Source organism: Serratia proteamaculans, from assembly GCF_946227095.1.
Lineage (GTDB): Bacteria > Pseudomonadota > Gammaproteobacteria > Enterobacterales > Enterobacteriaceae > Serratia > Serratia proteamaculans_E.
In genome coordinates, this window is record NZ_CAMISV010000006.1 from 57,672 (window position 1) to 115,342 (window position 57,671).

The 57,671-nt window shown below is 55.5% G+C and carries 51 protein-coding genes, 1 other RNA gene, 2 pseudogenes and 1 other annotated feature (2 of these 55 cut by a window edge); of the genes and pseudogenes, 22 read left to right on the forward strand and 32 right to left on the reverse strand.

The genetic code is table 11. From position 1 onward, the window contains the following. On the reverse strand, positions 1 to 86 hold the 5' portion of the coding sequence (gene cueR, locus OC597_RS13665) for a Cu(I)-responsive transcriptional regulator (RefSeq protein WP_099065345.1). It extends 316 nt beyond the left edge of the window; 86 of the gene's 402 nt are visible here — the first part of the coding sequence; it begins with the start codon at positions 84 to 86; its stop codon lies off the left edge, out of view. Positions 87 to 191: 105 nt separating this feature from the next. On the opposite strand from cueR, the pseudogene OC597_RS13670 reads away from it, so the two are divergent. The 3 genes and pseudogenes from OC597_RS13670 to ybaK form a co-directional block, all read left to right on the forward strand. Next, positions 192 to 389, forward strand: a pseudogene (locus OC597_RS13670) (cation transporter); the annotation flags it as partial. A 181-nt stretch (positions 390 to 570) separates the two neighbouring features. Next, positions 571 to 1,374, forward strand: coding sequence for a TraB/GumN family protein (locus tag OC597_RS13675; protein WP_261251736.1), 804 nt, complete (start codon positions 571 to 573; stop codon positions 1,372 to 1,374). Between the two features lie 226 nt (positions 1,375 to 1,600). Then, a complete protein-coding gene (ybaK, locus tag OC597_RS13680) occupies positions 1,601 to 2,080 on the forward strand; it encodes a Cys-tRNA(Pro)/Cys-tRNA(Cys) deacylase YbaK (protein ID WP_262209135.1) in 480 nt (159 codons plus the stop codon). A gap of 36 nt (positions 2,081 to 2,116) precedes the next feature. Here ybaK and ushA read toward each other — a convergent pair whose 3' ends face one another. Continuing rightward, complete coding sequence (ushA, locus tag OC597_RS13685) at positions 2,117 to 3,772, reverse strand: bifunctional UDP-sugar hydrolase/5'-nucleotidase UshA (protein WP_262209136.1); 1,656 nt, start codon at positions 3,770 to 3,772, stop codon at positions 2,117 to 2,119. A 181-nt stretch (positions 3,773 to 3,953) separates the two neighbouring features. On the opposite strand from ushA, the gene OC597_RS13690 reads away from it, so the two are divergent. Next, the gene (locus OC597_RS13690) at positions 3,954 to 5,174 is read left to right on the forward strand and encodes an MFS transporter (RefSeq protein ID WP_099065350.1); all 1,221 of its coding nucleotides are present in this window, start codon (positions 3,954 to 3,956) and stop codon (positions 5,172 to 5,174) included. Between the two features lie 246 nt (positions 5,175 to 5,420). Continuing rightward, positions 5,421 to 7,112 carry a YbaL family putative K(+) efflux transporter gene (gene ybaL, locus OC597_RS13695; RefSeq protein WP_261251732.1) on the forward strand — a complete coding sequence of 564 codons (1,692 nt, stop codon included), beginning with the start codon at positions 5,421 to 5,423 and terminating at the stop codon, positions 7,110 to 7,112. Between the two features lie 48 nt (positions 7,113 to 7,160). Here ybaL and OC597_RS13700 read toward each other — a convergent pair whose 3' ends face one another. From OC597_RS13700 to OC597_RS13755, 12 genes are all read right to left on the reverse strand, one after another. Next, positions 7,161 to 8,465 carry an inosine/guanosine kinase gene (locus OC597_RS13700; RefSeq protein WP_085115502.1) on the reverse strand — a complete coding sequence of 435 codons (1,305 nt, stop codon included), beginning with the start codon at positions 8,463 to 8,465 and terminating at the stop codon, positions 7,161 to 7,163. 91 nt (positions 8,466 to 8,556) lie between these two features. After that, entirely contained in the window at positions 8,557 to 9,519 is a 963-nt protein-coding gene (hemH, locus tag OC597_RS13705) for a ferrochelatase (protein ID WP_099065353.1), read from the reverse strand. 146 nt (positions 9,520 to 9,665) lie between these two features. After that, a complete protein-coding gene (locus OC597_RS13710; protein WP_262209138.1) occupies positions 9,666 to 10,814 on the reverse strand; it encodes a glycerate kinase in 1,149 nt (382 codons plus the stop codon). Between the two features lie 9 nt (positions 10,815 to 10,823). Next, positions 10,824 to 12,089: a GntP family permease gene (locus tag OC597_RS13715; RefSeq protein ID WP_261251729.1), complete on the reverse strand. Its 1,266-nt coding sequence runs from the start codon at positions 12,087 to 12,089 to the stop codon at positions 10,824 to 10,826. A 118-nt stretch (positions 12,090 to 12,207) separates the two neighbouring features. Further along, positions 12,208 to 13,341 (reverse strand): sugar diacid recognition domain-containing protein, encoded by a 1,134-nt coding sequence (locus tag OC597_RS13720; protein ID WP_262209139.1) that lies wholly within the window; start codon positions 13,339 to 13,341, stop codon positions 12,208 to 12,210. 165 nt (positions 13,342 to 13,506) lie between these two features. Continuing rightward, a complete protein-coding gene (gene adk / locus OC597_RS13725; protein ID WP_112347668.1) occupies positions 13,507 to 14,151 on the reverse strand; it encodes an adenylate kinase in 645 nt (214 codons plus the stop codon). A 203-nt stretch (positions 14,152 to 14,354) separates the two neighbouring features. Beyond that, a complete protein-coding gene (htpG, locus tag OC597_RS13730) occupies positions 14,355 to 16,220 on the reverse strand; it encodes a molecular chaperone HtpG (protein WP_262209140.1) in 1,866 nt (621 codons plus the stop codon). A gap of 144 nt (positions 16,221 to 16,364) precedes the next feature. Beyond that, on the reverse strand, positions 16,365 to 16,970 hold the full coding sequence (recR, locus tag OC597_RS13735) for a recombination mediator RecR (protein ID WP_012005576.1): 606 nt from the start codon (positions 16,968 to 16,970) through the stop codon (positions 16,365 to 16,367). Continuing rightward, on the reverse strand, positions 16,970 to 17,299 hold the full coding sequence (locus OC597_RS13740; RefSeq protein ID WP_012005575.1) for a YbaB/EbfC family nucleoid-associated protein: 330 nt from the start codon (positions 17,297 to 17,299) through the stop codon (positions 16,970 to 16,972). Before OC597_RS13740 ends, recR begins: the two co-directional genes overlap by 1 nt. A 41-nt stretch (positions 17,300 to 17,340) precedes the next feature. Then, positions 17,341 to 19,293, reverse strand: a complete 1,953-nt coding sequence (gene dnaX, locus OC597_RS13745; RefSeq protein ID WP_261283778.1) for a DNA polymerase III subunit gamma/tau — start codon at positions 19,291 to 19,293, stop codon at positions 17,341 to 17,343. Continuing rightward, positions 17,944 to 18,008: a sequence feature (DnaX frameshifting element), on the reverse strand. Its footprint overlaps the gene before it by 65 nt. A gap of 83 nt (positions 19,294 to 19,376) precedes the next feature. Then, the gene (gene apt, locus OC597_RS13750; protein ID WP_099065360.1) at positions 19,377 to 19,928 is read right to left on the reverse strand and encodes an adenine phosphoribosyltransferase; all 552 of its coding nucleotides are present in this window, start codon (positions 19,926 to 19,928) and stop codon (positions 19,377 to 19,379) included. A gap of 114 nt (positions 19,929 to 20,042) precedes the next feature. Beyond that, the gene (locus OC597_RS13755; RefSeq protein WP_262209143.1) at positions 20,043 to 20,423 is read right to left on the reverse strand and encodes a DUF454 family protein; all 381 of its coding nucleotides are present in this window, start codon (positions 20,421 to 20,423) and stop codon (positions 20,043 to 20,045) included. A gap of 150 nt (positions 20,424 to 20,573) precedes the next feature. Here OC597_RS13755 and priC point away from each other — a divergent pair, with 150 nt between their 5' ends. Both priC and rsmS read left to right on the forward strand, forming a co-directional pair. Further along, positions 20,574 to 21,110: a primosomal replication protein PriC gene (gene priC / locus OC597_RS13760; RefSeq protein WP_135315436.1), complete on the forward strand. Its 537-nt coding sequence runs from the start codon at positions 20,574 to 20,576 to the stop codon at positions 21,108 to 21,110. 106 nt (positions 21,111 to 21,216) lie between these two features. Next, complete coding sequence (rsmS, locus tag OC597_RS13765; RefSeq protein WP_112347671.1) at positions 21,217 to 21,396, forward strand: pleiotropic regulatory protein RsmS; 180 nt, start codon at positions 21,217 to 21,219, stop codon at positions 21,394 to 21,396. 39 nt (positions 21,397 to 21,435) lie between these two features. On the opposite strand, the gene mscK is transcribed toward rsmS, so the two are convergent. From mscK to acrR, 3 genes are all read right to left on the reverse strand, one after another. Further along, on the reverse strand, positions 21,436 to 24,828 hold the full coding sequence (mscK, locus tag OC597_RS13770; RefSeq protein ID WP_261251723.1) for a mechanosensitive channel MscK: 3,393 nt from the start codon (positions 24,826 to 24,828) through the stop codon (positions 21,436 to 21,438). A 102-nt stretch (positions 24,829 to 24,930) separates the two neighbouring features. Beyond that, the gene (locus OC597_RS13775; RefSeq protein WP_085115490.1) at positions 24,931 to 25,290 is read right to left on the reverse strand and encodes a DsrE/DsrF/TusD sulfur relay family protein; all 360 of its coding nucleotides are present in this window, start codon (positions 25,288 to 25,290) and stop codon (positions 24,931 to 24,933) included. An 11-nt stretch (positions 25,291 to 25,301) separates the two neighbouring features. Beyond that, positions 25,302 to 25,985 (reverse strand): multidrug efflux transporter transcriptional repressor AcrR, encoded by a 684-nt coding sequence (acrR, locus tag OC597_RS13780; protein ID WP_262209147.1) that lies wholly within the window; start codon positions 25,983 to 25,985, stop codon positions 25,302 to 25,304. A gap of 142 nt (positions 25,986 to 26,127) precedes the next feature. On the opposite strand from acrR, the gene sdeX reads away from it, so the two are divergent. The 4 genes from sdeX to ykgO all read left to right on the forward strand — a co-directional run bounded on the left by sdeX (position 26,128) and on the right by ykgO (position 31,216). Continuing rightward, positions 26,128 to 27,315 carry a multidrug efflux RND transporter periplasmic adaptor subunit SdeX gene (gene sdeX / locus OC597_RS13785; protein ID WP_261142113.1) on the forward strand — a complete coding sequence of 396 codons (1,188 nt, stop codon included), beginning with the start codon at positions 26,128 to 26,130 and terminating at the stop codon, positions 27,313 to 27,315. A 17-nt stretch (positions 27,316 to 27,332) separates the two neighbouring features. Beyond that, entirely contained in the window at positions 27,333 to 30,479 is a 3,147-nt protein-coding gene (sdeY, locus tag OC597_RS13790; RefSeq protein WP_261251720.1) for a multidrug efflux RND transporter permease subunit SdeY, read from the forward strand. 326 nt (positions 30,480 to 30,805) lie between these two features. Further along, complete coding sequence (locus OC597_RS13795) at positions 30,806 to 31,063, forward strand: type B 50S ribosomal protein L31 (protein ID WP_261283776.1); 258 nt, start codon at positions 30,806 to 30,808, stop codon at positions 31,061 to 31,063. Between the two features lie 12 nt (positions 31,064 to 31,075). Continuing rightward, positions 31,076 to 31,216, forward strand: a complete 141-nt coding sequence (ykgO, locus tag OC597_RS13800; protein ID WP_085115485.1) for a type B 50S ribosomal protein L36 — start codon at positions 31,076 to 31,078, stop codon at positions 31,214 to 31,216. A 115-nt stretch (positions 31,217 to 31,331) separates the two neighbouring features. Here ykgO and OC597_RS13805 read toward each other — a convergent pair whose 3' ends face one another. The 3 genes from OC597_RS13805 to OC597_RS13815 are packed head-to-tail and all read right to left on the reverse strand — an operon-like array spanning position 31,332 to position 33,803. After that, positions 31,332 to 32,210 (reverse strand): metal ABC transporter solute-binding protein, Zn/Mn family, encoded by an 879-nt coding sequence (locus tag OC597_RS13805; protein WP_261251718.1) that lies wholly within the window; start codon positions 32,208 to 32,210, stop codon positions 31,332 to 31,334. A 25-nt stretch (positions 32,211 to 32,235) separates the two neighbouring features. Beyond that, positions 32,236 to 33,093 carry a metal ABC transporter permease gene (locus OC597_RS13810; RefSeq protein WP_261251717.1) on the reverse strand — a complete coding sequence of 286 codons (858 nt, stop codon included), beginning with the start codon at positions 33,091 to 33,093 and terminating at the stop codon, positions 32,236 to 32,238. Then, positions 33,090 to 33,803 carry a metal ABC transporter ATP-binding protein gene (locus OC597_RS13815; RefSeq protein ID WP_262209149.1) on the reverse strand — a complete coding sequence of 238 codons (714 nt, stop codon included), beginning with the start codon at positions 33,801 to 33,803 and terminating at the stop codon, positions 33,090 to 33,092. Before OC597_RS13815 ends, OC597_RS13810 begins: the two co-directional genes overlap by 4 nt. 449 nt (positions 33,804 to 34,252) lie before the next feature. Between OC597_RS13815 and OC597_RS13820 the strand changes: the two genes are divergently transcribed. From OC597_RS13820 to OC597_RS13830, 3 genes are all read left to right on the forward strand, one after another. Then, the gene (locus OC597_RS13820) at positions 34,253 to 34,606 is read left to right on the forward strand and encodes a hypothetical protein (RefSeq protein WP_410071714.1); all 354 of its coding nucleotides are present in this window, start codon (positions 34,253 to 34,255) and stop codon (positions 34,604 to 34,606) included. A 162-nt stretch (positions 34,607 to 34,768) separates the two neighbouring features. After that, the gene (gene tomB / locus OC597_RS13825; RefSeq protein ID WP_004940312.1) at positions 34,769 to 35,137 is read left to right on the forward strand and encodes an Hha toxicity modulator TomB; all 369 of its coding nucleotides are present in this window, start codon (positions 34,769 to 34,771) and stop codon (positions 35,135 to 35,137) included. A gap of 55 nt (positions 35,138 to 35,192) precedes the next feature. Further along, complete coding sequence (locus OC597_RS13830) at positions 35,193 to 35,396, forward strand: HHA domain-containing protein (RefSeq protein WP_085115480.1); 204 nt, start codon at positions 35,193 to 35,195, stop codon at positions 35,394 to 35,396. Positions 35,397 to 35,472: 76 nt separating this feature from the next. Here OC597_RS13830 and OC597_RS13835 read toward each other — a convergent pair whose 3' ends face one another. Continuing rightward, positions 35,473 to 36,405, reverse strand: a complete 933-nt coding sequence (locus OC597_RS13835; RefSeq protein ID WP_261425450.1) for a LysR family transcriptional regulator — start codon at positions 36,403 to 36,405, stop codon at positions 35,473 to 35,475. Between the two features lie 138 nt (positions 36,406 to 36,543). Here OC597_RS13835 and OC597_RS13840 point away from each other — a divergent pair, with 138 nt between their 5' ends. From OC597_RS13840 to OC597_RS13850, 3 genes and pseudogenes are all read left to right on the forward strand, one after another. Continuing rightward, positions 36,544 to 38,331: an adenine deaminase gene (locus OC597_RS13840; protein ID WP_261251713.1), complete on the forward strand. Its 1,788-nt coding sequence runs from the start codon at positions 36,544 to 36,546 to the stop codon at positions 38,329 to 38,331. Positions 38,332 to 38,495: 164 nt separating this feature from the next. Further along, on the forward strand, positions 38,496 to 39,839 hold the full coding sequence (locus OC597_RS13845) for an NCS2 family permease (protein ID WP_261283772.1): 1,344 nt from the start codon (positions 38,496 to 38,498) through the stop codon (positions 39,837 to 39,839). Positions 39,840 to 40,313: 474 nt separating this feature from the next. After that, positions 40,314 to 42,290 (forward strand): annotated as a pseudogene (locus tag OC597_RS13850) (alkyl/aryl-sulfatase). A gap of 256 nt (positions 42,291 to 42,546) precedes the next feature. Here OC597_RS13850 and ffs read toward each other — a convergent pair. Continuing rightward, an RNA gene (ffs, locus tag OC597_RS13855) (signal recognition particle sRNA small type) lies at positions 42,547 to 42,643 on the reverse strand. A gap of 156 nt (positions 42,644 to 42,799) precedes the next feature. On the opposite strand from ffs, the gene OC597_RS13860 reads away from it, so the two are divergent. Next, positions 42,800 to 43,114, forward strand: a complete 315-nt coding sequence (locus OC597_RS13860) for an MGMT family protein (RefSeq protein ID WP_261251710.1) — start codon at positions 42,800 to 42,802, stop codon at positions 43,112 to 43,114. A gap of 65 nt (positions 43,115 to 43,179) precedes the next feature. On the opposite strand, the gene OC597_RS13865 is transcribed toward OC597_RS13860, so the two are convergent. Beyond that, on the reverse strand, positions 43,180 to 43,671 hold the full coding sequence (locus OC597_RS13865) for a YbaY family lipoprotein (RefSeq protein ID WP_261251709.1): 492 nt from the start codon (positions 43,669 to 43,671) through the stop codon (positions 43,180 to 43,182). A gap of 230 nt (positions 43,672 to 43,901) precedes the next feature. On the opposite strand from OC597_RS13865, the gene tesB reads away from it, so the two are divergent. Continuing rightward, a complete protein-coding gene (gene tesB / locus OC597_RS13870; RefSeq protein ID WP_261251708.1) occupies positions 43,902 to 44,765 on the forward strand; it encodes an acyl-CoA thioesterase II in 864 nt (287 codons plus the stop codon). Positions 44,766 to 44,856: 91 nt separating this feature from the next. On the opposite strand, the gene amtB is transcribed toward tesB, so the two are convergent. From amtB to OC597_RS13895, 5 genes are all read right to left on the reverse strand, one after another. Then, positions 44,857 to 46,143 (reverse strand): ammonium transporter AmtB, encoded by a 1,287-nt coding sequence (gene amtB, locus OC597_RS13875; protein ID WP_261251707.1) that lies wholly within the window; start codon positions 46,141 to 46,143, stop codon positions 44,857 to 44,859. Positions 46,144 to 46,179: 36 nt separating this feature from the next. Then, positions 46,180 to 46,518 carry a P-II family nitrogen regulator gene (glnK, locus tag OC597_RS13880; protein WP_012005549.1) on the reverse strand — a complete coding sequence of 113 codons (339 nt, stop codon included), beginning with the start codon at positions 46,516 to 46,518 and terminating at the stop codon, positions 46,180 to 46,182. A gap of 293 nt (positions 46,519 to 46,811) precedes the next feature. Then, positions 46,812 to 48,590, reverse strand: coding sequence for a SmdB family multidrug efflux ABC transporter permease/ATP-binding protein (locus OC597_RS13885; RefSeq protein WP_261251706.1), 1,779 nt, complete (start codon positions 48,588 to 48,590; stop codon positions 46,812 to 46,814). Beyond that, complete coding sequence (locus OC597_RS13890; RefSeq protein WP_261251705.1) at positions 48,583 to 50,358, reverse strand: SmdA family multidrug ABC transporter permease/ATP-binding protein; 1,776 nt, start codon at positions 50,356 to 50,358, stop codon at positions 48,583 to 48,585. Before OC597_RS13890 ends, OC597_RS13885 begins: the two co-directional genes overlap by 8 nt. A 91-nt stretch (positions 50,359 to 50,449) precedes the next feature. Then, positions 50,450 to 50,911 (reverse strand): Lrp/AsnC family transcriptional regulator, encoded by a 462-nt coding sequence (locus tag OC597_RS13895; protein WP_261251704.1) that lies wholly within the window; start codon positions 50,909 to 50,911, stop codon positions 50,450 to 50,452. Between the two features lie 122 nt (positions 50,912 to 51,033). On the opposite strand from OC597_RS13895, the gene OC597_RS13900 reads away from it, so the two are divergent. Beyond that, positions 51,034 to 52,074, forward strand: coding sequence for a PLP-dependent cysteine synthase family protein (locus OC597_RS13900; RefSeq protein WP_261285138.1), 1,041 nt, complete (start codon positions 51,034 to 51,036; stop codon positions 52,072 to 52,074). Positions 52,075 to 52,134: 60 nt separating this feature from the next. On the opposite strand, the gene cof is transcribed toward OC597_RS13900, so the two are convergent. Further along, positions 52,135 to 52,959 (reverse strand): HMP-PP phosphatase, encoded by an 825-nt coding sequence (gene cof / locus OC597_RS13905; protein WP_129935942.1) that lies wholly within the window; start codon positions 52,957 to 52,959, stop codon positions 52,135 to 52,137. Positions 52,960 to 53,063: 104 nt separating this feature from the next. Here cof and OC597_RS13910 point away from each other — a divergent pair, with 104 nt between their 5' ends. Beyond that, positions 53,064 to 54,791 carry an SgrR family transcriptional regulator gene (locus OC597_RS13910; RefSeq protein WP_262209155.1) on the forward strand — a complete coding sequence of 576 codons (1,728 nt, stop codon included), beginning with the start codon at positions 53,064 to 53,066 and terminating at the stop codon, positions 54,789 to 54,791. Between the two features lie 118 nt (positions 54,792 to 54,909). Then, entirely contained in the window at positions 54,910 to 55,608 is a 699-nt protein-coding gene (queC, locus tag OC597_RS13915) for a 7-cyano-7-deazaguanine synthase QueC (RefSeq protein WP_261251702.1), read from the forward strand. Between the two features lie 35 nt (positions 55,609 to 55,643). On the opposite strand, the gene OC597_RS13920 is transcribed toward queC, so the two are convergent. The 3 genes from OC597_RS13920 to ppiD all read right to left on the reverse strand — a co-directional run. Continuing rightward, a complete protein-coding gene (locus OC597_RS13920) occupies positions 55,644 to 56,057 on the reverse strand; it encodes an acyl-CoA thioesterase (RefSeq protein WP_219015547.1) in 414 nt (137 codons plus the stop codon). Positions 56,058 to 56,212: 155 nt separating this feature from the next. Next, a complete protein-coding gene (locus tag OC597_RS13925; protein WP_262209158.1) occupies positions 56,213 to 56,596 on the reverse strand; it encodes a ComEA family DNA-binding protein in 384 nt (127 codons plus the stop codon). Between the two features lie 139 nt (positions 56,597 to 56,735). Then, a protein-coding gene (gene ppiD / locus OC597_RS13930) for a peptidylprolyl isomerase (RefSeq protein ID WP_261251700.1) crosses the window boundary here: on the reverse strand, positions 56,736 to 57,671 show its final stretch. Its footprint extends 951 nt past the window's final position; the window shows 936 of its 1,887 coding nt (coding positions 952–1,887); its start codon lies off the right edge, out of view — the gene reads right to left on this strand; the stop codon is at positions 56,736 to 56,738.

The following is a 57,671-nucleotide window of genomic DNA, read 5'->3' on the forward strand; positions in this document are numbered from 1 at the left end:
GGTGCGGTCACCAGCCCTTTCTCTTCATAAAAGCGAATGGCCTTGCTGGTTAAACCGGTTTTTTTCGCTACGTCGCTGATATTCATTTTCACTCCTTGACCTTCCCCTTGCTGGAAGGTTTATCCTTCATTCTTAGTGAAAACAGGTCAAGCGGTCAACCTTTAAACACCGCATTTGAGAGGAATCGAAGCATGTCACAAATTACTGTACTGGCATTGCAGGGGCTGACCTGCATGCATTGTGTTGGCAGCACACGTAAAGCTTTAGAAGCCGTGCCTGGCGTTACCGCCGTGGATGTCGCTATCGATAGCGCCAAAGTGACCGGCGATGCCGACCCACAAACGCTGATTAACGCGGTGGAACAGGCCGGTTATCAAGCCACTCTTGCCTAACCCCCCATAGACTGAGCCAACACCACGGGGCGCACATCAATGCGCCCTTTTTTCTTTGGGATAATTCCTTCACTCTTCAGACTTTCTTGTATGCCTGATAGCGTTTAGCATGGGGTAAATGTTACGCCCCTCACCTTTCAAGCTGAAAGGCGAACAAGTTATTCAGGAGCCACGCTGTATGGGTCAACTGTTACGCCGCATCGCCGCCTTTCTCGGCCTGATCTCCCCCATCACCTATGCCTATCCGGCACTGGATATTCGACTGCCCGGCGATCGTCAGTTCCATCTGGTGGGCAGTATTCATATGGGGACGGTGGATATGTCACCGCTGCCGGCCAAACTGGCCGCACGCCTGAAGCAGGCGGATGCCTTGATTGTGGAAGCCGATATCACCGGCTCCGCCTCCCCCTTTGACCACATCGCGCAGCAGGCAGAGCTGGATCAACGGCTCTCCGAACCGGAGTTTCAACAATTGCTGACGCTGTGCCAGGAACTGGGTACCGATGCGGAGACCTTTTCAACCCTGCCCGGCTGGCAGGTGGCACTGATGATGCAGGCCCGCCAGGCTCAGCGGCTGGGGTTGCGCGCCGAATACGGCGTGGATTATCAGTTGTTGCAAGCCGCCAGGGCACAGCATAAAAAGGTGATCGAGCTGGAAGGTGCTGAACAGCAGATGGCGATGCTCGAGCAGCTACCTGAAGGGGGCATGGCGCTGCTGCGTGATACGCTGGAGCACTGGCATACCAACGCGCGGCTGCTGCAAACTATGGTGAGCTGGTGGCTGGACGCGAAACCCAACGGCATGCTGGAAACCCTGCCCGCGACTTTCAGTGCCGATCTGTACGACGTGTTGATGCATCAGCGCAACCGCGACTGGCGACAAAAACTGGAGGCGTTACCGGCCGGCAACTACGTAGTGGCGGTGGGTGCGCTGCATCTGTACGGCGAGGATAATCTGCCAGCGATGCTGCAGGGGCAGTAAAAAAAGTGGCCAATATCGCTATTGGCCAGTCAAAGAGGAATTTCTTGTATTTTAGTTATACGCATAGCAACCGTGTTAACGGTTACAATACACAGGGTAGCAACCGAGTGAACATCTTGGCAACCCGCTTTACGCTGCCGTTACTCAGGTTGCTGTTACCGTTATATTTTTGTCGTTTTGTTGCAACCCGTTGCACCCTGGTGCGCCGGGAGAAATAGGAAAACCCATGACGCCCGCAGTGATCCTGCTTGAGAAACAAAAAGTCGCCTTTACCCTTCACCCTTATCATCACGACAGTGCAGAAACAAACTTCGGTGATGAAGCGGTGAAGAAGCTTGGACTGGATGCCGACCGCGTTTATAAGACGCTGCTGGTGGCACTGAACGGTGATGCCAAACATCTGGCGGTAGCGGTCACGCCGGTCGCCACTCAGTTGGATTTGAAAAAGGTCGCCCGTGCATTGGGGGCTAAAAAAGCGGAAATGGCCGATCCACTGCTGGCGCAACGCGTCACCGGTTATCTGGTGGGTGGCATCAGCCCGCTGGGGCAGAAAAAACGCCTGCCTACGGTGATCGACAGCCCGGCACAGCAGTTCGCCACCATTTACGTTTCCGGCGGCAAACGCGGGCTGGACATTGAGCTGGCGGCAGAAGATCTTTGCCAACTGTTGGCCGGCAGCTTCGCCGATATCGCCAAGCGCGACTGAAGAGTCAGGGGAGCCATGCGGCTCCCCGGCGACCACTTACTGATAAACGATCTCGCCCTTCGGCTCATAGGCCGCCGCATCCAACGGTGAGTGCTTCTCAATGTACTGTTTCAACACTTCGGCATCGATAAAACCGGTATTGACGTAGCTTGGTAAAGTATCCAGCTTCGGATAACCGTCCCCGCCCAGCGCATTGAAGTTCAGCGTTGCCATACGGTAGGTTTTATCCGCCTGCAGCGGCTCGCCCTTGATTTTGACATGGCTGACGCCCTGCTGACCGTCCGCGGTCAGGCTAACGTTGGCAAACTGCGCGTAGGCACCAGAATCCACCTTCATGTTGGCGACTACCGCCAGGTATTTTTCCACCTCGCTGCCTTTCATGTCGACGTAAACCAGCGTATTGCCGAACGGTTGTACCTTCAGCACGTTTTTATAGGTAATGTCGCCGCCTTCAATCGAATCACGTACCCCGCCCCCGCTCATTACGGCAAAATCGGCCTCGGCACGTTCCATCTGCGCTGCCAGCAGCACGCGCGACAGGTTGGTCTGAACAAAGCGCACCTTGCTGCGATCGCCTTCCAGCTTGCCGTTGACGCTGCCAATTTTCACGTCCAACTGCGCCTTGCCCTTTTCCTGGAACGGCGTCAGCAGTTTCATCATCGACGCATCTTCCGCGATCTGCTGGGTGTAATACACGCGCTCGCTGGTGCCGTCGGCTTTCTCCACCTTCTTCTTCAGATTGACCGGGATCAGCTGATAATGCACCAGCTTCAGTTCGCCGTTACGGAATTGGAAATCGGCACGGCCGACATACTTGCCCCACTCGTGCGCCTGCACGATCCAGGTGCCGTTCTGACGATCCGGCGAGCACGGGGTGCCCGGCACATAATCCACCTGCTTGTGGTTTTCACCAGCCATACAGACCGGATCCTGCGAGTGGCCACCGACGATCATGTCCAGGTAACCGGCAGGCAGGCTGCGCGCCATTTCGACATCACCGGGTGCGTTAGAGCCGTGGTTGCCGTCATCATAATGGCCCATGTGGGTCGCGGCGATGATCACGTCAGGCTTCTCGTCCTTACGCAGTTGCTCTACTACCTGTTTGGCTTCCTGCGCTGGCACGTGGAACTCGATGTCGGTGAAATATTCCGGGTTGCCAATCTTGGAGGTGTCATCGGTGGTCAGGCCGATCACCGCGATCTTGATGCCCTGCTTGTCGAATAAGGCATAAGGCTTAAACAAACGCTGCTGGGTGCTTTTCTGATAGATGTTGGCCGACAGCAGCGGGAAGGTGGCCCACTTCTCCTGCTGGCGCAATACGCTGAGCGGGTTGTCGAATTCATGGTTACCGATTGCCATCGCGTCATAGCCCACCAGATTCATGCCGCGGAAATCCGGTTCGGCATCCTGCAAGTCGGATTCCGGCACGCCAGTATTGATGTCCCCCCCCGACAGCAGCAACAGGCTACCCCCCTTGGCCGCAACGTCCTGGCGGATGCTGTCCACCAGCGTTTTTTGTGCGCCCAGACCATATTCACCGTGGTCGTTCTGCCAGAAATGGCCGTGGTGATCGTTGGTATGCAGAATGGTGATGTCGTAGGTCTTATCCTTTTCCCAGGCGCTGGCGGCTCCCGACAGGAAAGTCAGGGATACGGCCAGGGCACATGCGGTGGTTTTGAACGAAAAGCGCATGGCGGAACTCCATATGATAATTAACTGTTTTTTTTAGGTGGGCGAAATTGTAGCGCGAAACAAAGGTAACAAATTTCAAATTTTTGCGATATGCGTCAAATTATGTCGGATATGGTAAATATTGCACAACTTGCCTAAGATATCTGCTCTGTCCTCTAAAACTTACCAGGCTAATAATAAAATGACCGACCGTAGCGAAACTGCCCTGCCACCGGCCAAGAGCAGTGCGGTTAAAGGGACGGCTTTCTCGATCCTCGGAGCCATCAGCGTCTCTCACCTGCTCAATGACATGATTCAATCGCTGATCCTGGCGATTTACCCGATCCTGCAGGCTGACTTCAGCCTCAGCTTCGTGCAAATCGGCATGATTACTCTGACCTATCAGCTCACGGCGTCCTTATTGCAGCCGCTGATTGGTTACTACACGGATAAACACCCGCAGCCTTATTCGCTGCCGATTGGCATGGGCTTTACCCTGTGCGGTCTGCTGCTGCTGTCCGTGGCCAATACCTTCCCACTGGTGCTATTGGCTGCTGCGCTGGTCGGCACCGGCTCGTCGGTATTCCACCCGGAATCCTCCCGCGTAGCGCGTATGGCGTCCGGTGGCCGACATGGCCTGGCACAATCACTGTTCCAGGTGGGAGGCAACTTTGGCAGTTCCCTCGGGCCCCTGCTGGCGGCACTGATTATCGCCCCTTATGGCAAGGGCAATGTCGCCTGGTTCTCCCTGGCGGCCCTGCTGGCTATTGTGGTGTTGTTGCAGGTCAGCAAATGGTATCAACAGCAGCATCGTGCGACAAAAGGCCAGCCTAAAGTGGCCTCGATGGTGAAACCGCTGCCAAAACGTACCGTTACCTATGCGATTGGCATCCTGCTGGTACTGATTTTCTCCAAATACTTCTACCTGGCGAGTATTAGCAGCTATTACACCTTTTATTTGATGCACAAGTTCGGTGTATCCGTACAGAATGCCCAATTTCACCTGTTTGCGTTCCTGTTTGCCGTAGCCGCAGGCACCATTATTGGCGGGCCTCTTGGCGACAAGATAGGAAGAAAACGTGTTATTTGGGGCTCTATTCTTGGTGCAGCCCCATTTACCCTTGTTTTACCCTATGCATCTCTGTACTGGACCGGCATTTTAACGGTGTTTATCGGGGTAATTCTCGCTTCAGCGTTTTCCGCCATTCTGGTTTATGCTCAGGAACTGATCCCCGGCAAAGTGGGGATGGTTTCCGGCTTATTCTTCGGTTTTGCTTTTGGTATGGGCGGGTTAGGCGCGGCAGTTCTTGGTTATGTCGCCGATTTGACCAGCATCGAGTTGGTCTACCAAATCTGTGCTTTCCTGCCATTGATCGGTATTATCACTGCTCTACTGCCAAATACGGACCATAACGCCAAATAACCCTGTTGAAACCCCGGTTGTAATCCATCGTTCAACCGGGTCATCCCCCACACAATCCCATGTTATTTGACTTATTAAGTGTTAAATCCCCTTACTGGCGTGCCAAAAGCGGAATCCTCTGCTTTTTCGCAAAATAGCTATATTTAGCTAAGCAAGGCGCGAACAAATGCAATAAACTAAATGTATCTTTTCGTAACTCTGTTGCGTTTCCCTCTCTGCTGCGATGCATAACTAGAAGGAGTCTGGATGCATAATTCAACACCGCTAATCTCCACCATTGTCGGAGGGTTAGTACTCGCCTTCCTCTTCGGTATGCTGGCAAATCGCCTGCGCATCTCCCCACTAGTGGGATACCTTGCCGCAGGCGTACTCGCCGGCCCGTTTACTCCCGGTTTTGTTGCCGATACCTCGTTGGCTCCAGAACTGGCGGAAATCGGTGTGATCCTGTTGATGTTCGGTGTTGGCCTGCATTTCTCCCTTAAAGACCTCCTCGCAGTAAAACATATCGCCATTCCCGGTGCCGTCGCGCAAATTGCCGTCGCCACCCTGCTCGGTATGGGGCTGTCAAAGCTATTGGGTTGGGATTTGATTTCCGGCCTGGTGTTCGGGCTCTGTCTGTCCACCGCCAGTACCGTGGTGCTGTTGCGCGCGCTGGAAGAACGCCAGTTGATTGACAGCCAACGCGGGCAAATCGCCATCGGCTGGCTGATTGTGGAAGACCTGGCGATGGTGCTGGCGCTGGTACTGTTACCGGCCTTTGCCAACATGCTGGGTAACGACAACGCCAGCGGCAGTCAGTTGCTGATCGAGCTGGCCATTACCATCGGCAAGGTTATCGCCTTTATGGCACTGATGATTGTGGTTGGTCGCCGTCTGGTGCCGTGGATCCTGGCAAAAACCGCCAGTACCGGCTCTCGCGAGCTGTTTACCCTGGCGGTGCTGGCGCTGGCGCTGGGCATTGCCTATGGCGCTGTCGGCTTCTTTGACGTCTCCTTTGCCCTGGGTGCCTTCTTCGCCGGTATGGTGCTGAACGAGTCAGAGCTGAGCCACCGCGCTGCCCACGACACGCTGCCGCTACGCGATGCGTTTGCCGTACTGTTCTTTGTCTCGGTCGGCATGCTGTTTGATCCGATGATCCTGATCCGCGAACCGCTGGCAGTGCTGGCAACGCTGGCGATTATCGTGTTCGGTAAATCAGCCGCGGCGTTCCTGCTGGTGAAAATGTTCGGTCACTCCAAGCGCACCGCATTGACCATCTCCGCCAGCCTGGCGCAAATTGGCGAGTTCGCCTTCATTCTGGCAGGGCTGGGGATCACGCTGGGCATGATGTCGGAGCACGGTCGCAATCTGGTGCTGGCCGGGGCTATCTTGTCGATCATGCTTAACCCACTGCTGTTCACCCTGCTCGAGCGTTATCTGGCCAAGACGGAGACCATAGAAGACCAAATCCTGGAAGAAGCGGTAGAAGACGAGAAGCAGATCCCGGTCGATATGTGCAACCACGCGCTGGTGGTCGGTTATGGCCGCGTAGGCAGCCTGCTGGGGGCCAAGTTGGCCGAGGCCGGCATTCCGCTGGTGGTGATCGAGAATTCCCGCCCACGGGTTGAGGCGTTGCGTGAACAAGGCATCAAAACGGTATTGGGCAATGCCGCCAATCCGGAAGTGATGGATCTGGCGCGGCTAGACTGTGCCCGCTGGCTGTTGTTGACCATACCCAACGGTTATGAGGCCGGTGAGATCGTAGCCTCTGCGCGAACCAAGCGGCCCAATATCGAGATTATCGCCCGGGCGCACTACGATGACGAAGTGTCGTATATCTCTGATCGCGGCGCGAATCAGGTGGTGATGGGCGAACGGGAAATTGCCAACAGCATGCTGAATATCCTTAAACTGGATACGCTGACTGAAGAAGAGAAAATGGGCGGCTGCCCGATCTGATGTGACAAGCGATGTAAAAAAGGTCCGGCTCGCCGGACCTTTTGTTTATTACCGTTCCCAGTAAGACTCTTCCAGACTGTCTTCCCGTTCCGGCAAGCCGCGCGTCAGGCGCGGTGAATGCTGGTTCAGCACCTGATAGCTGACGCGGTTGGCGTATTTACACACCTGTGCCAGCGAGGAGTAAGTCAGGTAACTGCGAACGTGCTTGCTGGAGTTCGGCACGTTATTACGGTGAAAACCGTTGGCGGCAATATCATGCAGCAGCGCAGATAACGCACCATCACCGGCACCGTTGGTGTTCATGATTTTCTCAGGCCCACCCATGTATGGCGCAATGTGCGAATAGATGCGGAACGGGCTCTCACAGCTTTCACGGCGCATCGCGCGGCTGAACTCGTAACGGTTGAATTCGGCGATATGCCCCGGCAGCAGCGGGTGCTGGGTTTCTCGCTTGTTGGACTCTTCGGTGTAACCCGCCATATACAGGCCGTTTGGCCCAGCGGTGCATAACACCAGATCGACCCATTCCAGCGCCATGTCCGAGGCGGTCAACGGATCGCTCAGCCCGGTCAGTTCCAGCGCTTCATCTTCGTTCATCGCCAGGATCGACACATGCTGTTTCAGGAAATCACGCCACCACTGCGGGTTATCGGCAATCACGTACTTGGTGCCGAGCGTCAGAACCACCGGCACGTCGTGCTTGTTGGCAAACGCGATCGCCTGCATGGTGGCCGCCGGCATCGGCTCCCCTTCCTTGCAACGCACCAGGTAGGACGTCAGAACCAACGCCGAAGCGCCGGCAATCACTTCTTCCGTGACGCTTTCCGGTCGCAGTTGGTTCATCTGCCCCGGGCTGATGGCGAAGGTCCGCTCACCACTTTCACCGATCAGCGTGAAGCAGCGGCCAATGGCACCGTCAACGGCCTGCAGATAGTTAAGATCGGTACGGCTGGAGGTGTTGCACAGGTAGCGGTAGGCGTAACTGCCAATCTTGATATTGCTGCACATCACGCCGAGCAGCACCGAACGGTCGTCCGCCAGCACTGAATAGTTGTGCAGGGTATTGCCGATAGTGCCGCCAGCAAACTGATGGGTGATTAAATTCTTGTCGATCAATTCCTGATACAACGCCTCGGCGACGTCATCTTCGATCACCAGGGAATGCCCCAGACTCAGGCCATAGCGCTGGACGAAGCTATCATCCACTTTTGCTTCGATATCCACCAGCGTCTGGTCAATACCGACGACATAAGAGGTGCTGATTTCATTTTCGGGCTGAGCCTGCTGCAAGAGCGGATCGCGGGCGTTCACCGGAAAATAGTGTTTGGACTTACGTTTACCAGGAAATTTCATTTAATTGGCGGCAGTGGCTGTTAACAGGCAGAGAATGTTAGCACATTCCTGCCTGATTGATGATGGCTGTCACCATTTTGCGTGCTGAGGATCAGAAGCGCTGCGCCACCAGTTGCTGCATCATATCAATGTGGGCGGGCTCGTCGTTCAGCGCAGAAATGTACTCGAACTTCTCACCGCCGGCCTTAAGGAAGATCTCGCGGTTCTGCTCTTTGATCTCTTCCAGCGTTTCCAGGCAGTCCGCCGAGAAGCCGGGACAGATCAGCTGAATATGCTTAACGCCCTGAGCCGGCAGGCCTTTCAGGGTTTCGTCGGTGTAAGGCGTCAGCCAGGGCTCACGGCCAAAGCGCGACTGATAGGTCATCATCACCCGATCCGGCGCCAGCGGTAATGTCGCCGTCAGAGCACGTAACGTGTCTTCACAACGCTGCGGATAATCGTCGCCGAGACGCGCATAGCGCTTGGGAATACCGTGGAATGACAGCACCAAACGATCCGGCTGACCATGCTCAGCGAACGAATGCTCAACGCTCTGGCGCAGTGCGGCAATGTAGGCCGGGTGCTCGGCATAATCGCGGATAAAGCTGACTGACGGCAGACGACGGTAGCCTTTCAGTATGCGAGCCACCCCGTCCCACACCGCAGCGCTGGTCGAACAGGAGTATTGCGGATACAACGGCAACACCACCAGGTTAGTCACCCCTTGTGCCAGCAGCTTGTCGATCGCCTCGGCCAGGCTCGGGGAGCCGTAGCTCATACCCAGCTCAACCGGCGTGTTCGGCATGCGTGCGGCCAGTGCGCGCTGCTGACGGCGGCTGTAAACCAGCAACGGTGAACCTTCGTCCATCCATACCGACTGATACAGCTTGGCAACCCGCGGTGAACGGATCGGCAGGATCGCCCCGTTGAGGATCGGCCACCAGATTAGAGGGGCAGTATCCACCACGCGGTCGTCACTAAGGAATTCCTTCAGATAGCGTTTTACCGCCGACGAGGTCGGAGCATCTGGTGTGCCCAGGTTCACCAGCAATACTCCGTGTTTCTCTTGCTTCATCTCAGTTCCCCTTGATTCCTTGCAAGCTAACCCCCCGTTCTGGGTCAGGGGGTTAACCTCGATTAATGGCGCCTATTGTAACGGAAAAGCGCCTCATCGGAACCGATATCAGCAACAGGTAGTGCCCATGATAAAACAGGTTGACCTCAGCCTTGCGCCAGCCGCCAGACCGCCGCCACGTTGCGTGCCGTCACCTCCAGGTTAGTGGCCGCGTCCGTCAGGGCCTCTTCCAGCGTGACGACGCGATCCAGCACCGAAAAGGCCGCGTCAATGCCATGCTGGTGCACCACCTGATAATCTTTCGACAGGCTGCCCGCAATGCCGATCACCGGCAGACCATAACGTTTGGCCACCCGTGCCACGCCAATCGGCGTTTTACCGTGGATCGACTGGCTGTCCAGCCGCCCTTCTCCGGTGATCACCAAATCGGCATCGCGAAGCGCCTCTTCCAGCCGTAAGGTTTCAATCACGATCTCAATCCCCGGTCGCAAGCGGGCGTTGAGCATGCCGAGCAATGCCGCCCCCATTCCGCCCGCCGCACCGGCACCCGGCGCATTAAGCACCTCACGGCCGGTAGCCTGCTCCAGCAAGCGGCCAAAATGGCTCAGTGCCGCATCCAACTGCGTCACCATCTCCGGCGTAGCGCCCTTCTGTGGGCCAAACACCGCCGAGGCCCCATGAGGGCCACACAAAGGATTATCCACGTCACAGGCGGCCGTCACGCTCACCTGCTGCAGGCGTGGATCCACCCCAGAAAGGTCGATTTGCGCCAACCGGGCCAGCGCCGCGCCACCCGGTGCCAGCGGCTGCTGGTTGTCATCCAGCAGCCTGGCGCCCAGCGCCTGCATCATACCGGCACCGCCGTCGTTGGTAGCACTGCCGCCGATGCCCAGAATAATCGCCTTCACACCGCGTTCCAGCGCCGCCAGGATCAGCTCCCCGGTACCGTAACTGGTGGTAATGCGCGGATCGCGCCGACCATTAGGTGCCAGATGCAGGCCGGAAGCGGCCGCCATCTCAATCACGGCGGTTTCCCCCTCCCCCAGCAAACCGTAAAAGGCGGATACCGGCTGGCCCAGCGGGCCAGTCACCTCAACGCTGACGATTTCTCCGCCGGTGGCCGCCACCATCGAGTCCACCGTCCCTTCACCGCCGTCCGCCATCGGCAAATTCACATACTGCACCTGCGGGTAAATCTGGCGGAATCCGCGCTCGATGGCCTCGGCCACCTCCATCGCACTCAGGCTCTCTTTAAACGAGTCTGGGGCAATAACCACTTTTTTCAGCGTTTTCATCAGTATTCCTTATCCCGCTAGATTAAATACGCCAAACATCAGCGCCGAGACGGCCGCGATGGTAAAGCCGATCAGAGTTTCATACGGCAATAGCTTCAGCCGTTGATGGACCGCCATATTGACGCTGCCGCCAGTAGCGTGGAAGAAGCTGCCGTGTGGCAGGTGATCCAGTACCGTCGCACCGGCATGGATCATCGCCGCACCGGCCAACCCGCTGACGCCCAGCTCCAGCAAGGTACTGCTGAATACCCCGGATGCCACGGCGGTGCCGGCTGTGGTCGAGGCCGTCGCCATCGACATCAGCGCCCCCGAGAGCGGTGCCAACAGCCAGGCCGGCATCCCGGTGTGGGTCAATCCGTTAATCAACGCGTCCTTCAACGCCGAGTTGGCGATGATGCCTGCCAGCGTACCTGTACCGAGCAGCATAATGGCCACCGGTGCCATACGAGACAAACCAGAGACCATAAAGTGATTACACTGGCGAATACGCCCCATCAAGAGGGCCCCAACCAGGCCGCCAGCCGGCAACGCAATCAGCGGATCAACCGCAATACCGGCGATCGGCCGCAGCGACAACAGCACAATGGCAACCAACGGCGCGCTGATCGCCGCCGCAAAGCCTGGACGAGATCCTTCGGCATGCTGAGTCAGTTCCTCTGCCATCACCTTGTCACCCTTATTGCTCAGGCGTCGGGCCAGCAGATAGGCCACCACCAGCCCGCACAGGCCAGGCACGATACCGGCCATCATCACCGAGGTCAGCGGCACATGGAAGTTGTCGGCAGCCGCAATGGTGTTCGGGTTGGGCGACATCACGTTACCGGCCTTGCCGCCGCCGATCATCGCCAACAAGATGGCCCCCCGCGAGATCCCGGCCTTCTGGGCAATGGAGAGTGCAATAGGCGCCACGGTGATCACCGCCACGTCGATAAATACCCCAACCGCCGTCAGGATCAGTGTAGCTATCGCCAGCGCCAGCAACGCTCGGGTTTCCCCGACCTTGCGGACAATGGTTTCAGCAATGGTGTGTGCCGCGCCGGACTCAATCAACACCCCAGCCAGCACCCCCGCCGCCAGAATACGCATCACGGCGTTGGTGATGCCCTGAGCGCCGGTGATCATCAGCGTTACGGTCTGTACCAGATCCGCGCCGCCGCATAACCCGCCGGCCAGTGCACCGGCAATCATGCCGTAAGCCGGCGGGACCTTGCGTAAAATAAGAACGATAGCGACGACCAATGCCACCAGCGCCCCTAATGTGGATACCGTTGTCATTATTATTTTCCCCGTTGTTGGTGTGGGGAAAACATATCCTGAGCGCCGAACATTAGCGTGAGAGGAAGCCACAAAAACCCGTCGGGTGGTACGCCGGAAAGTTGTGGTTTTACACAATTCAGTCGTGCATCAGCATGCCGATATACAGCTGCAATGCATCAGTTAACTGATTGATTTTCAATCCGGTAATCGTCTCAATACGCTGCAGGCGGTAACGCAGGGTATTAACGTGGATATGAAGCTCAGTGGCGGTCTGCGTCTGATCACAATTCCGCGAAAAATAGTGCCGCAGGGTACTGCGCAGTACCCCTTTTTCATCATTGGCCTCCAGAGTCTGCCAGGGACGGGAAAGTTCCTGTGCCCGCCAGTCCTCACCCAAATCACACAGCAATGACGGCAGCGGATAATCCTGATAGAACAGCGTTTTGTGACGCAGCTTTAGCCGTTGCGCCATCGCCTGAGTGGCGCGGGCGGTCAGGTTTGAGCGATGCAGCCCCATTTCGCCGCTAAAGAAGCCACCGATAATCAAACGCAGGTTGAAACGCGACTGGAGCTGGCTTTGCAACTGCTGTGCCTGCTTGCGCTCCTGTTTCAAACTCCATTCCCCCTGTGCCAGGCTGGCGGGCCGCAGCAGGATCATTTCGTTGAAGCCGGTGATGGTGAGCAGCGCTTCGCGCTGGCTGTGCTCCAGCTCCATCAGCAGTTCACGCAGCAAATGCGGTTGCGAGTCCTGCAATTCCACAATCCAGACGATGCGCGGCAGTTGCAAATCCAACCCAAGGTAGGCCGCCATAGCTTCCAGTGAGGCCGATGCCGGCTGCGGCTGCAGCAACTGGTTTGCCAGCTCCTCGCGGTAGCGCTTTTCCCACTGGTTTTGGCTCAGCAGTGCGGCCTGCTCCACCATCAGCTCAGCCGCCATTTTCACCAGCTCGGCATAGGCGCGCACCTGGGTTGGCTCGCCGGAAATACCGATCACCCCTACCTGCTGGCTACGAAAGCTGAACGGCAGATTGATACCAGGACGTACACCCTTCAGGTGCGCAGCGGTGACCGCATCGATTTCCACCACCCGATTTTCGGTCAGCGCCAGTACCGCGCCCTCATGGCGCTGGAACAGCCGTGAGGGATTGCCTGAGGCGATGATGACGCCATTGCTGTCCATCACGTTGACGGAATGATTGATGATACCCATTGCCCGCTGCACGATCTGGCGCGCGGTGGATTCTGCCAGCAAATTGGTGGGTCTGAGCATGAGGATGATCCCCGAGGGTTACATGGGGGCAGTTATACGCCATTTATCGCAGATGATTAAAGCACACGGGCGCAACAAGCCACGGCGATCACAGTTCGGCTGGAAAATGGCAAAAAAAACGCCAGACCGATAGGCCTGGCGCTATACACCACAATGAAAAACCGATCAGCCGAGGATGGTTGCCAGTTCAGCGCTCACTTCGGTCACTTTACGGGTGCCGTCGATTTTACGGTATTGGGTGTTGCCTGCTGCAGCTTCTTTGCTGTAGTAGGAAATCAGTGGTGCCGTCATCTGATGGTATTCCACCAGACGCTTACGCACGGTTTCTTCCTGATCGTCTTTACGAGTCGTCAGTTCTTCACCGGTCGCGTCGTCTTTGCCTTCCACCTTCGGCGGATTGAATTTAACGTGATACACGCGGCCAGACGGCGCATGTACGCGACGACCAACGATGCGATCAACGATCAGTTCGTCCGGCACGGCAAATTCCAGCACGTAATCCACGTTGATGCCGGCTTCTTTCATTGCATCAGCCTGTGGAATAGTGCGTGGGAAACCGTCCAACAGGAAGCCTTTACGGCAGTCTTCCTGGGTGATGCGTTCTTTAACCAGTGCAATAACCAGCTCATCGGTCACCAGCTTGCCGGCGTCCATGATTTCTTTCGCCTGCTTGCCCAGTTCACTGCCGGCCTTCACGGCTGCGCGCAACATATCACCCGTAGAGATTTGCGGAATACCGTATTTCTCCATGATGAATTGAGCCTGAGTACCTTTACCAGCGCCCGGAGCGCCCAGCAGAATGATACGCATTGCGTAAATCCCCTTGCTATGTAGTTTTTATAAAATTGCGAAAACGCTCAACCATACCATTTCAGGGGGGGCTGGCTCAAGGTACGCGAGGAAATCGATTGCGGAGCCGAAGGGACGAAAAAGAAGATAAAACGCGGAAAATCAGTGAGAAAAGCAAAAAAATACACCCCCAACCTTTAGGTCAGGGGCGTATAGAGTCACTGTTATGCGGACAACAGCTTGTTCATGCGGCGGATAAACTGATTTGGGTCTTCTAGCGTGCCGCGTTCAGCCAGCAGCGCCTGATCCAATAACAGGTCAATCCATTCGGCGAATTGTTCGTTATCGCCCACATCGGATGCGCGTTTGACCAACGCATGCTCCGGATTCAGTTCGAAAATGTATTGCACGGCCGGCGCTTCCTGGCCCGCAGCGGCAAACAGTTTCGCCATCTGGGTGCTCATTTCATCGGCGTCGGTGATGACGATAGCCGGCGTATCGGTCAGACGATGCGTCAGGCGCACGTCCTTCACACGATCGCCCAGCAGGGTCTTCACGCGGTCAACAAACGGCTCCAGCTGCTTCTCTGCGGCCTTCTGCTCTTCGGTTTCGTCCGCCAGCTTGTCCAGCGCGTCGTCCGCCTTGCTGACCGACTGGAACGGCTTGCCGTCAAACTCGGTCAGGTAGCTCATCATCCATTCGTCGATGCGGTCAGAAAGCAGCAATACCTCGATGCCTTTCTTACGGAACAGCTCCAGGTGCGGGCTGCTCTTGGCGGCGGCATAGCTGTCGGCAGTGATGTAATAAATCTTCTCCTGCCCTTCCGCCATGCGGCCAACGTACTCTTCCAGCGAGACGGTTTGTGCCGAGCTATCACTCTGGGTAGAAGCGAAGCGCAGCAGCTTGGCGATGGTTTCTTTGTTGTTCGCGTCTTCCGCCGGACCTTCTTTCAACACCAGGCCGAACTGCTGCCAGAACTTCTGGTAGCCTTCCGCGTCGTCTTTGGCCAGTTTTTCCAGCAGCTGCAACACACGCTTGGTCAGCGCGCCGCGCAGGTTTTGCGTCACACGGCTGTCCTGCAGAATTTCACGCGAGACGTTCAGCGGCAGATCGTTGGAATCTATCAGGCCGCGCACGAAACGCAGGTAGTTCGGCATGAACTGCTCAGCGTCGTCCATGATGAACACACGCTGTACGTACAGTTTCAGACCGTGCTTGTGATCGCGGTTCCACATATCCCAGGGAGCCTGCGCCGGGATATACAGCAGGCTGGTATATTCCTGCTTGCCTTCTACCCGGTTGTGGCTCCAGCTCAGCGGATCGGTAAAGTCGTGAGCGATGTGTTTGTAGAACTCTTTGTATTCTTCGTCGGTGACGTCGGCCTTGCTACGGGTCCACAGGGCCTGCGCCTTGTTGATTTTTTCCCAGGTAACGGTGCCGTCTTCTTCGTTTTTACTTTCAATCTCAACCGGCAGTGCAATGTGGTCGGAGTATTTACCGATCACCGAACGCAGACGCCAGGCGTCGAGATATTCATCTTCGCCTTCGCGCAGATGCAGAGTGATTTCAGTACCGCGATCTTCTTTGCTGACATCGGCAATGGTGTAATCGCCTTCGCCGACAGACTCCCAGAACACGCCCTGATCGGCGGCTGCACCGGCAGCACGGGTACGCACGGTGACTTTATCCGCCACGATGAACGCGGAGTAGAAGCCCACGCCGAACTGGCCGATCAGTTGGCTGTCTTTGGCCTGATCGGAACCGATAGATTCCAGGAAGGATTTGGTCCCTGATTTCGCGATGGTACCGAGGTTTTCAATCACTTCTTCACGGCTCATGCCAATGCCGTTATCGGCAATGGTCAGCGTACGCTGGTCTTTATCGAAAGAAAGACGCACACGCAGCTCGCCGTCACCTTCATACAGCTCAGGCGTGGACAGCGCGCGGAAACGCAGCTTGTCGGCGGCGTCCGAGGCGTTGGAGATCAGCTCGCGCAGGAAAATTTCTTTATTGGAGTACAGCGAATGAATCATCAAATGAAGCAGTTGTTTTACTTCAGACTGGAAACCACGGGTTTCTTGACCTTTCATACTCATTGATTACCTCAAAGACAATAGCTACCAAAATCGGACAATGAGGATCAAGTGGGGGTCAGGGTATTGTTTTTCAAGCGAGTGGAGGGAAATTTTTGCAGAATAACTGACGGGGCCGGATAGCCCCGTCAGAGAAAAGCATCAGAACTTGATAACGTGGCGACCGGCCAGGGAATGTGACAGCGTGGTGCCGTCAACCATCTCCAGCTCACCACCCACCGGCACGCCGTGGGCAATGCGGCTGGCCACTACGCCATACTGACCACACATTTCGGCGATGTAGTTGGCGGTTGCGTCGCCTTCCACCGTCGGGTTGGTTGCCAGGATCACTTCGGTAACGCTTTCTTTTTCCAGCCGTTGCTCCAGCCGATCCAGACCGATATCACCAGGGCCAATGCCGTCCATCGGCGACAGGTGGCCCATCAGCACAAAGTAGCGCCCGGCGAACTGGCCGGTCTGCTCGATGGCGTGAATATCAGCCGGGCTTTCCACCACGCAGATCTGGCCGTTTTGTTGACGGCGCGGATTAGCGCAGATGGTGCAGATGTCCTGCTCGGTGAAGGTGCGACAATCAGCACAGTGGCCGATTTCCGACATGGCGCGGGTCAGCGCCTGCGCCAAACGCATGCCACCGCTGCGATCGCGCTGCAACAGTTGGAATGCCATGCGCTGCGCCGACTTCGGGCCAACGCCCGGCAGGCAACGCAACGCCTCCATCAGTGTTTCAAGGAGCGGGCTGGTTTGCATCAGAACGGCATCTTAAAGCCAGGTGGCAGTTGCATGCCATTGGACACAGACGCCATCTTCTCTTTCTGGGTTTCGTCGATGCGACGTGCTGCGTCGTTGATCGCAGCAGCGATCAGATCTTCCAGCATATCTTTATCGTCTTCCATCAGGCTCGGATCGATCTCCACACGACGGCAGTTGTGCGCACCGTTGATGGTGACTTTCACCAGGCCGGCACCGGATTCGCCAGTCACTTCCAATTTGGCGACTTCTTCCTGCATCTGCTGCATTTTTTCTTGCATTTGCTGGGCTTGCTTCATCAGGTTGCCCAGACCGCCTTTACCAAACATAGTCGTCTCTCGTCGCTAGGGCCGCGCACTTTACGCAGCGTTTAAATGGGGCGAATACTGTCTTCATCCAGATCCGCGTCGAAGAACCGGCGCAGCGTCTGAATATGGGTATCCGCAACGATCGACTGGCGCGCCTGCGCCAGTTTTTCTTCGTAAATGGCTTGTCGCCACTCCAGCGGAGTTCGCTCCGCCGGATTATCGTCTTCCACCACGGTCAACTCAACCGGGCTGCCGTACAGCTCGCTGAGCGCCTCGGTCAGCACCTTCTGCGCCGAAGGCGAGTTCAGGTGACGCTGCGACGACCGCAGATGGAGACAAATCTTACCGGGTTCCAGCAGCTGTTTAACCGCGTTTAATGCCAGCTGCTGCACCAGTTTCGGTATTTTCAGCTTATCGATTTCCGCCGCCCAGGCATCGCGTTCCAGCGATTCAACTACCAGCTTGGCCGACAGCTCGGGCGTTTTCTCATGCTCGAGCGCGGTACGCAACGCTTTCGGCGTGGCCAGCGGCTCCGGCTCGGCCACCGGCTCGGTCAGTGCACGCCAACGATAAGCCTCCGGCTTGGCCGGTTTTTCCTGCACGATCTTTTCCGCCTGGCGCTGCTGGCTGCGCTCAGTCACGGAAGCCAACCGCTCCAGTGCTGAGTTTGCCGGCCGCGCTTTTCCAGGCGCCGCCGGTTCACTCTTTTTTGGTGTGGATGCTCCCTGCTGCCTCAGCAGTTGGGTACGCGCTTTTAATAATTGCGCGGTGGCATCCGGTAAATTCGCTTGCTGATTGTTCTGCGGCGCAACCTGCCCTAACGGCGGGGGCGCGTCCTGAAACTGTGGCGGCTGGGCCGCTTGGGCCTGTGGCTGAGCCATCTGCACTGGCGCGGTTTGCACCATCGCCACCGGCTCCGGGATCACCGCTTTCGGGTGAAACGCCAGCGCGCGCAGCAGAGTCATTTCAACTCCCATGCGGCGATCTGGCGCAAAGGCCAACTCTTTGCGTCCAACCAACAGCGTTTGGTAATAGAGCTGTACGTCAGTCGGCGGCAAGGTACGCGCCAACTCACGCAGCCGCTGTTCAATGGCGGCGTAATGATTGTCCAACACCGACGGCAGCAGTTGCACCATCGCAATCCGGTGCAGCAACGCCAGCGTCTCGACCAGCAGATTTTCCCAATCGACACCGCGCGAAGCGGCCTGCGCAACCTGCGCCATCACCTTTTCGCCATCGGCGCTGACCAGCGCTTCGAGGATCGCCAGCGGCTGTTCGTCGTCAAGCGTGCCTAGCATTTGGCTGACGGTGGCGGTAGTCACCTGCCCCTGGCCCATGGCAATCGCCTGGTCAGTGAGGCTCAGTGCATCACGCATGCTGCCATCGGCGGCTCGCGCCAATAGCTGCAACGCTCGCTGGTCGCTGGTGATCTGTTCTGCCTGCAGCACCGTTTCCAGTTGGCCACGGATCTGATCGACGTCCAACGCCTTGAGATGAAATTGCAGACAGCGTGACAGAATGGTCACCGGCAGCTTTTGCGGATCGGTGGTTGCCAGCAGGAATTTGACGTGCGAAGGCGGCTCTTCCAGCGTTTTCAACAGCGCATTAAAGCTGTGGCGCGAGAGCATGTGCACTTCGTCAATCAGGTAAACCTTGAAGCGGCCGCGGGCGGGAGCGTACTGGACGTTATCCAGCAAATCGCGGGTATCTTCCACCTTGGTTCTGGACGCGGCGTCGATCTCGATCAGATCGACAAAACGTCCCTGCTCAATCTCGCGGCAGTTGTCACATTGACCGCACGGTGTGGCGGTGATGCCGGTTTCACAGTTCAGGCCTTTGGCCAGCAGGCGTGCAATGGTGGTTTTACCCACGCCACGCGTGCCCGAGAACAGATAGGCGTGATGGATCCGCCCCAGCGAGAGGCCGTTAGCCAGTGCAGTCAGGACATGTTCCTGTCCGACAACATCTGCAAACGTTTGAGGGCGCCACTTACGGGCAAGAACCTGATAGCTCATTAATACCGGAAAAGTCGAGTAATCTGGAGGGTCATGCTAACACAGCCCCGCGGCGATCCGCGAGGCCGTTGTGGTAATGCGGATCAGTGGCCGGAGAAGTTGACCAGGCTGTAGCATTCAATACCCAGGGTGTTTAAACGCGCTTCACCGCCGAGATCCGGCAGGTTGATAATGAAGGCGGCGTCGGTGACTTCACCGCCCAGACGGCGGATCAGTTTTGCGGTGGCTTCGATGGTGCCGCCGGTAGCCAGCAGATCGTCCACCACCAGCACTTTATCGCCGGCGCTGATAGCATCGGTATGGATTTCCAGTCGGTCGGTGCCGTATTCCAGCTCATAGCTTTCACTGAGGGTTTCACGCGGCAGCTTGCCCGGTTTGCGTACCGGTACAAAGCCTACGCCCAGTGCCAACGCAACCGGAGCGCCAAACAGGAAGCCGCGCGCTTCGGTGCCAACCACTTTGGTGACGCCCGCTTCACGGAAGCGCTCGACCAGTAATTCAATGCTGGCGGCATAGGCCAGCGGGTTTTCCAGCAGGCTGGTGACGTCACGGAACAGTATGCCCGGCTTAGGGTAATCCGGGATGGTTTTGATACTGTCTTTAATAAACTGTAGCTGCTGCGCAGTAGCGGTCATAATTATTGCCTGATAAAACTGCCTGATGACTTGCGCACAGGTCGTCTGTAACCCGCGCACGAAAACGCTCAAATTTATGCAAACTGGCGGACAAATGCAACCGGCGGTGCACGATCAGCGCTGTTTTTGTTGCGACAGGGCAACAACCGGCAGACGCAACATAAAGATCAGCAGAATGGCCAGCATCGCTAACAGCAAGCCTCGCACCCACCAGATTTTCACCAACCACAGAGAAACCGCAAACGTCAGCACAATCATCAACACCGCCTTCCATTTGGCCCCTGGCGGCAATGCCCGGTGCTGTTGCCAGTGGCGCAGATAGGGACCAAACCAGGAGCGGTACAGCAACCAGGCGTGGAATCGCGGCGATGAACGGGCAAAACACCAGGCGGCCAACAACAGAAACGGCGTGGTGGGCAGCAGTGGCAATACCACGCCCAGCGTCGCCAGCACCACCGCCAGCCAACCGAGGATTATCAATAACCAACGCGTCATGCGAGTCCTTGTCCATCAACCTGTCTGGCGTCACTTTATCATCGGCTTCCCCTGCGCCACCAGTCGCAACGGCTGGAATATGCGCACAGCGCTTGTTTCACGGCGTGATCGCGGGCAAGCTGAGCCCAATATCATCGTCATGGAGCCAACGTGAGCACTCAGCGTCTTTTACAAGTGTTAGAACAGCAGATCACCGTGTTAGCCGGTGAAATCACGCCGCAAGGCGACGCCCCGATCCCTCAGGCACGCTTTGACGCTGCGTTATTTTCCAACCGCGGCACCCGGCTGCGCGATTACCTGACAGAAGTACAAAAGAACTTCGCCCAGTTGCAAACCGCAGCCAACGACAGCCGCACCACCCAGGTGGCCTTTCTGGCCGAGAGACTGGTGGCGCAAATCACCGCCCTGCAACGCGAGTTGGCGACCCAGGCATTGCGCCGGAAAAATCAGCCCAAGGAAGTCGCAGCGGCCGATTTGTACCATAAACTGGCCGAACATCAGGATTATGAACGTCGGATCATTTCGATGATCCAGGATCGGGAAAGTCTGTTGGGCAGGCAAACCACTCTGGCGGCACAGCAAAAATTGCAGCATGAACTGGCAGCGCTGGAAGGCCGATTGATGCGTTGCCGTCAGGCGCTGGCGCGTATTGAGCGCAGTATCGAACGTAAAGAAAACGGTTTTTGAAGATTTATCACAATATTTTAATGATTATTCCCCTCCGCGGATCTTGTTCACTATACTCAGCCGAAGCGAAGCATCACTCATTCATCTCAATTTAAACGTGGGTTTTATGTCTCTGGAAAATGCCTCAGCAGAATTGCAACTGGCGGTAGATCTGATTTATCTGCTGGAATGTAATGAGATCGATCCGGCTACCGCGCTGGCGGCGCTGGATATTGTCAAACGGGACTATCAGGAAAAATTGCAACGCAACGGTGTGACCTCCCCTTACCTGCCCGTCGACCAGTAAAAAGGGTTCAGCCTGCGCTGAACCCTTATCCTTATCCCATTAGCCTGCCGACATGCCGCCTTCATCCGGCGATAGCGTCCGTTTCACTTCCTGCACCTCGTTGCCCTGCTGATTGTGCAAGTACACCTCAAGCTGGTTGAAGGCAATATTGATATCGTTCTCGCGGCACAGCCGTTCGATCGAACGGTTCAGTTCGTCAACGGTATAGCTACGGTCACGCAGCTCACGCACGTAAAGGCGCAGTTCGTGATCCAGCGTGCTGGCGCCGAAATTGAGGAAGAACACCTGCGGCTCAGGATCGGTCATCACCCGTGGGTTATCACGCGCCGCCTGCAGCAACACCGCTTTCACCTTGTCCAGATCGGAGCCGTAGGCCACGCCAACCTTGATCAATACGCGGGTGATGGTGTCTGACAGCGACCAGTTAATCAGCCGCTCGGTGACAAACGCCTTGTTCGGGATGATCACCTCTTTGCGGTCAAAGTCGGTAATGGTGGTGGCGCGAATACGGATTTTACTGACCGAACCAGAGAAGCTGCCGATAGTAATGGTATCGCCGATGCGGATCGGCCGCTCAAACAGGATAATCAGGCCGGAGACAAAGTTGGCGAAAATCTCCTGCAGGCCGAAGCCCAACCCCACGGTCAAACCGGCGGCCAGCCATTGCAGCTTATCCCAGGATACGCCCAGTGACCCGAGCGCGGTCACTGCACCCACGGTGGTAATCAGATAGGTCAGTATGGTGGTGATGGCATAAGAGGTGCCCTGTCGCAACTGCAACCGCGACAGCACGACCACTTCCAGTAAGCCCGGCAGGTTGCGCGTCATGACGTAGGCGACAATCACCGCAGCGACCGCCACCATCATGTTGCCCAGCGTCACCGCCTGCGCCACGCTGCTGCCGGCGACGGTGGCGGTGTAATGCCACAGGGTGATGCTGTCGAGATACGAAATCACCGTCACCAGATCGGACCAAATGGCATAGAAGGCACTGGCAAAGATAATAAACAGGGCCATGGTGGTCAGACGCAGCGACTGCTGGTTGATCTGATCAAGCGCCAAAGGCGGTTCTTCTACCGGCTCCAGCCCTTCGGCCCCCTCTTTTTCTTTCGCCAAACTCTGGCGACGGGCCAGCGCACGACGATAGGCCAGACGCCGCGCCGCCACGCCCAGGCCGCGAATTGCCGTCAGATAAACAATGTTCCACAGGAAGAACAGATACAGGCTGTCGATCCAGCGACCGGCCAGCCGCAGCGTGGTGTAGAAGTAACCGGCAAACATCAGCCCCAGCAAGATCAGCGGCGTGGCAGCAATCGCGGTAACAATCACCAATCGCACCGCGTGCGAACCTTTCTCACGCCAGCTGTCACGGCACATCGGGAACACCAGCACGGCCAGCAGCGCCAACGTCAGCATCACCACCACCTGACCGATGACATCCTCCACCAGTCGCAGCGGCGCTTTTTCGCCCAATACCGACCAGAAGATCAACGGCAGCAGCGCCAGACCCAGACGCACCGTCTGCCGGCGGTAGTGTGCACAAAGCTCTGGAGTGAAATTGAAGTGCCGCTCGCAAACGCCCCCGACCGCCAGGGTGCGATAGGTGAAACCGAAAATCAGCCAAAACAGCGCCAACTGTTGCGACAGCGCCCAAATAAAATCACTGAGGCCAATTTCGGCACGATAGCACCAGAAACCGGCACCCAGCAGCAGCGCCGACCCGGGTAATACCTTCAGCAAGGTCAGTATGATGGCCTTTGGCGTGTGCAGTTGACCATCACGCTTTAACTGCCCAACATCGTTGGCCAGTTTCTGCAAATGGCTGTCGATCAACTTGTAGCGCCAACGCAGCAGACCGAGCAGCAGCAACAGCGGGATCAGGATGACCAGTGAATTCAGCCCGCCCTGCACCATTTTGCCGATGTCTAATTTGAAGTCGAGAGTAGCAATCTGATCCCTGAGCGCGCCCGGCAGGGCTCTCAACCACGCCAAATCGACCGGCTTGTTGCTGTTGACCCAAAAAATCTGCTGGGTCAGCGTATCCCGTAGCGAGTTGTTAACGCTGGTCAGCTGCTGTTGGTTAATCTGCAGGCTGATCGACTGTGCCAACTGATTACTCAGCTGTTTGTTTAACTGATCCAGCAGTTCACGTCGCATGTCGACGATTTCGCTCAAAGCGTCAAGCACGTCCGTGCTGGCTTTTTCTTTACTGTCGGCGACCAGCTTATTGATGTAATCGTCGCCCTTGAACAGGTCGTCACGCTGTTGGTTGATATCAAACTGCTCCAGGCGCAGATCGGCGATGCGCGTGCCCATGTCCGCCACCAGCGTGCCCTGCGGCAGGCTTTGCTGTTGCTGGTACAAAATGCGCGACAGCACCAGACTGCCTTTCAGCACCTGGATTTGTTCTTTCAAATTGCGTTCCGCCTGCAGACCGCGATCGAGCCAGTTCTTCACCCGAATATTCTGCTGGAACAGTACGTTGCTCTCTTCGGTAGCGGCAATCAGCCGCTGGCTGAGCTGGCGGTTAACGTCCAGCTCTTTACTGACCAACTGATCGTGCTGGATATCCGTGGCATCTTCCGGGTTCTGCGCCTCTTTGGCGGTTTTTTCCGACAGCGTCAGGCGCTTGCTGTTGACCACTTCTTGCAGCAATTGCACGTTGTGGTCCAGTGCATCAATGTGGCCGGTGGTGTAATCGCGCTGCTTCTGCAGCAGATCCTGCAAAGTGGTGTTGGCCTCCAGGCTCTTGCGCTGCAGATCAATTTGCGCATTGAGCAACGTCTGTTCGGTCGCCAGCATCACTAACTGACTGTCGCGCAATGAGTTTTGGCCCGGCGTCTGATCGTTGATCTGGTTGCGGATCTCCTGCAGGCGCTGCGAAGCGGTATACATGCTGCTCTGTACCCGCTCCGGCTGGGTCTGCAGTGAAACCAGTTGGCTGTTATAGGTCGACAGATTTTCCTGCGCAGCCTGCAGATCGTCGAGTGTCTGATAAAGGCGGGTTTCCAACTGACGCAGGGAAAGCGGCAGCAGCTCTGCCCTGGCGGCCGCGCTGTCGACCGGCGTCTTGAGCGCATCCAGATCGGCGGTGACCTGACGCAGTTTCCCCGGAGCCAACTGCAACTGCTGCTTAAGCTGGGCCCCGTCCTGTTTGGTGCGTTCGATGGCATCCAGCAGCTCAAGCGTGCGGGTCAAATCTTGTTGGGTGAGTTTATTGACCGGCGTCAGCGTTTTTTGCTTGTTCAGCGCTTCAAGCTGACTTTGGATTTCGCTGCGTGACGGCAGATCGCCATTCAGGGACGCATAGGCCGCAGGTTGGCAGACCGCGCAAACCGCGATCAGTAAGAACAGGGCAAGGGCACGGGAGAGGCCCACACCGAAGAACGAGGGTAACGCCAGAAAAGAACGTTTAGCTAACCTGCGATACATGATTTGGCTTCGAATCAATAAAGAAGCGTCAAGATTATCACGATCGCAGATAGCCACAGAATAAGAAAAGCATTGCTGGTGATGTACAGAGAGCTCGCGGGATCAGAACGTCAACACTTTCCCGGCCGCCAGCGTCCACTGCGCCAACTCGACCAGGGTGCCAATCTCCACCCCATCCGCCAGCGGCAGTTGACTGATGCCACGCGCATCGGCACAGGTCTTGCACAGTTTCACCGGCACCTGTTGCGCAGTGAGAATTTCCAGCATCTGCTGCAAATGGTAACCCTCCCGCGGCTGTTGTCCGGCCAGGCCGGCGACGACCGCGTCGGACATCAGAAACAGTTTCAGGTCGAGATCGCTTTGCTGCTCTTTCAGGGTAATCGCCAGACGTAAGGCGTTAAACAGGGATTCGTGACCATAGGCGGCACCATTGGCAATCAACACAACGGAGGACGATGACATGGTATTTCTCCTTATAAAGGATGACTTTCGACACTGCACGGCTGCGCCGCCAGCTCTTCCGGCTTGCCCCGCAAAGTGGGACTGAATTGGGCCATTTCGAGGAAAGAATCGATCAGCACCGGTGCTTCGGTTTTCAGATCAAAGCTCTCCGGCATAAACAGCCAGTTTTCCATCAGGCCGGTAATATAGGCATGCATAATGATTGCCGTGCGACGGGTATGCAAATCAGCAGGCAATTGGTCATGATCTATACAGCCACGCAGCACCGACTCAATGCGTTCGTAACCTGCCAGGTACAAGACTTTACGTGCCTCATGCAACGGCATCATCTCACCGACGAATTCGCACTTGTGAAAAACGATTTCCATCAGTGCTCGCCGGCGGCTGTCATCGACCGTAGCCGTCAGAATGTAAATCAGAATTTCTCGTAAAATACGCAGTGGATTCTCAGGGTACTTTGCCTGATACTCTAATTCGAGATCGCCAATTTTTGACTCTGATAATTCCCAAACTTCGTTAAACAGGTCTACCTTGTTCTTGAAGTGCCAATAAATTGCACCACGCGTAACTCCGGCAGCAGTGGCAATATCCGTCAGTGAGGTTGCAGAAACGCCACGTTCAGAAAATTCTTGCACCGCAGCATCAAGTATGTGCTGTCGAGTTTCTAGCGCCTGCTGTTTGGTTTTTCGTGCCATGGCGTTGTTTTTTCGGGGGAGTGTGATTTACATACATTCGCGTATGTATGTACCATAGCACGCACATATAATTAACGCAGCAATGGGTTTTAAAGCTTGTGATCCATTGATCATTTTGAAATCGGACACTTGAGGTTTTTCTATGAACAAAAACAGAGGGTTAACGCCTCTGGCGGCAGTTCTGATGCTTTCAGGCAGCTTAATGCTTACAGGATGTAACGATAAAGAAACCCAACAGCAAGGCGCCCAACCACCGGCTCCCGAAGTGGGTGTAGTGACGTTGAAGGCCGAGCCTCTCAATATGACTACCGATCTTCCTGGCCGTACCGCTGCGTATCGTATCGCCGAAGTTCGCCCTCAGGTCAGCGGTATTATCCTGAAACGCAACTTTGTTGAAGGCAGTGATATCAAGGCAGGGTCTTCCCTGTATCAGATCGATCCTGCTACCTATCAGGCAAGCTATGACAGCGCCAAAGGCGACCTGGCTAAATCCCAGGCAAGTGCCTCGATCGCGCGCGTCACGGTAAACCGCTACAAACCATTGCTGGGTACCAGCTACATCAGTAAGCAGGATTACGATACTGCTGTCTCCACGCTGCAACAGGCGGAAGCCGCGGTAGTGGCCTCTAAAGCCGCAGTGGAAACCGCGCGTATCAACCTGGCTTACACCAAGGTGACTTCACCGATCTCCGGTCGCATCGGCAAATCTGCCGTGACTGAAGGTGCGCTGGTTACCAACGGCCAGACCACTGCCCTGTCCACCGTGCAGCAGCTGGATCCGATGTACGTCGACGTGACTCAGTCGAGCAACGATTTCCTGCGCCTGAAACAAGAACTGGCCAGCGGTGCGCTGAAACAGGAAAACGGCAAGGCCAAGGTGACACTGCTGCTGGAAAACGGCACGCAGTACGCTCAGGAAGGCACGCTGGAGTTCTCTGACGTTACCGTTGATGAAACTACCGGTTCCATCACTATTCGTGCGGTATTCCCTAACCCGAACGACACGCTGTTGCCGGGTATGTTCGTTCGCGCCCGTCTGGACGAAGGCGTGCGTAGCGATGCCTTGCTGGTGCCACAACAGGGTGTGACACGTAACCCGCGTGGTGAAGCTACCGCATTGGTGGTGGGTGCTGACGACAAAGTCGAATTGCGCACGCTGAAAGCGGATCTGGCTATTGGCGACAAATGGCTGGTTACCGACGGCTTGAAAACCGGCGACCGCGTGATTGTCACCGGCCTGATGAAAGCCCACCCAGGCGCTCAGGTAAAAGTGCAGGAAGTTGACACTCAGGCGCAAAAGCAGCCGCAGTCTGATGCGCAGAAGTCATAAAAAGGAGCCGGTAAGACATGGCTAAGTTCTTTATAGATCGCCCTATTTTCGCCTGGGTAATCGCCATCATCGTCATGTTGGCGGGTGTGCTGTCAATAATGAAACTGCCGATTGCGCAGTATCCAACTATTGCACCACCGGCGGTAAGTATTTCCGCAAACTATCCGGGCGCAGATGCAAAAACGGTGCAGGATACCGTCACGCAGATTATCGAACAGAACATGAACGGTATCGATAATCTGATGTACATGTCCTCCACCAGTGACTCCTCTGGTAGCGTCACCATTACACTGACCTTTAACTCCGGCACTGACCCAGACATCGCTCAGGTTCAGGTCCAGAACAAACTGTCTCTGGCTACACCGTTGCTGCCACAAGAAGTACAGCAACAGGGCCTGAAAGTTGAAAAGTCCAGCAGCAGCTTCCTGATGGTGGCCGGCTTCATTTCCGATGACCCGAGCATGACTCAGGACGATATTGCGGACTATGTAGCTTCCAACATCAAAGACCCGATCAGCCGTTCATCCGGTGTGGGTGAGGTGCAACTGTTTGGTGCCCAGTACGCAATGCGTGTCTGGCTGGATCCGAACAAGCTGAACAATTTCCAATTGACCACGACGGACGTGACGTCCGCCATCACCGAGCAGAACAACCAGATCGCCGCAGGGCAATTGGGCGGGATGCCACCGGTACCGGGTCAACAACTTAACGCCTCTATCATCGCGCAGACCCGTCTGACTTCGCCTGAAGAGTTCGGTAAGATTCTGCTGAAGGTGAATGCGGACGGTTCTCAGGTTCGCCTGAGCGACGTGGCTCATATTGAGCGCGGTGCCGAAAGCTATGCGGTAACCGCACGCTATAACGGCAAACCGGCAGCGGGTCTGGGGATCAAACTGGCCACCGGTGCCAACGCCCTGAACACCGCCAAAGGTGTGAAAGATGCGCTGACCAAAATGCAGCCATTCTTCCCGCAAGGGATGAAAGTGGTTTATCCGTACGACACTACCCCATTCGTTAAAATTTCGATTAACGAAGTGGTAAAAACGCTGATCGAAGCCATCATCCTGGTATTCCTGGTGATGTATTTGTTCCTGCAAAACTTCCGCGCAACGTTGATCCCAACCATTGCGGTACCGGTGGTGTTGCTGGGGACCTTTGCCATTCTGGCGGCCTTCGGCTTCTCGATAAACACCCTGACGATGTTCGGCATGGTGCTGGCGATAGGCTTGTTGGTGGATGATGCCATCGTGGTGGTGGAAAACGTCGAGCGTGTGATGTCCGAAGAGGGACTGCCGCCGAAAGAAGCCACCAAGAAATCGATGGAACAGATCCAGGGTGCGTTGGTCGGTATTGCCATGGTGCTGTCAGCGGTATTCGTGCCGATGGCGTTCTTCGGCGGTTCAACCGGTGCCATCTATCGTCAGTTCTCCATCACTATCGTTTCTGCGATGGCGCTGTCGGTGCTGGTAGCATTGATTCTGACGCCGGCGCTGTGCGCCACCATGCTGAAACCAGTGAAAAAAGGCGACCACGGGGTTAAAACCGGCTTCTTCGGTTGGTTTAACCGCATGTTCGAAAAGAGTACCCACCACTACACCGACAGCGTAGCCAATATTCTGCGCAGTACCGGTCGTTATCTGGTGATCTACCTGCTGATCGTTGTCGGCATGGCGCTGTTGTTCCTGCGCTTGCCTTCCTCGTTCCTGCCGGACGAAGACCAGGGCATTTTGCTGACCATGGTGCAGTTGCCTGCGGGGGCTACCGAAGCTCGTACCTCTAAGGTTCTGGAAGAAGTCACCGACTACTTCATGACCAAAGAGAAAGACAACGTGGTTTCGGTGTTTACCGTTGCAGGCTTCGGTTTTAACGGTAATGGCCAGAACAACGGCCTGTCGTTCGTCAGCCTGAAAGACTGGTCTGAGCGTAAAGGCGAAGAGAATAAAGTGCCGGCGATTGCAGGCCGTGCGATGGGCGCGTTCTCGAAGATTAAAGACGGCCTGGTATTCCCGTTCAACCTGCCGGCGATTATTGAATTGGGTACCGCGACCGGCTTTGACTTCCAGCTGATCGACCAGGGTGGCCTGGGGCATGAAAAACTGACCGAAGCACGTAACCAGTTGCTGGGCATGGCTGCCAAGCATCCGGACTTGCTGGTGGGCATGCGCCCTAACGGTCTGGAAGATACGCCGCAGTTCAAGCTGATTATCGACCAGGAAAAAGCCAAGGCGCTGGGTGTTAGCATTACCACCATTAACAGCACGCTGAGCACCGCGTTGGGTGGCTCGTACGTTAACGACTTCATCGACCGCGGCCGTGTGAAGAAAGTGTACGTGCAGGCTGATGCGCCGTTCCGTATGTTGCCGGAAGACATTAATAAATGGTTTGTCCGCGGCACCAGCGGCCAGATGGTTCCGTTCTCCTCCTTCGCCTCGGCGAAATGGGAATACGGTTCACCGCGTCTGGAGCGCTATAACGGTCTGCCTTCCATGGAAATTCTGGGACAGGCAACGCCAGGCAAGAGTACCGGTGAAGCCATGAACCTGATGGAAGAACTGGCCTCCAAGCTGCCGAGCGGCATTGGTTACGACTGGACCGGTATGTCCTATCAGGAACGTCTGTCCGGTAACCAGGCTCCAGCACTGTATGCCATCTCGATTCTGGTGGTATTCCTGTGTCTGGCAGCATTGTACGAGAGCTGGTCAATTCCGTTCTCGGTCATGCTGGTTCTGCCACTGGGGGTTATCGGTGCGTTGCTGGCGGCCACCATGCGCGGCCTTAACAACGACGTTTACTTCCAGGTGGGACTGTTGACCACCATCGGCCTGTCGGCGAAGAACGCCATATTGATTGTGGAATTCGCCAAGGACCTGATGGATAAAGAAGGCAAGGGTCTGATCGAAGCCACGTTGGAAGCGGTGCGTATGCGTCTGCGTCCAATTCTGATGACTTCTCTGGCATTCATCCTCGGGGTTCTGCCGCTGGTTATCAGCAGCGGTGCAGGCTCCGGCGCACAGAACGCGGTAGGTACCGGCGTTATGGGCGGGATGATTACCGCGACCGTACTGGCCATCTTCTTCGTTCCGGTCTTCTTTGTGGTGGTTCGCCGCCGCTTCAGTAAGAAGTCTGACGATGTAGAACACAGCCATCCGGTTGATCATCACTGATAACTCAGTGACTGCTTCTCCCTGAATACAAAGGCCGCTTATGCGGCCTTTAACTTATCGACAAACACCCGAAAAACGTGGTTTTCGGATGTTTGGGCTAAACCAGAGACAGCATCCTTTGGTTCTGGCAGCTATCAAGTCGTTGCTTTAACCCCAAGTAACTTCGTCAGTAATCTTAGGCCGCTTATGCGGCCTTTTTCTTTGGCTTCAGCGGCTTAATACAAACCACTCTCATTAATTCACCTGTCGATGCATTTTATGCTTGATCCGTCCCACCGTGCGGCGCATAATTACTGTTATAGTATAACATTACATTGGAGTGTGTCATGAAAGCAGGCATCCATCCTGACTACCGTACCGTGGTGTTCCACGATCTGAGTGCCGATACCTACTTTAAGGTGGGATCGACCATTAAGACCGATCGCACCATTGAGCTTGAAGGTGAGAACTGGCCGTATGTCACCCTCGATATTTCTTCCGCTTCCCATCCGTACTACACCGGCAAGCAGAAAGATTTCTCAAAAGAAGGCAGCACGGCGCGCTTCCAGCAGCGTTTTGGTCACTTCTTTACTGGCAATAAGTAACAGGAAATCCACATGCAGGTTTTGAGTTCACTGCGTTCGGCGAAGAAACGCCATCCGGATTGCAAGATCGTGCGCCGTAAAGGCCGTATCTATGTGATCTGTAAAGCTAACCCACGCTTCAAAGCGGTACAGGGACGTAAGAAAAAGCGTTAAGTAAAGTCGTGCCATCTGTCTGTCGCAAAGCCCCGTTGCTGCTCAACGGGGCTTTTTTTATGGAGAAACTGAAACGCCCCCAGTGGCCCCATCACGATGACAGGGCCGCTACGGTTTACTTCATGCTACCCAGCAAGGTATCGACATTGTGTTTGAATGCCTCCACATAACTGGCTGCCGGCCCTTGCGGCTTGGACAACGCCTCTGGGTACAGTTCACCGCCGGCTTTGGCACCGGTGGCGGCGGCAATTTGCTTCACCAGCCGTGGATCGGTCTGGTTTTCAATAAAGTAAGCATTCACCTTTTCCTGCTTGATCTGTTTGATCAGGCCCGCTACGTCACTGGCACTCGCCTCAGCTTCGGTAGAGAAACCGACCGGAGCAAGGAAGGTGACACCATATTCTTGTCCAAAGTAACCAAAAGCATCGTGGCTGGTCAGCACCTTGCGTTTTTGCTGCGGCACCGCGGCAAACTGCGTTTTGGCCCACAGATCCAGCTTCTGCAACTGCTGGATATACTCGGCACCCCGCTGGCGGAAATAGTTGGCATCTTCAGGGTCAGCGACAATCAGCGCATTCATCACGTTGGTGGCGTACTGCACGCCATTCTTCATGCTATTCCAGGCATGAGGATCGGTGATCTCTTTGCCGTCTTCGTTCATCTGGCGCGAGTTAACCCCTTGCGAAGCGGTAATCACCGGCCCTTTGTAACCCGACGCACTGACCAGGCGATCGATCCACCCTTCCAGCCCCAGGCCGCTAACGAACACCACATCAGCCTGCGACAGCAGCTTGCTGTCTTTCGGTGAAGGCTCGAAGCTGTGGGGATCGCCGTCCGGCCCCACCAGCGTAGAGACATTGACATGTTCTCCCCCCACTTGCTTGACGATATCGCCGAGGATGGAAAAACTGGCGACGGCATCTACAGTCTTGGCCATGGCCAATGGGCTGGACAGCAGAGCAGCTACCGCCAGCGATAAAGGTAAACGTTTCATACTTTCTCCTTGCATATAGCACTTCTCAACGGCGCGCCAGGGAATAAATCCCCCCACGCGTCCCAAACAAAATTGATCCAAAGAAGATCACGCTGGCGCTGAGCACAATTGCCGGACCGGCGGGCAAAGAGGCGTAGTACGACCACTCCAGTCCAATCAGGCTGGATAGCATGCCAATACCCATGGCCACCGCCAGCGTTTGCGGCAGATTACGCGCCCAGAAACGTGCGCTGGCGGCGGGCAGCATCATCAGCCCGACCGACATCAAGGTGCCGAGAATTTGAAAACCGGCGACCAGATTGATTACCACCAACGCCAGAAACAGCCCATGTATTACCGCCAACCAACGCGGCGCACCGACGCGTAAAAAAGTGGCGTCGAAAGATTCAATCACCAGGGCACGGTACAGTGCGGCCAACGCCAGGAGAGAAAAGCTGGTTATCGCCCCCACCATCACAATGGCGTGTGTATCCACCGCCAGAATCGAGCCGAACAGCACATGCAGCAAATCAACGCTGGAACCGCGCAGTGAAACCAGGGTCACTCCAAGCGCCAGCGACCCCAGATAAAAACCGGCGAAACTGGCGTCTTCTTTCAACGGCGTCCGGCGACTGACCAGCCCAGATAACATTGCTACCGCCAGCCCGGCGATAAAGCCGCCGACGCCCATCGCCACCATCGACATACCGGAAATCAGATAGCCTATCGCGGCACCGGGCAGTACCGCATGGGACAGCGCATCCCCCACCAGGCTCATGCGGCGTAACAACAGAAAAACTCCCAGCGGTGCAGCACTGAGCGACAGTGCAAAACAGGCGACCAGCGCGCGGCGCATAAAACCGAAAGAGGCAAAGGGATCGATGAGGGACTCAAGCAGCATCATTGCGCCACCGCCTTACGGCACAGTGGCGGGTTGGCGATATTCAAAGCGGGAATGTGGTCCAGCACCCGATCGGCGGCTCCCCAGTGGCAGCACTGCGGCGTCAATAACAAGGCCTGCGGGAAATACCTCTCTACCATCGACATGTCATGCAGTACCGCAATCACCGTCCTTCCCTGTCGATGCAACTGAGCAATCACTTGCAACAATAACTGGGTGGTCGCGCTGTCGATGCCGGTAAAAGGTTCATCCAGTAAAATCAGCGGTGCCTGCTGGACCAGCAAGCGGGCGAACAGCACCCGCTGAAGTTGGCCGCCGGAAAGCTCGCCGACAGGACTGTGGGCCATAGAGGTCATACCGACGGTTGCCAGCGCCTCCACAATCTGCTGCGCAGCGCGCTTGCGCAGTCCGCCGAACATCCCCATCTGCAGCCAACTGCCCATTGCCACCAGATCACTCACCACGATCGGGAACTGGCGATCCAACTCGGCCTGCTGTGGCAAATAAGCCATACGGGGCGACTTATTGCCGCTGAAAGACAGCTTGCCACTTTGCAGCGGCAAAAGTCCGGCCAAAGCTTTCAACAAGGTGGACTTACCCGCACCATTCACGCCGACCACCGCCGTCAGGGAACCCGCGGCAAAGTGACCGTTGAGTGGGGGAAAAAGAGGCTCCCCGCCGTAGCCCACGACGGCCTGTTGCAGGGTTATCATGGCAGTGCTACCGCCCAGTGAATACCCAGCCAGAGTAAAGCCAGTAACATCGCGGCAATACCGCAGCGTAATCCTGCTGAGGCGGTGAACAAGGAGTTTAATGACGGCACAGCGCCATCCTGGGGTGTGGGTGTCAGTTTCATGGCCAAACGGAAGGAAATTTAAATGTTACAATATAACATCACAAAGCTTTCGGTGACTCAAGCCCCCGGTTAGACGATTAATGCAACTGAACGTAACAATGCACGCCGAACCTCACTGGCCACTCCCCGATTCCTGAATCGTTGGCGCTACCTCTTTAGGGATAGGCTGAGAAATTTCAGGGTTATTAATCAGTAAACAACGTTGAGATACTGTAAAAAAGCCGGCAACAAACGAAAAGTTTACCGACGAATTGATAAAAAAGGAGTAAGATTAATAGATAGGATCGCGATACGGTCAGGCATTAAATGCAAGTCACTCTTCGCTGCGACACAATGACGGAAGCACTTTCTGTTAAAAAACTAAAGAAAGTGATTAACGAAAAAATATCAGAGTTAGCACCGGCATTGACCAGTGGCCTGAGTTTTTATTCGGAAAGCGCGCGTTATGCTGAAGGTTCATTAGAAATACTTGATATTCAAGAAATGGGCAACAGCTATTATTCAATGAGTTACCGCTATAAATGGACAATCTTCAATGCCTGTCTGGATATCAGCGCCGAGGAATACATCAGCGATAGTGTCACATTTAGCCTTGCCGAAGCGGGGCTCATCTTTGACATCATTGATAACTCCCGTCCATCTACCGCAGATGAATTGTAAGTTTACGTAATAACAGCAGGCCAGTTGCGAAGAAATGATTTATATTCATTATGCGGAAAGTTTATTTTGTCACCATCATTAAGCTACCTCTGTCCATGATGTAAATCAGCTTACTCACAGAGTGTTATCAACACCGAAATTAAGACTTACGGAGGGGATGATATGGATGAGTATTCGCCTAAAAGGCACGATATTGCTCAGCTGAAATTCTTGTGTGAAAACCTGTATGATGAAGGCATAGCCACGCTGGGCGACAGCCACCACGGCTGGGTGAACGATCCGACGTCTTCCGTCAACCTCCAGCTTAATGAGTTGATAGAACATATTGCTTCGTTTGTGATGAGTTATAAAATTAAATACATGGACGAAAGTGATTTATCGGAACTGGTCGAAGAGTATCTCGATGATACCTACACGCTGTTCAGCAGTTACGGTATCAATGATTCCGATCTGCGTCGCTGGCAAAAGACCAAGGCGCGATTATTCAGAATGTTCTCAGGAGAGGACATCTGTACGACAATGAAAACTTAGGGGATAATTATCCCCAATTTATTCCATTTTACGGTTTATAACACCAAAGGCTATCATGACTAAAATTGATTATCTGATGCGTTTACGTAAATGCACCACGATTGAGACACTGGAACGCGTTATTGAAAAAAACAAGTATGAGCTTTCAAATGACGAGCTGGAGCTGTTTTACTCTGCAGCCGACCACCGCCTTGCCGAGCTCACTATGAATAAGCTGTACGATAAAATCCCAACGGCCGTTTGGAAATTCGTAAGATAATTCCGACTAAAACTGCGTTGAGCCGATACATTCATCGGCCTCAATGTTTACCCTGCCCAGTATTTATCTCATTGACTTACTGCACTTTCATTCGCTGCTGAAAATCCTGTAATAACAATTGGAAACAATCTTCAATTAACGCCGGATGGTTGCGATGCGCGCTACGCATTAACGCCACGGTACGGCTAAGCATGGGCTGCTGCAGTTGAACCACGGTTAATTCATCGTCATTCAAATGTGTAGTATAAAGTTGCGGTAAAATAGCTACCGCTAATTTCGAACGCACCAAACCATATAACGTCTCCAGAAAATCCACCTGGTAGCGTGCGGTTAAATTCAGACGATGGCTTTCCGCCAGTGCCAGTACCAACCGACTGATATTCCCCTTGGAAAAAACTGCGATATCTCGGCGGGTTAATTGACGCCATGGCAGATGGTGAGATTCAGCCAACGGGTCGTCGCGACGCATCACTACCACGAACGGATCCTCTTGCAGCGGATATATCTCCAGTGACTCCGGTACCGAACTGTCGAGCGCACCAATACCAAAATCAATCAAACCGTTTTCTAATTGTAATAACAACGAGTCATTGGTTTGATCGTGAAATTCTATGCGCAACCGCGGAAAATTCGCCGCCAGCAATTGCGGTACCGCCGGAAATAACAAACCGCTGACCGAAGGCACCAACCCGATACGCAAAGTGCCGTCTCCCCCCGCCAACATAATACGCTGCATGTCGTCAAAGGCTGCCTGTGCAACATTTAGCAACCGTTCAGCATGCGGCAAGATAGCTGCGCCCTGCTCCGTCAGCGTCACAGCAGAGGCGGTACGGTTCACCAGCTTGCCACCCAGTACCGACTCTATCTGCCGCAATGCGCTACTCAGCGCCGGTTGGCTGATCGCCAGACGGTTCGCGGTATCGGTAAAATGCCGGAGTTGCGCCAGTGTGACAAAATATTGGATCTGTTTGAGAGAAAGCGCAGGCAATCGGCGCCAGGGTTCAGACATGTCAGGTTTCCGTCCGCTAACAAAGTAAACGTTTGCGACAGCATAAACGTTTCTTATCAGGCAATAAATTAAATCATCTGTGCAAAGCCTGCCTCGCCCCCTAGAGTAACAACCCTGTCATCATGCCGGGTAATTACCATGACCACTCATTGCATCAGCACGGGCGAACGCCAGCGTGCGGTGAAGGCCGCATTAGGCCAACTTCCTTTTGATTTACTGCTGACTAACGCCGCGTTGATTGACATGGCAACCGGTGAAGTCCGTAGCGCCGATGTCGGCATCGTCGGCGCGCTAATTGCCAGTGTTCATCCCTGCGGTACCCTGAACGAAGCTTTACAGACGCAGGATTTGGCCGGTGCCTATCTGAGCCCCGGACTGATCGATACCCACGTCCATGTTGAAAGCTCACACCTGCCGCCGGAACGCTATGCCGAGATCGTCGTCGCTCAAGGCACCACCACCATCTTCTGGGATCCGCACGAGCTGGCGAACGTGCTCGGCGTTGCTGGTGTGCGCTATGCGGTAGACGCCAGCCGTGGCCTGCCGCTCAGAGTAATCTGCGCAGCCCCTTCGAGCGTCCCCTCCACGCCGGGACTGGAAATGTCTGGCGCTGATTTTGCCGGTCAGGAAATGGAAACCATGTTGGCTTGGCCGGAAGTCGGCGGCGTCGCCGAGGTGATGGACATGCATGGCGTGTTGAATGGCAGCGAACGCATGCTGGAGATCCTCAATGCCGGACTGAACAGCGGCAAATTGATCGAAGGCCACGCACGCGGCCTGAGCGGTGCCGATCTGCAGGCTTATCTGGCGGCGGGAGTCACCTCTGACCATGAGCTGACCTCCGGGGCCGATGCGCTGGAGAAATTACGCGCCGGTCTGACGCTGGAGATCAGAGGTTCCCACCCTTATCTGCTGCCAGAAATCGTCGCGGCGCTGAAAACGTTGCCGCACCTGTCATCACAAATCACCGTCTGCACCGACGATGTCCCCCCGGACATGCTGCTGGAAAAAGGCGGCATTGTGGCGCTACTCAATATGCTGATCGAACAGGGGCTGCCGGCGACTGACGTACTGCGCATGGCCACGCTCAATGCCGCCATCCGCTTGCAACGCAACGATCTTGGGCTGATTGCCGCAGGCCGCATCGCCGATCTGGTGGTGTTTGATTCGCTGACTCGACTTACTGCACAACAGGTCTACGTCGCCGGGAAACTGATGGCACAGCAAGGAAAAATGCTGGCACCGCTCAACGCTAACCCGAACGTGACGGCACCGCGCGATACCCTGCAGTTGCAACCCCTAGTCGCCGAGGATTTCGTATTGAAGGTGCCGGCTATCCGCCACGGCAAAGCCACTCTGCGCCACATTAAGGGAGCGCGCTTTACCCAGTGGAACGAGACCACGGTCGAAGTGCGTAACGGCGAAGTGCAGATCCCGCAAGGCTTCAGCCTGATCTGGGTACAACACCGTCATGGCCGTCACCAGGCCACACCGCAACTGGCACTGTTGGAAGGTTGGGGTGAACTCCGTGGCGCTATCGCTACCAGCTACTCACATGACTCACACAACCTGGTGGTGTTAGGGCGGGATGCCGTCGATATGGCACTGGCCGCCAACGCGCTGATTGCCTGTGGCGGTGGCATGGCTTTAAGCCAAAACGGGGCCATCCTGGCGCAGGTGGCAATGCCCATAGCCGGCATGCTCTCCGACTTGCCCGCCGCCGAACTGGCACAACAGTTTAAAAACCTGCGCGATCTGAGCGCACGAATCGCCGACTGGGAACCGCCCTACCGGGTTTTCAAGGCCATTGAAGGCACCTGTCTGGCGTGTAACGCCGGGCCGCACCTGACCGATCTCGGCCTGACCGACGGCACAACGCGCCAGATTGTCGATCCGCTGATCGCCTGCTGGGAAACCCCGGCCTAAAAATAATCATAATAACAATATATACCCTATGGATTTCAAGTTGCGGCTAGGCAGGCCAGCTCACTCATCCCCAGGCGCTTACTCAAGTAAGTTACTGGGGTGAGTGAGTGCCGCCAACAACGCTGCGGCTTGAAATACGACGGGTAGCGACGGAGATAATTGTTATGGCTGATAATTCAGCATCGGTTCCTACACCAGGGAGCTGGCTACAACGACGTTTTCAACTGCATGCACGGCAAAGCAATGTTAAAACCGAATGTCTGGCCGGTATCACCGGTTTTCTGGCGGCGGCCTACCTGCTGGTGGTGATCCCCGGATTACTGGCTGTCGGCGGCATGGATAAGGGCGCAGTGACTACCGGTACCATTCTGGTGTTTGTGCTGGGGACCTTGCTGATGGCGTTTTACGGCAACCTGCCGTTTATCGTCGGGCCGGGCATTGGCGGTTCGGTGCTGGTCGGTGTAACTCTGGCGGGCAGCGAAGGCATCAGTTGGCAGATTGGCCTGGGCATCGCCTGCTGGTCTGGCATTCTGTTTTTCGCCCTGACCCGGCTGGGGTTGCGCGAGGTGGTCACTCGCTCGGTACCGCAATCGATCAAGCTGGGGCTGACTGCCTCTATCGGACTGTTTGTGGCGATTCTGGGTTTCCGCAATGCCGGACTGGTGCTGGCCAACGCTAAATCCAATGCGCTGATGCTGGGTGATTTCACCGCACCCGGTGCGTTGATCGCCCTGTGCGGCCTGTTTTTGGCGATTGCCTTGCAGGCTCGACGCATTCCCGGCGCCATTTTGTGGGCGATCCTGTTTGCGACTCTGGTGGGTATCCCGTTCGGTGTCACCCACCTGCCGGACAGCCTGATGGCAATGCCGCATTCATTGGCCCCGGTACTAGGTCATGTTGATCTGATCGGCGCACTGAATATCGCCTTCCTGCCCTATTTGTTCGTCTTTTTCGCCTCGGAGTTTTTCTCCACCATGGGCACCACGCTGGCCGTAGGCGGTGAAGCCGGGCTGCTGGATGAGCACGGCAATATGCCGCACATCAACCGGCCTTTTATGGTGGACTCTATCGCCGCTGCGCTGGGCCCTCTGGTCGGTATTCCTGCCGCCACCGCGCTGATCGAATCCTCTGCGGCAGCCGAAGCCGGAGGCAAAACCGGGCTAACCGCATTGGCGGCCGCGGTGATGTTTTTACTGATGCTGCTATTCACACCGATTGCCCTGATGATCCCGAAAGAAGCCACTGCCCCGGCGTTGATCCTGATCGGTCTGAATATGTTTAGCGGACTGCGCAAAGTTGATTTGGCCAACTTCACCGACGGTCTGCCGGTGCTGATGATGGTCATGATCACGTTGATCGCCAACAGCTTCGGTACCGGCATCGCCGGCGGACTGCTGTTCTACATCATTATCAAAGTGATTGCCGGCAAATGGCGTGAAGTGCCGGTCGGACTCTATTTTCTGGCGATCCCACTGGCATACTATTTCGCCACCCTGGTAAGGCATTAATCTGAAAGTGTTGCGCTGGTAACATGTCAGCGCAACGCTTCAATCATTCGATAACAAACGCAAATCACAATATTTCACGATAAAACCTCCACTCACCAAATCCTCTGCTATGATTTACTCTCCGCCATTTTAAATTAATATAGCGAAAAGCATAATCCTCGGTATAAATATCACCTTGCAAATATCACTACCATCAATTAATAACAAATCAATAAAAAGCAACAACATACAAATAATATTAACATTTTAAGTTAAATGTTTACCATCCCAAAAAATTGGCATATCTGATGTTCTATATTGCCAATATAGCCTTCGGATAATCTCTATCCAGCTTGATACCAGAACTTTAATATTTTGTTAATTTCAACTTGCTCAATGCCAATCTTCTATTACATTTAGTATTTGAGTTACAACTCGTTACAACGGATGTAAAAGCTATCTAACTTCGCCATCTAAAATCAAACGAGGATCCCAATGAAATTAACACCCATCATGAAAGGGCTGGCGTTAGCGGGGGTGCTGTCTGCCTTCGCAATTCCATCCTGGGCAGAAGTTGCGCCGAAAGAAGCGGCCTCTGCAACCAAACAAGCCAATGATGCACTGTATGATCAGCTCCCCTTCTCAGATAACACCGATTTTGCCAACGCGCATAAAGGTTTCATAGCTGCCTTGCCAACCGAAATTATCAAAGGTGAACAGGGCAATGTCATCTGAGATCCGCAGCAGTATGCCTTCATCAAGGAAGGTGAAAAAGCACCGGATACTGTAAACCCAAGCCTGTGGCGTCAATCCCAGTTGATTAACATCAGCGGCCTGTTTGAGGTCACGGATGGCGTTTACCAGATCCGTAACCTGGATCTGTCCAACATGACCCTCATTGAGGGCAAAGAGGGGGTGACTGTGGTTGACCCTCTGGTTTCAGCCGAAACCGCCAAAGTGGGCATGGATCTCTATTTTAAAAACCGGGGTAAAAAACCGGTTGTCGCTGTTATCTACACTCATAGCCACGTTGACCACTATGGTGGCGTGCGGGGTGTAGTCGACGAAGCTGATGTTAAGTCGGGCAAGGTGAAAGTTTATGCGCCCGCAGGCTTTATGGAAGCCGCCGTGGCAGAAAATATCATGGCGGGTAACGTCATGAGTCGCCGTGCCAGCTACATGTACGGCAACCTGTTGAAGCCGGACGCCAAAGGCCAGGTCGGAGCGGGCCTGGGCACCACCACGTCGGCAGGTACCGTCACCCTGATTGCCCCAACCAATATTATTGAGAAAGATGGTCAAAAAGAGGTCATCGACGGTCTCACCTATGATTTTATGCTGGCGCCTGGCTCTGAAGCCCCATCAGAAATGCTGTGGTTTATCGAAGAGAAGAAACTCATCGAAGCGGCAGAAGATGTGACCCATACGCTGCACAATACCTATTCCCTGCGTGGCGCAAAAATTCGTGAACCGCTCCCTTGGTCAAAATATATCAACGAAGCCATAGTTCGCTGGGGCGACAAAGCGGAAATCATCATGGCTCAGCACCACTGGCCAACCTGGGGTAACGAGAACGTCGTTAACCTTCTCAAAAGCCAGCGTGATCTTTACCGTTATATTAACGATCAGACCCTGCGCATGGCGAATGAAGGCCTGACCCGTGACGAAATAGCGGCGAAGTTCACACTGCCGGACAGCCTGGCGAAAACCTGGGCTAACCGGGGTTATTACGGTTCTATAAGCCATGATGTTAAAGCGACTTATGTGCTTTATCTTGGCTGGTTTGATGGCAATCCAGCCACGCTGGATGAACTGCCGCCGGAAGAGGCCGCGAAGAAGTTTGTCGAGTACATGGGCGGTGCTGATGCAATTATTAAGAAAGCCAAAACCGACTTTGATCAGGGCAATTACCGTTGGGTTGCTCAGGTCGTCAGCAAAATAGTCTTTGCCGATCCGAAGAATCAGGATGCACGCAATCTTGAGGCTGACGCACTGGAACAACTGGGCTATCAGGCTGAGTCTGGCCCATGGCGTAACTTCTACCTCACCGGTGCTCAGGAGCTACGTAACGGCGTGGTGAAAGGGCCAACTCCGAATACCGCCAGCCCAGATACCGTCCGGGCGATGACGCCGGAGATGTTCTTTGACTTCCTGGCTGTGCATATCAACGGTGAAAAAGCGGGCAAGGCCAAAGCCGTGTTTAACATTGATCTGGGTAGCGATGGCGGTAAGTATAAGCTGGAACTGGAAAATGGGGTACTCAACCACACCGCCAATGCCGAAGCCAAAGATGCCGATGCCACGCTCACGCTTAACCGCGACACCTTGAATAAAATTATCCTCAAGGAAGAAACGCTAAAACAGGCGGAGGATAAGGGAGAAGTGAAGGTAACGGGCAACGGTGCAAAAATGGACGAAATGTTAGGCTATATGGATAACTTTGAGTTCTGGTTCAATATTGTGACGCCATAACCCTCAGACCCTGCGGCTTTACTGGCCGCAGGGAAATCTGGCCGATGTCGAAAGTTCGCAGATCGCCTGATCACTTTTAAAGCCATCCGGTAGCCCATCATCTCTGTCTTACATCATGAAATTCACCGGTACGCCAGCCTCGTGCTTTGCTTTCAGCCTGCAGTGGATTACTTCGGTATTTGGTTTTATAGAGGAGATAGCAAACGTCTTGCGGGAGAACGAGCAGAGATGGCTCAGTTCCTGAAATTGGTGGAGGCCCTGCCAGCTACATCCCGGCACACACGTCACCTGCTGCGGCTGCTTCCTTCCGGATCTGACCGAGTTCACAAGTTAGTGTTGCGGGAGAACCAACAGGGCCCCCATTGACGGCTTCTGTACTTTGAAGCGGTGGCTAGTATCGGTGATGGCCAACCAAATAGCAAGCCAACCAGGACCAACCGCTGTTTTCTTACCCACCTTGGCTGTGGCACACTTCCTCCCTTGGTTTTTGCTGCAGCAGGAAAACAGAAATGGAACCAGAAGACGCCTCATTCAGCCAGCGCGTGTTCCACGTGGTGGCCGCTATTCCCTATGGCAAGGTCACGACCTATGGCGAAGTAGCGAAACTGGCCGGCTCACCGCGTGCCGCGCGTCAGGTCGGTGGCGTATTAAGGCGCCTGCCGGAAGGCAGCAGCCTGCCCTGGCATCGGGTGATTAACCGGCACGGACAAATTTCGCAGCAGGGGGAGGACTTCCAACGCCAACGACAGGCGCTGCTTGAAGAAGGGATTATCTTCGGTGCGCACAGCACGGTTGATCTGCTGGTTTATGGCTGGCGCTGGTAACAACAAAACAGCCTTTGGCCGGAGCGCAAAGGCTGTTGATGGTTTACTGCTTCAGGATTGCCGGATTACGGCATGGTTGCCGGGGCAGCCTGCACAGCAATGCCCTGTACCGGAACCATCACCAGGTCGGCACGGGTACCGTTGCGGTTCACCACTTCCTGGATGGTGTCGGTAATAAACATCATTCGGCCGTTTACCGTAATTGCCGCGCTCAGGATAATGCGTGCATTAGGCTGAATGTCCGCCGGGTTATAGGGCAGGACAAAATTAAACGGTGCCTGTTTACCTTCAGTACGAACCGCACGCTGCGCGATCACTTTAGACGGCGCATCCGCCAACGAGGCATCAGAGAGCGTGACGGTCAGTACTGCATCCGGCGGCAGCGCAATGCGCTGGCGAATGTTAACCGAGCCAGTCACCGCCGGGCCCTGAATCTGCGTTTGCGCAATCGCCGGGTTTCCCGCTGTCGGAACAGGTACGTCCGCACTCTTTTGGGCACAACCCGCCAGGGTAACGGTTAGCGCTGCTGCTCCACCTACGATTTGCCAGAGTTTCATGGATCGGTCTCCTTTTTTATTATCAACACGTTGGTGGCTTTCACCACCGCACCTATTAAACTTAGCACAAAACACTGAAAAATCCATTTAGTCCTGCCTATTAATCACTTAGCCTTCTAATAACGCTCAGCATTCAGTCAATTTTCTCTGTGCCATAACGCAATATATTGACGTCTTGCCGTGATATTCCGCACACTGCGCAAAATGATTATTAAAAGGGTAGTAACTTTATGAGCCAGGCACTGCAAAACCTCCTAGATCTGCTGGATCTGGAGAAAATCGAAGAAGGTCTGTACCGCGGTCAAAGTGAAGATCTGGGGTTACGCCAGGTATTCGGTGGCCAAGTGGTGGGTCAGGCACTGTATGCCGCCAAGCAATCGGTACCTGCGGAACGCAGCGTCCACTCATTCCACAGCTATTTCCTGCGCCCGGGTGACAGCAGCAAGCCGATTGTTTACGACGTGGAAATCCTGCGTGACGGCAACAGCTTCAGCGCCCGCCGCGTCAGTGCCATTCAGCACGGCAAACCGATTTTCTACATGACCGCGTCATTCCAAAGCCCGGAGGAAGGCTTTGAACACCAGAACATCATGCCGGACGTGCCGCCACCAGAAGGGCTGATGTCGGAGTCAGACATTGCCCAGAAACTGTCGCATATGTTGCCGGACAAGGTACGTGAGAAGTTTATCGGCCAGAAGCCGATTGAGATGCGTCCGGTCAAATTCCACAATCCGCTGAAAGGCAGTGTGGAAGATCCGCACCGCTACGTGTGGTTCCGCGCCAACGGCACCATGCCGGACGATCTGCGCATCCATCAATATTTGCTGGGCTATGCGTCTGATTTCAACTTCCTGCCGACGGCGCTGCAGCCACACGGTGTCGGTTTCCTGGAGCCTGGCATGCAGGTGGCGACCATCGATCACTCAATGTGGTTCCACCGCCCATTCCGCATGGATGACTGGCTGCTGTACGTGGTGGAAAGCACTTCCGCTTCCGGTGCCCGTGGATTTGTACGCGGCCAATTCTATACCCGTGAAGGCGTACTGGTTGCCACCACGGTACAGGAAGGCGTTATCCGCCAGCGCGAAGCCTAAAAGCCAGACAAAGAAAAAGGGCGATGTCTCCATCGCCCTTTCTATCATCATTATTTTTCGAATTATTTAGCGCACTGCCCTTCTTCAAGGCTTATTGGTTATAGGCACTCTCGCCATGGCTGTTGACGTCCAGACCTTCGCGCTCCTGCTCTTCCGGTACGCGCAGACCAACGATGGCGCCCGCCACTTTAAAGGCGATAAAGGCTGCCACACCAGACCACACCAGCGTGGTCACCACGCTCAGCAGCTGGATCCACACCTGATGCCCCATGGTGACGCCCTCTGCGTACCCGGTGCCGCCCAGCGAGGCGGAGGTGAATACCCCGGTCAGCAAGCAACCGACGATACCGCACACGCCATGCACACCGAACACGTCACAGGTATCATCTACGTTCAGCCATTTCTTCAGCGTGACCACACCCCACAGACCGGCAATACCGCCAATCAGACCGATAATCAACGCCCCGCCCACGCCCACGGTACCCGCCGCCGGCGTGATGGCAACCAGCCCGGCGAGCATGCCGGAACAGGCGCCCAACAGTGAAGGCTTGCCGCGAACAATCCACTCGGCAAAGGTCCAGGAGAGGATCGCGCCGGCAGTGGCCACCACGGTGTTCAGGAACGCCAGTGCCGCAATGCCGTTAGCCGCACTGGCCGAACCGGCGTTAAAACCAAACCAGCCAATGTACAGAATGGAAGCCCCGGTAAACACCATTGGCAGGTTGTGCGGTTTGAACGCTTCCTTACCGAAACCGGCACGTTTGCCCAACAGGTAAGCCCCCACCAGACCGGCGCTTGCTGCGTTGATGTGCACAACGGTACCGCCGGCAAAGTCCAGCGCACCGTCAGCGGCCAGGAAGCCGCCGCCCCACACCATGTGGGCAATCGGCAGGTAAGAGATGGTGAACCAGATTGCCGCGAAGATCACCACCGCAGAGAAGCGGATACGCTCGGCAAAACCGCCCACTACCAGCGCCACGGTAATACAGGCGAACGAACACTGGAATGCTACGTGGATCATCTGGCTAAAGGTCCCGGTGACGCTGTCGATGCCAATGCCTTTCAGCATCGCCGTTTGGAAACCGCCGAAGAACGCATTGCCTTCGCTGAAGGCCAGGCTGTAGCCATAAAGCACCCAGAGTACACACACCAGTGCAAAGGTGACGGTGACCTGGGTTAACATGGAGAGCACGTTTTTGGAACGCAACAAACCACCGTAAAACAACGCGACACCCGGCAGGGTCATGAACAGCACCAAAGCGGTGCAAATCATCATGAAGGCGTTATCCGCCTTGTCTGCGACCGCCGGAGCGGCCAGTGCCAAAGAAGGAACCATGGTTACCGTACTCAGGCCCAACATGGATAAAAGTTTTTTCATTATCAATCCATCCCCATTACTTTACTGAGCCTGTGATTACAGTGCTGCTTCGTCTGTTTCGCCGGTGCGAATGCGAATGACACGTTGCAATTCGGCAACGAAAATTTTGCCGTCACCGATTTTGCCGGTGTAGGCCGCTTTACTAATGACATCAACCACTTCATCTAACTGATCGTCAGCGATAGCGATGTCGATTTTTACTTTAGGTAAGAAGTTGACGCTGTATTCAGCTCCGCGATAGAGCTCAGCATGTCCCTTCTGGCGACCAAAGCCTTTTACTTCGCTTACGGTCAGCCCCTGAATACCTACAGAGGATAGGGCTTCACGCACGTCCTCCAGCTTGAATGGTTTAATCACCACGGTCACCAGCTTCATATTGCCCCTCCACGAATTAAGCCCAAACTCACCCCTGGTACGAGTCTTATAAAGCAAAGGCTATGCCACAAATGATTTTGTACGCTAATTCAGCAAATTAACCGGCAGGACGGCAATCGGGCGCACAGAGATGAGCCAACGACGCGCTACCGCACCAGGAATTGATTAAATATTGCGCACTATTTTGGTGCGTGACGCGTCGAAAAAGTGCAGAGAAAGGGATTTAAAACGTGGCGATGCCTGTTTGTGGTGCGTGGTGGAAAAGAAAGAGGCCGCTAAAGCGGCCTCTGACATTATGCAGTTTGTGTTTCTTCGCGGTTTGCGGCAGCCAGCTCTTCACCCACCAGTTGCAGTTGATACATCTGGTAGTAACGCCCCTGCTGCGCCAGCAGTTGCTGATGGTTGCCATGCTCGACCGCCTGACCCCGGTGCAACACCAGAATCGAATCGGCATCAACAATGGTCGACAAACGGTGAGCGATCACCACCAGCGTGGTGTGTTCGCGGATCAAACGCAGCGCCCGCTGAATCGCTTGTTCCGTGCCTGAGTCAATGTTGGCGGTGGCCTCATCGAGGATCAGGATCTGCGGTGCCTGTACCAGCACCCTGGCCATCGCCAATAGCTGCTTCTGGCCCACCGACAGATTATTGCCCTGTTCGCCCAGCCGGGTATGAATGCCCTGCGGGAAGCTGCGCACCAATTCGGCCAGTTGTACCGTTTTCAATGCCTGCCAAACCGCCTCTTCGCTGATATTGCGCCCCAGCGTGACGTTGGCCAGCACTGACTCGGCGATCACCACCGGGTCCTGCTGCACCATCGCGACACCCTGGCGCAGAGTCCGGTGTGAAAGGCTGGCCAGAGGACGTCCGTCGAGACGCACTTCACCCTGATCGACCGGGTAATAACCCATCAGCAGGTTGGCCAGCGTGCTCTTGCCGCTGCCGGTATGGCCGACCAGCGCCACAAAGCCACGTGAAGGGACCGACAGCGAAATATGCTGCAGTACCTTTTTGTCGTCACGGTAGGCAAAACTCAGGTCGTCAATATCAATACGACCGCTCTCCAGCGGGCGATCGTCCACCCCGTAGCTCTGCTGTTTGCGATCCATCAGTTCGAAAATACGCTCACCGGCCACCACCGCCTGCTGCAGGATCGACTGCTGCGACGTCAACTCAATCAACGGCTCATTCAGACGGCCCAGATAGTTGATAAAGGCATACAGCACACCAACGCCGATCGCCCCCTCACCGCTGAAGCCGAACAGCATCAGCAGACCGCACAGCACCAGCGCCGAAAACAGGCTGAGCAGCGGACGCAGCAGGAAACCGTCTAACCGCAGCGTCTGCATACGCGCGGTATAGTGTGAACGGCTGGCGGCGCTCATGCGCTCCCCGAAGCGGATCTGCTGGCGGAACTGCTGGATCACGCCCATGCCGTTAATCACTTCGTTAAAGCCGTCGTTGATGTCCGCCAGATAGCTACGCACCCGGCGCACAATAGGAATGCTGTAGTACTGATAAATGCCCATCACCACAAATACCGCCGGGAAGATGCAGATCGCCACCAGCGCCATACGCCAGTCAAGGCTGAACATCGCCACCAGCATGGCACCAATCAGCGCCGCACTTTTCAGCACAGTGGACACCACCATCACGTACAGGTCTTTGATCACCTCGGTGTCATTGGTCACCCGCGAGATCAACTGCCCAACAGGTTGAGTATCAAAGGCGCTAAGCGGTTGGCGCAACGCAGCGTCCATAACGTCAGTTCGCAGACGTTGAACTACCCCGACCGCCGCCTGGTTGAACAGCAACGCCTGAAAATAGTGCAGCGCCGCCGCCAACAGCTCCAGCAGGATATAGGCTGCCGCTAACCCGCAGACGATAGTCAGCGGTAACTGACCCTTGGCAACGTAGTTATCGATAAAATAACTGACCAGGATCGGCCCGGCGACTTCCGCCGCCGCGGCGACCCACAGCATCAATACCGCCAGTCCCAGCGGCTTGCGGTACGGCGATCCATAAGCCAGCAAGCGCTTCAGCGTCGGCCACAGCTTTTGCATCTTATTCATTGGCGTCACTCTCCTCGCCGCTTTCCGGGGCCTCATCCAATGCCGCCTCCAGTTGCTGATAGCGATACATATCGCGATACCAGCCGGGTTGAGCGGCCAGGGACGCATGCTGACCACGTTGTGCCACAGCGCCGTGCTGGATCACCAGAATTTCGCTGGCTTCGGTCAGTGCCGAAAGCCGGTGCGCGCTGATAATCACCGTGCGGTTTTGCCCCCAGCTGCGCAGGTTATGCAGGATCTGGTGTTCGGTACGACCATCCACCGCCGACAGCGCATCGTCGAGGATCAGGATTTCTGCATCCAGTAACAGGGCGCGGGCAATGGAGATACGTTGCTTCTGCCCCCCGGAAAGCATCACGCCACGCTCGCCCACCTCGGTTTCATAACCTTGCGGCAGGCGCAGAATATCCTCATGCACACTGGCCAGGCGGGCCGCGCGCTCTATCTGTTCCTGCGTCGCCCCCGGATTCCCCAGCGCGATGTTGTTCGCCACGCTGTCCGAGAACAAGAACGGTGTCTGGCTGACCACGGACAGGCGCGAGCGCCAGTCGTCGAGTTTCACCTGGGTCAACGGCAGCCCCTGATAGCTGATCTGGCCGTCATCAACATCGAACTGGCGCTGGATCAGTGACAGCAGCGTCGATTTACCGGCGCCGGTCGGGCCACACAGGCCGAGCATTTGCCCTGGCTCCAGCTTCAGCACCACATCGTGCAGCGTCGGCTGGCTATTGCCCGGGTAGTGGAATGCGCGGATATCGACCGCCAGATTGCCACGCCCGACCGGCAGCGTTTGCTCACCATCGGTCACAGCCGGGGCTTCATCCAGCAGGCTGCGAATACGGCTATAGGCTGCACTGCCGCGTTCAACGATATTGAACATCCAGGCCAGCGCCAGCATTGGCCAAATCATCAGGCCGAGGTACATAACAAAGCTGGTCAGTTGGCCCAGAGTCATGGTTCCGTTCACCACCATCCAACTGCCACCGCCGATCGCCAGCAGATTGGCGGTACCGATGGCGATATAAATCGTCGGGTCGAAACGGGCATCCACCCGCGCCACGTGCATGTTTTTGGCACCGGTCTGCGCAGCGACTTCGGCAAACTGATTAGACTGATGATCTTCCAGACCGAACGCCTTGATCATACGGATGCTGGTCATGCTTTCCTGCGCCTGATCGTTCAGGCTGGAGAACGCCGCCTGCGCCGATTTAAAACGCTGGTGTAACTGGTCGCCGTAGTACTTGATGACGATCGCCATGATTGGCATCGGGATCAGCGACAGCAGGGTTAGCTGCCAGCTAATTTGGGTGCTCATCACCACCAGCACCGCCAATCCCATCACCAGCGAATCCACCAGCGTCAGCACTCCTTCACCGGCGGCGAAAACCACCCGATCGACATCGTTGGTGGCGCGTGCCATCAGATCACCGGTACGGTGACGCAAATAGAAGGCCGGATTCTGACGGCTAAGCTGGCGGTAGAAGTTTTCACGCAGTTCGACGGCAAGCTGGTAGGACGCCCCAAACAACAGCACCCGCCACACGTAGCGCAGCAGGTAGACAACCACGGCGGTGCCGAGCATCAGCCCCAGCCATGCCATCAGCACGCCGCCGGACATCTGTTTTTCGGTGACGCCATCCACAATGATCCCCACCAGCTTGGGCGGCAACAGTTGCAGTATGGCAATGATGATCAGCAGCACCACCGCCCCGAGGTAGCGACGCCACTCGCGGCGGAAATACCAGCCGATTTGAGCAAATAGTCTCACGCAGTTTTATTCCAGGATGTAATGGTTTTGTCTCTTGTTCTGCCTCAGCAGAGTAGGATACCACCGTTACTTTGCCAATTTGGTGAACTTTTCACTCAGGAATCGGCAGTGCAGTGGTGTATTTGATTTTTTCCATTGCGAAGCTGGAAGTGACGTCGATCAGCCCCGGTACACCGTTCACCAGGCGCTTGTAAAAGCTGTCGTAGCTCTTCATATCCGCCACTTCCACCTGCATCAGGTAGTCGTATTCTCCGGCCATGCGATAGAACGCCAGCACCTCCGGCATCTGCTTGGTCAGTTGCACGAACTGTTGATACCACTCACTGCTGTGCTGCTGGGTTTTGATCAGCACAAATGCCGTCAGGCCCAGGCCGAGCTTTTCGTTATCCAGCAGTGCGACTCGCCCACGGATATAACCTTCTTCTTCCAGCCGTTTGAGCCTTTTCCAACAAGGTGTCGACGTCAGATTGACCGCGTCGGCCAGCACCTGCAGCGGCTGCGTACAGTCCTGTTGCAGCATGCACAGTAATTTACGGTCTGTTTTATCTAACATATCGTCAACCAGGAGAATAATTTTCTCTCATTAGGCGATTAAACAGGAAAAATGGCAATCCTTTTTTCCCCGCAGCAGGCTATATTATGCAACAAACAAGCCCCCTATTCTGAGGCCAGATGATGACAAATTCTTGGGTAAAATATGCTATCGGCGAAATAGAAGCGGATTTTCAACGCTCCGCCGATACCCACCTGATCCGCCTGAACCTGCCGGAATTTCCCGGTATCTGCCTGTACCTGAAAGATGAAAGCACTCACCCGACCGGCAGCCTGAAGCACCGCTTGGCGCGTTCACTGTTCCTGTACGGCCTGTGTAACGGCTGGATCACCGAAAACACCACGATTATCGAGGCTTCCTCCGGCAGTACGGCGGTGTCCGAAGCCTACTTCGCCCGACTGATTGGCCTGCCGTTTATTGCCGTAATGCCTTCCTGCACCGCACGCCGCAAGGTTGAGCAGATCGCGTTCTACGGTGGTCGTTGCCACTTTGTCGACCATGCGGCGCAGATTTACGCCGCCTCCGAGCAGTTGGCGCAAGAACTGAACGGCCACTATATGGATCAGTTCACCTACGCCGAGCGGGCAACCGACTGGCGCGGCAACAACAACATCGCCGACAGCATCTTCCGTCAGATGGCGCGTGAACCCTTCCCGGTGCCTAAACATATCGTGATGAGCGCCGGCACCGGCGGCACCTCCGCAACACTGGGGCGCTATATCCGCTATCAGGGGCACGACACCCGCCTGACGGTGGTCGATCCGGAAAACTCGGTGTTCTATGATTGCTTCCACCAGCGCGACCGCACCCTTATTGGCAGTTGCGGCAGCCGCATCGAGGGCATTGGTCGCCCACGCGCCGAACCCTCGTTTATTCCGTCGGTGGTCGACAGCATGATCCGCGTGCCTGATGCCGCCAGCGTCGCCACCATCCACTGGCTGGAAACGGTCCTCGGGCGCAAGGTGGGAGCCTCTACCGGTACCAACGTATGGGGCGCGCTGCAGTTAGCGAAGCAAATGCGGGAAAACGGCGAGCAGGGTTCGATCGTCACTCTGCTGTGCGACAGCGGTGAGCGCTACCTGGACACCTATTACAATCCAGAATGGGTCAGCAACAATATCGGTGATCTGACGCCGCATCTGGCGCAGTTAGCGGACTTGTAATCGGCAGGTTCAGACGAAAAAAAGCCGGGTAAGTCTTACCCGGCGGCTGCCAATAAAGCCTCATAATTCGGGGGAATAGGTGAGGTAAGGTGAACGCAGCCAATGTTGCAAATAGTGAGCCACCGCCTGCTGTTCGCAGTGACCGATAACCTGTAGCTGTGGCAACAGCGACTTCAACTGTGGCAGGGCATTGCCCATCACCACCCCGTGCCCTACTGCCGCCAGCATTTCCTTGTCGTTCATCGCATCACCAAACGCCATACAGTCCGCCATCTCCAGCCCCAGATGGCGGCTCAGCATATCCAGCGCCGACCCCTTGTTGCAGCCCAGTGGCAACACTTCCAGGCATTCATAAGCCGAGAAACAAAGGTCGACACGCGCTGCAAAGTGCTGGCGCAGCTGCACCTGAAGTTTCAGCAGTTCCTCGTGCGGCCCAACAAAACAAACCTTGCTGTTACCGAACGCCGGTAAACGCCGCAGTTCGGTAAGCTGGTAATGGAAGCCGCTCAGATGGTGGGCCAGCAACATTTCCTCCGGCACCGCAAACCCGGTCATCCAGCCTTCATCACGGAAGACGTGCATGCTGGCGTCGGTGCGCCAGTGGGTATGCAACACCTCTTCGGCAATATCGGCCGGCAAGTCGGTGGCGTGCAGTTGCTGCCCCTGATTGTCGTAGACCCGCGTGCCGTTGCCGGTAATCAGGTAGCCCTGCAGGCCTAACTGCGCCATGATCGGCTGTGCATCAAGATAGTGCCGCCCGGTGGCGAAAGTGACGATCATCTCCCGCTCGAGGAGTTGCTTTAGCACCGCCAGAGTTTCCGGCCCGACCCGGTGATCCGGAGTCAACAACGTGCCGTCCATATCAAAAGCCGCCAGGCGATACATAAAGACCTCGTGAATGTGAACGCGATTACAGTCCCTGCAGTATGGGATGGTATTTGCGGAAGTAATAGTGAACAATTCTGGAAAACTGTTCCGGATTTCCTGACATGCGTCTAACCCACCGCCTTAGCCAGTATCAACGCCTGTACCAGCAGCTAGGTAGCGCACCGGTCGCCATCACTATCGGCGAGCTGGCAGCGATGTTCTATTGCAGCGAGCGCCACGCCCGCACTCTGGTACAACAACTGCAAGATCAGGGTTGGCTGAGCTGGCAGTCACAGCCCGGGCGCGGTAAACGTGCGCGTTTGCACTGTCTGAAAACGCCGGACGAGCTGCGGGCTGCCCATCTTCAGAGGCTACTGCAGGAGGGCGATCATCAGGGTGCGCTGGAAATGGCGCAGTTGGATCCGCAACATTTACAGGAACTGCTTAGCCCACATCTTGGTGGTCAATGGCAAGCCGGCAGCCCAACGCTGCGTATCCCCTACTACCGCACGCTCGAATCGCTGGATCCGCTGACCCTGACCGGCCGCGCCGAACAGCATTTGGTTGCCACCCTGCATGCCGGGTTAACGCGGTTTATTACCGGTAATCCCGAGCCACAATCAGATCTGGCCCACCATTGGCAAATCAGCGATGACGGCCTGCGCTGGCAGTTCTTTCTGCGCAGCCAACTACGCTGGCACAACGGTGAACCACTGACCGGCCAGCAACTGCTGCAAACGCTGGAAAAACTGCAGCAGCATCCTCGCAGTCAACCCAGCCTGGCCAACGTTGCCAGCCTCAGTCTGCCCCATCCGCTGTGCCTGCAGTTTGATTTGCAGCATCCGGACTACTGGCTGGCGCACCGGCTGGCGGAATTGCCTTGCCTGCTGACTCACCCGGATGCTTCAGGCATGGGCGCCGGCCCATTTAAATTGACGCTGAACCAACCGCACCTGGTCCGGCTGGAGCAACACCCGTTTTACCATTTGCAGCATCCCTATCTGGAGAGTATTGAGTATTGGATCACTCCCGAACTGAATGTTGGCGATGTTTATACCAGTTGCCAGCATCCGGTACGCATTACCCTTGGTCAGCAGGAAGAGATGGCGTTGGCGCGGCCGGTACAGCGCAGCATGAGCCTGGGTTGGTGCTATCTGGCGGTGAATTTGAAGCACGGCGTACTCAGTGAGGCACAGGGGAAAAAACTGCTGATGCTGATCCAGCGATCCGGCCTGCTGGCCAATCTGCCGGTGCCCAACAGCGTCATCACCCCCAGCCACGAAATGCTGCCCGGCTGGGCAATCCCACAGCATCAGGCCGACGAGGATATAGCCCTGCCCGCCAAATTGACGCTGTTGTATCGGCCACCGGTGGAGCTGGAGACGGTCACAGTGGCCTTGCAGCAACTGTTGGCGCAACATGGCTGCGAGCTGGAACTACGCTACTACGCGGGCAAGCGCTGGCAGAGTACCGAACAAATCGAACAGGCCGATCTGCTGCTGGCGGATAACCTGATTGGGGAATCACCGGAGGCGACGCTGGAAAGCTGGCTGCGGCAGGATACGCTGTGGCGCGGTATCCTGCCCGACGCTCGCTGGCAGCATCAGCAACAAACGCTGCAACAGATCCAGCAGCTACCGGCACAGCCGCCGCGTTATCAGCAATTGAAAGACTATTATCAACAACTGATGGCCGCGGCGATCATCACTCCGCTGTTTCACTATCAGTATCAAATCAGCGCGCCACCGCGCATTCATGGCGTCACCCTGACTGCCCACGGTTGGTTCGATTTCTGTCAGGCCTGGCTGCCACCGCCGGTGGACACCATGGAACCCCCTTCGACAGACTAAGTCTGGCTGGCTCTGCGGTAGCCAGACATTTCTGCTACCATTGTTGCCGCAACGCATTTTTATCCTACCGCCCGAATGTGTATCGGGTAGGGTCTCAGCAATAAATTGAGGTAATTTTATGAAGCGCGCAGTTGTCGTTTTCAGCGGTGGACAAGATTCCACGACCTGCTTGATTCAGGCATTGAAACAGTATGATGAAGTTCACTGCGTCACCTTTGACTACGGCCAGCGCCATCGTGCCGAGATTGAGGTGGCTCAGGAACTGTCGGTGGCCCTGGGGGCCAAGGCGCATAAGCTGCTGGACGTAGGCCTGCTTAATGAATTGGCGATCAGCAGCCTGACCCGTGACAACATTCCGGTTCCCGCTTACGGCAGCACGCAAAGCAATGGGTTACCGAGCACCTTTGTACCAGGTCGCAACATTCTGTTCCTGACGCTGGCGGCGATTTATGCCTATCAGGTCGAAGCTGAAGCGGTGATCACCGGCGTCTGTGAGACTGACTTCTCCGGCTACCCTGACTGCCGTGACGAGTTTGTCAAAGCGCTGAACCAGGCCATAGTGCTGGGCATCGCCCGCGATATCCGCTTTGAAACGCCACTGATGTGGCTTAACAAGGCAGAAACCTGGGCACTGGCGGATTACTACCATCAGTTGGAGCTGGTGCAACAGGAGACCCTGACCTGTTACAACGGCATTAAAGGTGATGGCTGCGGTGAATGTGCGGCCTGTCATCTGCGCGCCAACGGGCTGAAGCAGTACCAAATCAACAAAGCCGAAGTGATGGCAAGCCTGAAGCAAAAGACCGGTCTGGTCTGATTGAGTAACGGCGGCACGGGCTGCCGCTCGTTGCTTTACTGATCTTCTGGCGGCGTGAGCACCTGCAGGTGTTCGCGCAGTTGTCCCTCAATCGGCAGCGCCCGCTGGGTTTTCAGATCGACACAAACGAAGGTCAGCAACGCATCCGCCACCGCAGCCCCCGTGGCATCCTGCAATACCTTCTGGCTCAACACGCCACTTTTGCCGTTTAACTGCACCATCTGGCTGTCAATGCGTAACTTGTCGCCCAATACTGCCGGGGTGCGATAGTTAATGTTGATGTTCACTACGATGAAGGCGATGTTATTTTCCGTCATCCAGCGGAAACCTTCCTGGTTTTCCAGCCAATCCCAACGTGCCTCTTCCAGAAACTCCAGATAGCGGGCGTTATTCACGTGCTGATAAACATCAAGATGATAACCACGGACTTTGATAAAGGTCTGGTGCATAGGAAACGGCCGCTCCTGCCTGGTGATTACAGAAAGAAGGAGCCGCAAGCGACTCCTTCACCCATTTGGTCAAGGTGCCAAACTGGTAAGACCTGTAAAATGTAGCAGAGGAAAAAGGGCTGCATTATCACTTTGCCACGCAGCCGTGATCGAAATCACATTTTGAGCCGCGTGCGATTCCTTTCAAACAGTGCAGGCCCAATGCCCGGTACTTCCTGAAGCTGCTCAATCTGCGTAAAGGGGCCGTTCTGCTCACGGTAGCGCACAATACTCTCCGCTTTCTTCAACCCTACCCCCTTGAGTATGCTGGCCAGTTGTTCGGCATCAGCCTGATTAATACTGACCGATGCTTCTTCATTGACTGCCGCTCCGGCTTCTGCGCCTTGCCCTGCATTACCCGCCGGCACGGACAGCACCGGTTGCCCAGCTCCCACTTTCTCTTCCGCGGCCACCGATAGCCCGGCCAGGGAGAGCAGTGCTACGGTCAGCAACGCTTTGAAGCTGAAAGCCTTTACCGCTTTTATTTCTGTAAGTTGCATGCTGTGTCCTCCTTGTGTTTAACAGCAAGCTCACCTTGCCGCAGCGGGAAAACTTCAGCAATTAGCGGATTTCATATATGGAAAAGGCCGCGAAAGCGGCCTTTGAGGAGTACATTACGTTGCAGAAAACTGCGGCGCTTTACTGAGGTTGCTGCTGCTCAGCGGCACCCATGGTGATCTTGGCTTCTTTGCGCAGGCTAGCCAGCAAGGAGTCAAAGGACACACCAGTCGCACCTTCTTCCATTTTGCTGACGAAGGTTTTCATTTCTTCTGCCGACAAGGTGCCAGGGTTGACTGCATCCAGCGCAATCAGCACCACGTTGTCCTGGCGATCCTGCGACATGCCATAGACCGGCTTGCCTTCCTGCGGATGCGGCAACGCGAACACGCTTTGCACCAACTGGCTGTCTTCCGGCGCACGTGCCATTTTCTGCACGCTGCCAAAGCTCAGACCGGCCGCTTTCATCGCCTCGTCGCCCTTACCCTGTTTCAGCTCAACCAGCAGCTTCTCGCCCTGCAGTTTCGCTTCCTGTTCCGCTTTGTTGCGTTTGACCAGCTCCGCCACACGATCTTTCACCTGGTCGAAGGGTTCAATGCCTTCCGGCTTGTGGCCAGACACGCGGATCACGAAGGCACGGTCGCCATCAACGGTGATCACATCGGAGTTGCTGCCCGGAGAACCGCCCTCACCAATCAGTGTGCCGTCGAAAATCGACTGAATGACCGGTTTGAAGTTCAGCGCTGCCGGAATATTGTCGCGGGTAAACCAGTCGGTATGTGCCGCTTTCACACCAGCAGCCTCTTCGGCTGATGCCAGAGACTCGTTATCGCTGGTAGCCGCTTCACTGACCTTCTGCTGCAGCGCGTAATAAGCGTCTACGGCTTTCTCCTGCTTAACCTGCTTGGCGATGGCGTCACGCACTTCGCTCAACGGCTTCACTTTCTCCGGCTGAATGTCGTTCAGACGGATCACCAGATAGCCTACTGAGGACTTCACGACGCCGGAAAGCTGGCCTTTTTCGGTCAGGTTAGCCTGCTTCAGTTCGTCTGCCGTGGTGTCCGGCTCCAGCCAGCC

Coding starts and splice junctions, on each gene's coding strand:
- OC597_RS13675 (WP_261251736.1), top strand. CDS start 571: ATGGGTCAACTGTTACGCCGCATCGCCGCCTTTCTCGGCCTGATCTCC.
- ybaK (WP_262209135.1), top strand. CDS start 1,601: ATGACGCCCGCAGTGATCCTGCTTGAGAAACAAAAAGTCGCCTTTACC.
- ushA (WP_262209136.1), bottom strand. CDS start 3,772: ATGCGCTTTTCGTTCAAAACCACCGCATGTGCCCTGGCCGTATCCCTG.
- OC597_RS13690 (WP_099065350.1), top strand. CDS start 3,954: ATGACCGACCGTAGCGAAACTGCCCTGCCACCGGCCAAGAGCAGTGCG.
- ybaL (WP_261251732.1), top strand. CDS start 5,421: ATGCATAATTCAACACCGCTAATCTCCACCATTGTCGGAGGGTTAGTA.
- OC597_RS13700 (WP_085115502.1), bottom strand. CDS start 8,465: ATGAAATTTCCTGGTAAACGTAAGTCCAAACACTATTTTCCGGTGAAC.
- hemH (WP_099065353.1), bottom strand. CDS start 9,519: ATGAAGCAAGAGAAACACGGAGTATTGCTGGTGAACCTGGGCACACCA.
- OC597_RS13710 (WP_262209138.1), bottom strand. CDS start 10,814: ATGAAAACGCTGAAAAAAGTGGTTATTGCCCCAGACTCGTTTAAAGAG.
- OC597_RS13715 (WP_261251729.1), bottom strand. CDS start 12,089: ATGACAACGGTATCCACATTAGGGGCGCTGGTGGCATTGGTCGTCGCT.
- OC597_RS13720 (WP_262209139.1), bottom strand. CDS start 13,341: ATGCTCAGACCCACCAATTTGCTGGCAGAATCCACCGCGCGCCAGATC.
- adk (WP_112347668.1), bottom strand. CDS start 14,151: ATGCGTATCATTCTGCTGGGCGCTCCGGGCGCTGGTAAAGGTACTCAG.
- htpG (WP_262209140.1), bottom strand. CDS start 16,220: ATGAAAGGTCAAGAAACCCGTGGTTTCCAGTCTGAAGTAAAACAACTG.
- recR (WP_012005576.1), bottom strand. CDS start 16,970: ATGCAAACCAGCCCGCTCCTTGAAACACTGATGGAGGCGTTGCGTTGC.
- OC597_RS13740 (WP_012005575.1), bottom strand. CDS start 17,299: ATGTTTGGTAAAGGCGGTCTGGGCAACCTGATGAAGCAAGCCCAGCAA.
- dnaX (WP_261283778.1), bottom strand. CDS start 19,293: ATGAGCTATCAGGTTCTTGCCCGTAAGTGGCGCCCTCAAACGTTTGCA.
- apt (WP_099065360.1), bottom strand. CDS start 19,928: ATGACCGCTACTGCGCAGCAGCTACAGTTTATTAAAGACAGTATCAAA.
- OC597_RS13755 (WP_262209143.1), bottom strand. CDS start 20,423: ATGACGCGTTGGTTATTGATAATCCTCGGTTGGCTGGCGGTGGTGCTG.
- rsmS (WP_112347671.1), top strand. CDS start 21,217: ATGTCTCTGGAAAATGCCTCAGCAGAATTGCAACTGGCGGTAGATCTG.
- mscK (WP_261251723.1), bottom strand. CDS start 24,828: ATGTATCGCAGGTTAGCTAAACGTTCTTTTCTGGCGTTACCCTCGTTC.
- OC597_RS13775 (WP_085115490.1), bottom strand. CDS start 25,290: ATGTCATCGTCCTCCGTTGTGTTGATTGCCAATGGTGCCGCCTATGGT.
- acrR (WP_262209147.1), bottom strand. CDS start 25,985: ATGGCACGAAAAACCAAACAGCAGGCGCTAGAAACTCGACAGCACATA.
- sdeX (WP_261142113.1), top strand. CDS start 26,128: ATGAACAAAAACAGAGGGTTAACGCCTCTGGCGGCAGTTCTGATGCTT.
- sdeY (WP_261251720.1), top strand. CDS start 27,333: ATGGCTAAGTTCTTTATAGATCGCCCTATTTTCGCCTGGGTAATCGCC.
- OC597_RS13795 (WP_261283776.1), top strand. CDS start 30,806: ATGAAAGCAGGCATCCATCCTGACTACCGTACCGTGGTGTTCCACGAT.
- ykgO (WP_085115485.1), top strand. CDS start 31,076: ATGCAGGTTTTGAGTTCACTGCGTTCGGCGAAGAAACGCCATCCGGAT.
- OC597_RS13805 (WP_261251718.1), bottom strand. CDS start 32,210: ATGAAACGTTTACCTTTATCGCTGGCGGTAGCTGCTCTGCTGTCCAGC.
- OC597_RS13810 (WP_261251717.1), bottom strand. CDS start 33,093: ATGATGCTGCTTGAGTCCCTCATCGATCCCTTTGCCTCTTTCGGTTTT.
- OC597_RS13815 (WP_262209149.1), bottom strand. CDS start 33,803: ATGATAACCCTGCAACAGGCCGTCGTGGGCTACGGCGGGGAGCCTCTT.
- OC597_RS13820 (WP_410071714.1), top strand. CDS start 34,253: ATGCAAGTCACTCTTCGCTGCGACACAATGACGGAAGCACTTTCTGTT.
- tomB (WP_004940312.1), top strand. CDS start 34,769: ATGGATGAGTATTCGCCTAAAAGGCACGATATTGCTCAGCTGAAATTC.
- OC597_RS13830 (WP_085115480.1), top strand. CDS start 35,193: ATGACTAAAATTGATTATCTGATGCGTTTACGTAAATGCACCACGATT.
- OC597_RS13835 (WP_261425450.1), bottom strand. CDS start 36,405: ATGTCTGAACCCTGGCGCCGATTGCCTGCGCTTTCTCTCAAACAGATC.
- OC597_RS13840 (WP_261251713.1), top strand. CDS start 36,544: ATGACCACTCATTGCATCAGCACGGGCGAACGCCAGCGTGCGGTGAAG.
- OC597_RS13845 (WP_261283772.1), top strand. CDS start 38,496: ATGGCTGATAATTCAGCATCGGTTCCTACACCAGGGAGCTGGCTACAA.
- OC597_RS13860 (WP_261251710.1), top strand. CDS start 42,800: ATGGAACCAGAAGACGCCTCATTCAGCCAGCGCGTGTTCCACGTGGTG.
- OC597_RS13865 (WP_261251709.1), bottom strand. CDS start 43,671: ATGAAACTCTGGCAAATCGTAGGTGGAGCAGCAGCGCTAACCGTTACC.
- tesB (WP_261251708.1), top strand. CDS start 43,902: ATGAGCCAGGCACTGCAAAACCTCCTAGATCTGCTGGATCTGGAGAAA.
- amtB (WP_261251707.1), bottom strand. CDS start 46,143: ATGAAAAAACTTTTATCCATGTTGGGCCTGAGTACGGTAACCATGGTT.
- glnK (WP_012005549.1), bottom strand. CDS start 46,518: ATGAAGCTGGTGACCGTGGTGATTAAACCATTCAAGCTGGAGGACGTG.
- OC597_RS13885 (WP_261251706.1), bottom strand. CDS start 48,590: ATGAATAAGATGCAAAAGCTGTGGCCGACGCTGAAGCGCTTGCTGGCT.
- OC597_RS13895 (WP_261251704.1), bottom strand. CDS start 50,911: ATGTTAGATAAAACAGACCGTAAATTACTGTGCATGCTGCAACAGGAC.
- OC597_RS13900 (WP_261285138.1), top strand. CDS start 51,034: ATGACAAATTCTTGGGTAAAATATGCTATCGGCGAAATAGAAGCGGAT.
- cof (WP_129935942.1), bottom strand. CDS start 52,959: ATGTATCGCCTGGCGGCTTTTGATATGGACGGCACGTTGTTGACTCCG.
- OC597_RS13910 (WP_262209155.1), top strand. CDS start 53,064: ATGCGTCTAACCCACCGCCTTAGCCAGTATCAACGCCTGTACCAGCAG.
- queC (WP_261251702.1), top strand. CDS start 54,910: ATGAAGCGCGCAGTTGTCGTTTTCAGCGGTGGACAAGATTCCACGACC.
- OC597_RS13920 (WP_219015547.1), bottom strand. CDS start 56,057: ATGCACCAGACCTTTATCAAAGTCCGTGGTTATCATCTTGATGTTTAT.
- OC597_RS13925 (WP_262209158.1), bottom strand. CDS start 56,596: ATGCAACTTACAGAAATAAAAGCGGTAAAGGCTTTCAGCTTCAAAGCG.